The following is a 55,712-nucleotide window of genomic DNA, read 5'->3' on the forward strand; positions in this document are numbered from 1 at the left end:
GTCCCGCCCCTCCATCACGTCGCCCATCTGGTTGCACAGCAGCAGCCCGAGGTCGAGGCGGATCTCGCCGCGCACGTCCGGGGGCAGACCGGGGTCGGCCACGATGTGCCGGAGGACCTTCAGCGTCTCGTCGGAGCGCAGGCCCACCACGGCACAGCGGGCCAGCCGCCGGGCGAGCCGGGAGCGGGCCTGCTCGGGCACCGGTCCGGTGGCGAGCGCCGACTCCAGCAGGCCCGCGGCGCGCTGCTGTTCACCGGCGTCCTCGAGCTGCTGGGCCGCCCGCTCCACGGCGTGCAGCCACCCCCGCTCGTCGCCGCAGGCGCGGCGGTGCACCGCCACCCGTTCCCACGGCACGGGCTGGCGCCTGGCGAGCAGCCGCCCGGCCCGCCGGTGCAGCACCTCGCGGGCGGGTCCGGTCGCCGCGCGCCGGACGGCGGCCGCGGCGAGCGGTGAACGGAAGCCGTAGCGGCCGTCGCCGTGTTCCTCCAGCACGGCGGCCCGCAGGGCGGCGGACAGGGCGTCGGCGCCGCTCGGGCCGGGAAGGCCGGCCACGGCGGCGAGGTCGCGGGACGTGGCGGGCTCGTCGAGCACGGCGGCGGCGAGGACGACGGACCGGTGCTCCTCCGGCACCGCGGCCGTGCGCCGCAGCGTCAGGACGTCGAGGCGGGGCGGCGTCCCGAGCCGGCCGAGGTCCGCAGGGAGTGGCTGACCCGCGGCGACGGGGCCCGCGAGCAGCAGGTCGAGCAGGTCGGCGACGGTCTGGGCGACACCGCCGGAGAGGCGGTGCAGGGCGGCGGCCAGGCCCGGCGTGCAGCGGTCCGCCCCCAGGGCCGCGACGGCCATCCGGTGCACCTCGGCGGGGCCGAGCGGCCGCAGCACGTGCCGTACGACCGTCAGGGCGGCCGGGAAGTCGGTGTCGGGTCCGAGGACCAGTCCGGGGGCGGTGAGTTCCTCGGGGCGGTAGCTCAGTACGCAGGCGAAGTGGGCCGGCGGGTCGGCGAGCAGGGCGCGCAGCCGGGCGAGGTCGTCGGCCGGTGCCCGGTGCACGTCCTCGACGACGAGGAGTTCCGGCCCGTCGGCGGCCGGAGGGCCGTCCGGTGCCGTGCGGCGGGCGGAGCCGGCCGCCGCCGCGAGCCGGCCCACCAGCCGGCTCTTGCCGGTGCCCGCCGCGCCCTCGACCAGCAGCAGCACCGGCCGCCCCGCACCCGTCGGACCGAGTGCGGAAGCAAGCCGTCCGCGCAGCGCCGCCTCGGCTTCGTCCGCAGTCCCTGCGCCGTCCGGCACGGTTCGTCACCCCGTTCCACGCGAGTTCCCGGTTGTTTGCGTATCCGTACTCAGTCTGCCCTGATTGCCGGGCACCGCGGACAGCGGGCAGCGTAGAGCCCGTAAGGCCTCCTGGTCCCGGCGGATCGGTGGGCCCCGCTGCCGACGGACGTCGGCCGCGCAGCTAGGAGTCCGGCGTGAGCAACGTGACTGATCCGAGCCCGGTCGGGGCGTTCCCCGGGACGGCCCGGCCGGCGTGGCACGAGCGGCCCCACGAGCAGGTGGCACCGCGGACCAGGGGTTTCCTGGTCGTGGTGGCCCTGCCCGCCACCCCGCGGGCGGTGCCGCGGCTGCGGCGGCTGGCGCGCGCGGTGGCCCGCGGCCACCGGCTGTCGGAGGCGGCGGAGGAAGCGCTCACCGTGATCGTGAGCGAACTGGGCACCAACGTCGTCCTGCACAGCGGCAGTCCCGAACTCCAGGTGACGTTCGAGATCGGCGCCGGCTCCCTGACCGTAGGTGTGCGCGACTGCGGCCACTGGCGGCAGCGCCCCGCGCCGCGCTGCGAGTCGGCCGACATGGACGCCGCGTTCGGCCGCGGCCTCGCCCTGGTCGACGCCTACTCGGTGGAGACATCCGTGCTGCGCTCCGCCGAGGGCACACTGGTGCGGTCCGTCATCGCCCTTTGATCAGGCGCCGGGGCCGCCCCGCTGCTCACCCGCCTCCACGTAACGGGCCAGCTGCGCCAGCGCCGCCCGCATGCCCGCCTCGTTGTCGGCGGCGGGCACCGCGTCGGGGACGCCCTCGTGGACGATCAGCACGTCCGTGCCGCCACCGGCGTCGCCGAGCGTGGTGGTCAGGGTCATCGTGCCGCGCAGCGCCGGGTCGAGGGCCTCGAACTCCAGGACCTCCACCACCAGCCGGTCCGGCACCAGCCGCGCGAAGTGCCCGTGGTAGGTGTCGGTCTGCTCGGCGGACTTCCCGGCCGCGTCCGGCGCGTCGTACGTCAGCGAGATCCGGAACGCGCCGCCCTCGCGCGCCTCGAACGCGTGCACCCGGCTCCGCATGCCCGGCGGCACCCGCCACCGCGCGATCGCGTCCGCGCTGACCAGCGCCCGGTAGACGGCCGGGCGGGGCGCGTTCACATGACCGGAGGCCCGTGTCGAGTACATGCTCCCACCCTGCCCGGGACGTCCCCGGTGGCGCCAGTGGACATCCGCCGGCGGCACCGGTCACTCCCCGGCGCGCACCACGGTGACCGGGCAGTCCGCGTGGTACAGCAGCGCCTGGCTCACGGATCCGAGCAGCATCCCCGTGAAGCCGCCGTGACCGCGCGCCCCGGCCACCACCAGCTGGGCCTCCCGGCTCGCGTCGAGCAGCGCGTGCCGCACCCGGGCCCGCTCCAGGCGCGACTCCACGGCGACCCGCGGATACGCGGCCCGCCACGGCGCCACCGCCTCCTCCAGCAGCCGTCGGTGCCGTTCCCGGAGCCGGTCGAGATCCACCACCACGTTCAGCGGATCGGCCGGCCCCTCGTAAGGGGTGGGCTCGCTCCAGGTGTTCCACACGTGCATCGCGGTCAGCGGGGCGCCGCGCAGCGCGGCCTCGGCGAAGGCGAAGGCGGCCGCCGCGTTCCCGGCGGGCGAGCCGTCCACGGCGAGGAGCACGGGCCCCCGCGGATCGGCGCGGCCGCGGACCACCATCAGCGGACCGTGCCCGTGCGCCGCGAGCTGCACGACCGTCGAGCCCAGCAGCAGATCCCCGAACCCGCCGCGGCCCCGCCCGCCGACCACCGTCAGCACCGCGTGCCGTGACTCGCTCCGCAGCACCGTCAGCGTCTCGCCGGACGCGACGGTCCGGGTGATCTCCAGCCCCGGTGTCAGCTCGTGGGCGCGCTGCTCGGCCCGGGCCAGCACGCCGTGGATCATCGGGTCCAGGTCGGCGGGCCGGCTGAAGGCGTGCACGATCCGCAGCCGTCCACCGCGCAGCCGCGCCTCCCGGGCCGCTACGTCGACCGCGGCGAGGCTGGACGGAGAGCCGTCCACTCCGACGATCACCGTGTCGTCCACTGCACCCTCCCGTCCCCGGCGGCGCATCCGAGTACCCGGGGCGGGCGGTACGTACCCGTCACCGCCGGCCCGGCCTCGAAAAGGGGCGTCGAGCTGCGGCGACACCGCCTCCCCGGACATCCTCCGCGTCCGCCGCGCCCGCTGTCCATCCGTGACGGCACCCATGTTCCGGCCACATGGCGGGATGGCACCATTGCCTCTGTGGGGGTGGATCATCCGTGCGACACGACGGCCCCGTCCAGCACCACGTATCAGACGACAGTCGGAAGAAGATCGGGAAGGGGACGGGCTGTGCCTGCTCCACGGATGAGCGCGACGCCGCTGCCGGGCATCGGCGTGAAATACGACCTCACCACGCGTGAGCACGAGCACATGTCCGTGATCGCACACCGGGACGGGACCCGCACGGTCAACCTCTACCGCTCCGACGACCCGGACGCCTGCGCCCGCTCGCTGCACCTGACGGTCGCCGAGTCGGCCGCGCTGATCGACGCGCTGATGCCCGCCCACCACAGCCCCAACCTGCTGCACACCACCGACCTGGGACTGGTCGCGGAGCGCATCGAGCTGGCCGCCACCTCCCACTGGAACGGCAGGCTGCTGGGCGAGACCCGCATGCGCACCGACACCGGCGCGTCGATCGTGGCCGTGCTGCGGCGCGCGGAGGCGATCCCGTCGCCCGCGCCGGACTTCCGGCTGGCCGGCGGGGACACCCTGATCGTCATCGGTACCCGCGAGGGCATCGAGGCCGCCGCCCAGATACTCGGGCGGGAGTGAACGCGTGCACTCTTCCGCGACCTTCCTGATCGAGTTCGGCGCGATCATCCTCGGGCTCGGCCTGCTGGGACGCCTCGCCGGGCGCCTCCAGTTCTCCCCGATCCCGCTCTACCTGCTGGCGGGCCTGGCCTTCGGCGAGGGCGGGCTGCTGCCGCTCGGCGCCAGCGAGGAGTTCGTGGCGATCGGCGCCGAGATCGGCGTCATCCTGCTGCTGCTCATGCTCGGCCTGGAGTACACGGCCAGCGACCTGGTCTCCAACCTCAAGACCCAGTACCCGGCGGGCCTGGTGGACATGGCGCTCAACGCCCTGCCCGGCGCCGCCCTGGCCCTGCTGCTCGGCTGGGGCCCGGTCGCCGCCGTGGTGCTGGCCGGCGTCACCTGGATCTCCTCCTCCGGCGTCATCGCCAAGGTCCTCGGCGACCTCGGCCGGCTCGGCAACCGCGAGACGCCGGTGATCCTCAGCATCCTGGTGCTCGAGGACCTGGCGATGGCGGTCTACCTGCCGATCATCACCGCCCTGCTGGCCGGAGTGAGCCTCGCCGCGGGCAGCGTCACGCTGGCCATCGCGCTGGGCGTCGCCGGGCTGGTGCTGTTCGTCGCGGTCCGTTACGGGCGGGTGATCTCCCGGTTCGTCTCCAGCGACGACCCGGAGAAGCTGCTGCTCGTCGTCCTCGGCCTGACCCTGCTGGTGGCCGGGCTGGCCCAGCAGTTGCAGGTGTCGGCGGCCGTCGGCGCGTTCCTGGTCGGCATCGCCCTGTCCGGGGAGGTCGCCGAGGGCGCCCACAACCTGCTGGCACCGCTGCGGGACCTGTTCGCCGCGGTGTTCTTCGTCTTCTTCGGCCTGCACACCGACCCCGAGTCGATCCCGCCGGTGATCCTGCCCGCCCTCGCGCTCGCCGTCGTCACCGCGCTGACGAAGATCGCCACCGGCTACTGGGCCGCCCACCGGGCCGGGATCTCCCCCAAGGGCCGCTGGCGCGCGGGCGGCACCCTGGTCGCCCGGGGCGAGTTCTCCATCGTCATCGCCGGGCTCGCGGTCACCGCCGGCATCGAACCGGACCTCGGCCCGCTCGCCACGGCGTACGTCCTGGTCCTGGTCGTCCTCGGCCCGCTCACCGCCCGCTACACCGAGCCCATCGCCCTGTGGCTGACCGCCCGCCGCACCGCGTCCGCGGACACACCGCCCGCGCACGGCGCGGTGCCGGCCGCGAAGACACTGGAGCCGGTGGACGACGGCGGCGTCGACCGCTGAACGGCCCGGTCAGCCACGACGGACTGCCCGGCCTCACGACGCGCCCCGGGGACGGCCGGCCCTGAAGCCGTCCGCCCCGGGGCGCTGTGATGGGGTGCCGTGCCGCACGCGATGCGGGGGCGACCGGCTCCGGAGCCGGCTCGCGCGGACCGGGCCGCCGTGATGAGGTGCCCGGCCTCACCTGCCCCGGGGGCGACCGGCTCCGGAGCCGACTCGTGCAGACCGGGCCGCCGTGGTGGGGTGTTCTGTCCCACGTGACCCGTGGGCGACCGGCTCTGGAGCCCGCCGTCCGGACCGGGCCGCCGTGACGGGCTGCCCGGACCGCCCCCGCCCGAGGGCCCCCGGATCCGGCCGTCCGGGCCGGGCCGCTGGCGCGGCCCGCAGGGGCGTCACCCCGATGGCACCCCCTAGTTCTCCAGTCGCACCGGCATCAGCAGCGAGAACGTGTGCTCGTCGTCGGGCCGGCGGATCACCAGGGGCGCCGTGGGCGCGCCGAACTCCAGGACCAGCCGGTCCCCGGCCCCCGCGGCGAGCGCGTCCAGCAGGAAGGCGCGGTTGACGGCGACCACTTCCCGGTCGTCGGCACCGTCCCCGGCCAGGGCGACCGAGCCGTCCGCCGTCACCTCCAGCACACTGAGGTCGCAGGGCACCCCGTCCTGCGCGCGCACCTCGCCCGCGCGGACCGGACCGGTGCGCACCGCCTCCCGGAAGGCCGGCACGTCCACCGGGGCGCGGCGCCCGGCCGGGAGCCGGACCAGGCGCCGGTAGTCGGGGAAGTCATGGCCGAGGACCTGGCCCGCCGCCTGCCGCTCCCCGGTCCCCCCGGTCTCCAGGGTCACCCGGTCACCGTCGACGGTGAGCCGCACCTCCGCCTCGCCGTCCAGCAGCGCCCGCATCGCGTCGGCGAGCGCGAGGGGCACGGTGACCTGCACACGGGGCCCGCCGTGCCCGTCGACGGCGGTGCGCGCGACGGCCATCCGGTACCGGTCGGTGGCCACGAGGCGCAGCGCGTCGCCCTCCACGTCGAACAGGATCCCGCCGAGCATCGGCAGCTCCGGGTCGGCGCCGGCCGCGTACCGGACGGCGTCCAGCGCGGCGGCCAGGCCGGGGGCGGGTACGGACAGCCGGACCGGAGCGGTGGTGCGAGGCGAAGTCATGGGGTTCTCCCTGTCGTCGAGTAGGGCTCGGAGCGTGGAGAACTCGGCACGGGCCCCGGACAGCCCCCGTTCCAGACGCCGCAGGTGCGCGTCGAGGAGCCGCCGTACGAGGTCGGTCTCCGCGCCGGCCCAGCCGGCCAGCACCAGGCGGACGTCCGCCAGCGGCATCCCGGCCCGGCGCAGGCGGGCCAGCAGCCGGGCCTCGTCGAGCTGCCCGGGGGCGTACCAGCGGTAGCCGCTGTCCGGGTCCACCCGGTGGGGGACCAGGACACCGGCACGGTCGTAGAACCGCAGGGCACTCACGCCCAGTCCGCTGTCCCGGGCCATCTCTCCGATGCTGCGCATGTCGTCGTTCTCCACACCCGGAACCCTCGTCCCTCGACCAGGTCGAGGGTCAACTCCGGCCCGGCGGCCGGTCACCGCGCGCGGTGCGCGGGGTCACCAGGTGTCCTGCCCGGCCGCCTCCGCGCCCGCCGGGGCCAGGACGGCGAGCGTCCCGGTCGCCCTGCGCAGGGCCAGTTCGAGCGGACCGGGGGCGTGCAGCGCGCCGGTGCCGTCCGGCGGCACCAGCCACTCCAGGCGGCCGGCGGGCCGGTACGGCGGGGGCACGGCGACCCAGCAACCCCGGCCGACGTGCCGCACCCCGAACCCGACCCACTCGCTGACCGGATCAGGCGGCAGGAAGAACCCGACCCTGCGGGCGGTGACATCCACCAGGGTGGGCCCCGGGACCTTCAGGGGATCGCTCCACAGGAGGTCAAGGGCGAGCAGCCCGAGGCGGTCGGGCACGCTGAGCACGTCCCAGTACCGGCCCGCCGCGAGCAGTGCCGTCCCCTTGCCGCAGTCCCACTCGCGCTTGCACTCCTGCGGGTCGGTGGCCGCCGCGGCCAGCCACTCGACGGCCTGCTTCCACATGGCGCTGTGCATGTTCCCACCCCGCGCACGATCGGCCGCGCCGCTTCGGGCGCGCGCTGTACGGACATGCTGGTAGATATTTCTACCCACCGGAAGGGTGGCGCGGGCTGGCGTTCCCGGAGCGGTCGCCCGCCGGGGTCAGGCGTCGCGCTGCGCGCGCTCCGCGTCCCGCTGCTTGATGCGGGCCGTTTCCTTGCGGACCTCGGCCTGGGTGGCGCGCTCCCGCTCCAGCCACTCGGGCCGCTCCTGCTTCAGCGCCTCGATCTGCTCGGTGGTGAGCGGCTCGGTGACCCCGCCGCGCGCGAGACCGGCGATGGAGACGCCGAGCTTCGCCGCGACCACCGGGCGGGGGTGCGGGCCGTCGCGCCGCAGGTCCGTGAGCCACTGCGGCGGATCGGCCTGGAGCGCGTTCAGCTCGGCGCGTGAGACGACACCCTCCCGGAAGTCGGCGGGGGTGGCCTCGAGGTACACACCCAGTTTCTTCGCCGCGGTCGCGGCCTTCATCGTCTGGGTGCTCTGGTGCGACGTCATGACGTCCAGGGTATCGAGCGTGTGCGCGAGCGCCGACCACGGCCGGTAACCTGGCCCGGTGACAGGCTCGGAAGTGTCCTCCTCGTTCCGGCTCGTGTACGTCCCCGGCGTGATGCCCGACAAATGGGTGCGCGTCTGGAACGAGCGGCTGCCCGACGTCCCGCTGACCCTCACGCAGGTCCCCGCCGGTACGGCGCAGGGCCTGCTGCTGGGCGGCGACGCCGACGCGGGCCTCGTCCGGCTGCCCGTCGACCGTACGGTGCTCAGCGCGATCCCCCTCTACACCGAGCAGACGGTCGTCGTGGTGCCCCGGGACCATCTCGTCACGGCCGTCGACACGGTGTCCCCGGAGGACCTGGCCGACGACATCGTGCTGCACCCCCTCGACGACGTCCTCGCCTGGGAGACCCTGCCCGGACGGCCCGCCCTGGAACGCCCCGCCACCACCGCGGACGCCGTCGAGCTCGTCGCGGCCGGCATCGGCGTGCTCGTCGTACCGCTGTCGCTCGCCCGGCTGCACCACCGCAAGGACCTCACCCACCGGCCGCTCGCCCCGGCCCCCGAGTCGAGCGTGGCGCTGGCCTGGCCGGAGGCGGCGACGACGGAGCGGGTCGAGGACTTCATCGGCATCGTCCGCGGCCGGACCGTCAACAGCACCCGCGGCCGCAAGCCGCAGCCGGCGCCGGAGAAGCGCGAACGCGGCGGCGCCCGGAAGCAGCAGCCGGCCGGCGGGTCGGCCGGGCGGAGCCGCCGGGCCGCCGCCGGCGGTACGGCCAAGAGCCCGCGGCGGGGCAAGCCCCGCCGCAGGTCGTGACCGGGGCCGTGGCCCTACCGGACCGTCGGGGCCGGTGATGGCGCCGGAGAGGCCGTGTTCAGGTCCTCCAGCCCCTCGGGGATCTTCAGCACCAGCACCGGCGCGCCCGCCTGCGGAGCCGGCGGGGTCACCTGCTCCTGCGGCATCTTGGGCGGGCTGGTCTGCTGGAAGTTGACCTGCTCGTGATTGACCAGGCCCGTCTTCTCCAGCACCGTGATGTGGTCGAGCACCGTGTCGTTGGCCTGGTCGGCCAGCTGCCGCACCAGGGTGTTCCTGGTGTTGGCCCGGATCTTGGCGATGGCCGGGAAGATCTGGCCGTGGGTCACCCGCATGATGTTCACCGCCGTGGAGTCGAACTCCTTCCCGCCGGCGGACTGCACGGTCGCCACGAAGCCCTGCTGCTGGGGCGAGGCCTGGTTCGGCAGCGTGATGCCCAGTTCGAGGGAGATCCTGCGGCAGGTGTCGTCGAGCCGGCCGTGACCGACGACCAGGTGCTCTCCCGCCTCCTTCATCTCGGGCGTGGTACCCCGCTCCATCGCCAGCAGCCCCAGCGGGTGCTCCCACAGCCCCGCCGCGCGCACCTTCACCACGAAGTCGCGGTCCGCCTCGGTGAGCGGGCCGTAGTTCGTGTTGGCGACCACCCGGTCCTGCGTGGTCGAGGTGTTCTGTACGCCCAGCATGGTGGGATAGGCGAGCGCGGTGAGGGTGAGGATCATGGCTCCGCCCACGAACGCGGTACCTGCCGTGCTGCGCGAGATGCGCATCGTGCCTCCTGGGATGTCAACGGCCCAACAGCAGGAAGTACGGACGCCGGACGCGGGACAATCAGCGTTCGGGCAGAAATTTTCGGCCGATTCAGCGGGCGTAGGTGGCCTCCCGGGCCGTCCTCACCACCTTGTCGCCGTCGGCGCGGCCCAGCAGCCCCGCGGACACCCAGGCGTCCACCGTGGAGCGCACCCGTGTCACCAGAGCGCCCTTGCCGTCGAAGGGCGCTCCCGCCCAGATCTCGTCGAGCAGTGTCGTGCCGTCCCCGCGCGCGGGGTTGGCGACGCCGGAGTCGGTCCCGCCGAAGACCACGCGCGGTTCCGAGCGGCGGAAGTAGGAGTGCGTCGGGTCCTCGGTCCCTTCGGAGAAGGGAGCCAGCCCGATGCCGTCCAGCGTGTAGTGCAGGGGGGTGTCCGGGACCGGGGTGAGGGAGGGCAGCAGGTCGCCGGAGAGGCCGGCGTTGCCGTACAGCCCGAACCGCACGGCGTCGGGGCCCGGCGCCCGGGCGGCCAGGTGGACCGGGCCGTGGAACAGGGCTTGCAGGGTGGGGTCGTCGAGGGCCCGTTCCACCCGCAGCCGGAAGGGCACGGAGATCCGTACCGTGTCGCCGTCGCGCCAGGTCCGCGAGACGCCGAAGTAGCGTCCGGGAACGGGTGTGCCCGGGACGGCACGGCCGTTGACGGTCACCCGGAAGCCGGCGGTCGCCCACGACGGCACGCGCAGCAGCAGCGTGAAGGAGGCCGGACCGCCGCCGACGGTGAGCGTGCTGCCCTGCTCCCGCGGATAGCGGGTGGTCTGGGTGACGGTGACGCCCCGCTCGGCCCAGGTGAGCCGGGAGGCGCTGTAGAGGTTGACGTACAGGGCGCTCCCGTCGGCCTTCGCGAAGTACACCGAGTCCTGGTACTTCGTGGCGCTCTCCATGCCGGTGCCCTCGCAGCAGGTGGTGCCCTGCTTGGGCGTGTAGTCCCGGACATGACCCGGGGTCAGGCCGATGAAGTACGTGACGAGCGGCTTCTCCGCGTCCGGCCGGTCCTGCTTGGACCCGAGCACCTGGTTGTAGAGCGCGCGCTCGTAGTAGTCCATGTACGCCGGGTTCTGATCGTGGAAGAACAGGGTCCGGCTCAGCTTGAGCATGTTGTAGGCACAGCAGGTCTCGGCGGTGGTGTCGCCGAGGCTGCCCGCGATCGCACCGCGCGCCTTCCAGAACTCGCCGCTGCTGGTGCCGCCGATGGCGTACATCCGGTGCGGTACGACCATGCCCCAGAAGTTCCTCGCGGCGGTGAGGTAGCGCTCCTCGCCGGTCTCGTCGTGCAGCCGCACCAGACCCGTGAAGATCGGGATGTGCTGGTTGGCGTGCAGCCCTTCCAGGACGTCGGTGTTCGCCGCGCAGGCGTCGATGAGCCGGTCCAGGTCGAACAGCCGGGCCAGGGCGAGGTGTTCGGCCCGTCCGGTGAGCGCGTGCAGGTCGCAGACCGCCTCGACGATGCCGCCGAACTCCCCGCTGGAGAACAGCCCCCACATCCGCTGGAGCGTGGCCGCCGGCAGCGCGGACAGCCGCGCGTACATCCAGTCGCACATGCCGGACGCCAGATCGAGCGCCCGGCCGTCGTCCGTGGCGAGATACGCGTCCAGCAGCCCTCTGAGGATCTTGTGCGCGGTGTAGTACGGCGCCCACACCCGGGTGTAGTCGCTGCGGGTCATCGACTCCAGCTCGATGAACTGCGTCTCGGGGTAGGCGGCGAGGAAGCCCGGATGGCTGGGCGCCCCCCAGGTGCGGCGCAGGGTGGCGTCCAGGCCGCGGCCGGAGCCGTCCGCGAAGGTGCCGCCGGCCGTCTCGTCGAAGGCGTACGAGGCCAGGTCGCCCCGGCCGGCCGACGTCTCGGCGGCCCGGCGGCTTCGCAGTTCGGCGACCTCGGCGGCGGTCAGGGCCCGCGCGTAGACGTTGACGTCCTCGAAGGCGCCCGCGAAGACGGGGTCGGCGGGGAAGGCGGAGCGGCCCAGCCAGTTGTTGCGGAGCGTGCCGAGCGCGGCCGGGGTCAGGGTGATCCCGGTGTCGCGGGCCACGGCGGTGCCGTTGACGTAGAGGGTGCCGGTGCCCTCGGCGAGGGTCACCGCCAGGTGGCTCCACTCGCCGAGCGGCAGCGGTGCGGTGCCGTCCAGGCCCTGCTCGCCGCCCGGACCCGAGGTGGTCACGGCGAACCGCGGCACCCCGTTCGCGTTGCGGGCGGCCAGGTACAGGTAGCGGGTGGTGTCGTCGCCGAAGTCGCAGATCCTGGCCCAGGCGGCGTCGTGCGCCGGGCGCACCCAGGCGGACAGGGTGAGCGCCGGGGCGCCGGCCAGGACGGCGGCCGGGAGGTCGACGTACTGGTACGAGCCGCGCACGTTCTCCGCCGCGCGCCCGAACCGTCCGGCGACGCCGAGCACGACCGGGTCGTGCCGCAGCGCCTCGCGCACCTCGGCCAGGCCGCCCACCATCGTGCCGATCCGGTCCGCGAAGACCTGCTCGCCGGTGCCGCGGTACGCCTGGGCCAGCAGGGTGAGGAAGTGGCCGGTGTAGTGGCCGCGCAGATTGCCGTTGGCCTCCCCGTCCAGCCCCTCCCAGCCGCCGGGGGCGACCGCGCCCCGGGTGGACAGGCCGGCGTTGGCGCGGAAGACCTGGAGCAGCCGGTGCACGTCGTAGCCCCGGGCGTGATCCAGCATCAGCCGGTTCTTGGCGTCGAAGACACCCGGTCCGAGCGTCACGTCCGCCAGGCCGAACGGCCGTACGCTCCACGCGGCGGGTACGCGGGGACCGGCGGCCGGGGCGTGCGGCGCGGCGACGGCGCGCCCGGCGGCCGCCGTGGAGACGGTGGCCGCCGTCAGGGCGGCGGCCTGGAAGAGGGTTCGTCTGGAGAGGGGCCGTGCCATGGATGCTCCTCTGTTCGATATCGCGAACGCTGTACGAACAATCGACCAGACGATAGGGAGGGGACGGGAGGGCGTCAACGGGTCGGGAGCGATCGGTTCCGGACGTGTGTCCCAGCAGGGGGCGACCTACGAGGGCCGGGTCGGCCGGGGGCGCCGGGCCCGCCCCCCGGTGACGAGCGCCGGTCAGGGATGCCGCGTCGGGTCCGTCAGCCACGCGTACGCCGCCCGGGCCGTGAACTCCGCCTGCCCGCCGCGCAGCAGCAGGCCGGCGGTGGCGAAGCCGGCGGCGTCGGCCTGCGCGGCGACGTAGGGGATCGCGATGCAGCGCATCCCCGCCGCGTGCGCCGCCGCGGCGCCCGGGGCCGCGTCCTCGATCACCACGCAGTCGGCCGGGTCCGCGCCGAGCCGGCGCGCCGCCTCCAGGAAGACGTCGGGCGCCGGCTTGCCCCGGGCGACCTCGTCGGCCGAGACGACGGTGCGCAGATGCGCGTCCAGGCCCGTGCCGGCCAGGACCGCCCCGATGGCCTCCGGGGAGGAGCCGGAGGCCACGGCCATCGGCACGCCCTCGGCCGCCAGCAGTTCGACGAACGCCCGCATCTGCGGGTACGCCCGCGTGGCGGTGGCCGCCAGCTCCAGATAGTGGCGGTTCTTGACCGCGAGCAGTTCCTCCACCGGCGCGGAGATGCCGTACCGCTCCCGCCAGTCGGCGATCGTCTCCCGGGTGCTGATGCCGACGTAGCGCTCGTGCTCGGCCCAGGAGAAGTCCGGCACCCCGTAAGCGGCGAGGGTTCGCCGGCCCGCCTCGTAGTAGTGGGGCTCGCTGTCCACGAGCGTTCCGTCGAGATCGAAGATGACCGAGAGGGGGCCCAGGATGCTCATGCGGTCCAGGATGTCAGGGCCTACTTCCGCGCCGCCGACCGGCCGATCGACTCCACCAGCGGCAGCAGCCGGTGCGGGACGCGCTCGCGCAGCGCCACCTCGGTGCGGGTGCGCACCACACCCGGCAGGCCGATCAGCTTCTGGATCACGTCCTCCAGGTGCCCCGCGTCACGCGCGACGACCCGGGTCAGCAGGTCACCGCCGCCCGTGATGGAGAACGCCTCGACGATCTCCGGCACGGCGGCCAGCGCGTCCCCCACCTCGTCCAGGTGGCCCTGGGTGACCTCGATGTGCACGAACGCCAGCACGGGGTGGCCCAGCGCGGCGGGGGAGAGGGCGGGGCCGGTGGCGGTGATCACACCCGCGCGCTCCATGCGGTCGAGCCGCGCCTGGAGCGTCCCCCGGGCGACCCCGAGGATCCGGGCGTACTCCCGCACGCTGGTGCGCGGCTGCTCCAGCAGCAGCCGCAGGATGCGGGTGTCGAGCTCGTCCACGGCCATCGGGCCCCACGTCCCAGGGTCGGCCATTGGCACTTGGATGGCCGGAGGAAAGCCGGAATCAGTGTACCAATGGCCCACTGTCACGGACGCCTGTTGAGCCACTGGCGGGTGAGATGCTGATATGGACGAGTCGATGGCGCTGCGGACCCCGCGGCGCCTTTTTCATGCCACGGTGCACACCATCATTCCCAGGGGGCGGTAAGCGGTGCTGAAGAGGGTGTTCATGGCTCCGGACCCGGGCCGGACCCGGCTGCGCTTCGCGGCGCGGGCCGTGCTCGGCATCGGGCTGGCCGTCGTCGTCTGCGGTCTGGCCGGACATTCGCTCACCGGTGCCGTCACCGGTGGGCTCGCCGCGCTGCTCGCCCTGTTCACCGTCACCGACCCCACCGTCCGCGGGCAGGCCGTCACCACGGCGCTGCTGCCCGCCGTGGGCCTGCCGGTGCTCGCCGCCGCGGCCGTGCTCCACGACCACCCGGTGGCGCGTGACCTCACCTTCCTCGCCGTCGTCGGGCTGGGCGTGTACGCGCGGCGCTGGGGGCCGCGCGGCCACAGTCTCGGCGTGTTCGCGTTCATGACGTATTTCGTGGCGCAGTTCCTGCACGCGCGGACCGGCCAGCTCCCCGAGCTGTACGCCTCCGTCCTGCTCTCCGTGCTCGCCGCGGCCGCGGTGCGCTTCGGGCTGTGGTGCTACGAACGCCGTCTGCCCCCGGCCGTCGTACCGGCGCCGCCCGGCGGCACCGGGCTGGCCCGCGTCACCACCCGCCAGGCGGTCCAGGCCACCGCGGGCGCGGGATTCGCCCTGGTCGTGGGCCAGCTGGTGTCCGGGCAGCGCTGGTACTGGGCCGTCGGCGCCACCTGGTGGGTGTTCGTCAACACCACGTCGCGCGGCGAGACCCTGGTACGCGGCTTCCGGCGCGTGCTGGGCACCGTCATCGGCATCGGGCTCGCCCTGTTCGTCGCCGTCCCCGCGCACGGGGACGGGCTCGTCACGGCCCTGGTCGTCGCCGTCTGCGTCTTCGGGATCTTCTACACGGCGGCCGTCTCCTACACCTGGATGATGCTCTGGGTGACGGTCCTCGCCGCCATGCTCTACGGACTGCTGGGGGTGCTCACCCCCGGCCTGCTGGCGCTGCGGCTGGTGGAGACCGGCGTCGGCGCGCTCGGCGCGGCGCTCGCGGTGGCCTTCGTCCTGCCCGTCACCACGCACAGCGTCACCGATGCCTGGATCCAGCGGGCCCTGCGCTGCGTCCACGCGTGCACCGCCGAGACCGCCGCGCGCCTCGCGGGGACGCCGGGCGCCGACCCGGCGCCGCTGGTGGCCGAGCTGGAGCAGCTCCTCGCGCGGGTCCGGCTCTCGGTCGCCCCGCTGGTGCACCCCCTGCACCCGATGCACGGCCGCAAGCGGCGGGCCCGCCGGGTGCTCGACCTGCTCGACGACTGCGCCCGGGAGGTCCGCGGCCTCGTCGCCGTCGCCGCCGACCCGGAAGCCTCGCACGACGCCCGGCTGGCCGCCGCCTGCCGGCGCGTGGAGATCGCGGTCGAGGCGCTGACCGGGGGCCGGGACATCGCGGTACGGACGGCCCCGGCCGCGAAGGAACCCGCGCTGGCCCACCTCCACGGACTGGAGCGAGCCCTCGCCGAACTCGCCGCGCCGCTGCGGGCACCGTCGGGCTCCCCGCTGGTGGGGACCTGAGGGGCGGGACCGGACGCCGCTGCCCGACGCTATGACACGGGACACCCGTTTGGTCTAGACCTTGACCGGGTGGCTGCTACCGTCACCCCGTTCGGTAGGCGACGAGAGGGGACAGTCGTGGCGGTCGGCAGGCGGCGGGCGTTCATCGGGTCGTTCACGGCGGCGGGAGGCCCGGGCATCGTCACCGCGTCCATCGACCCCGGCACCGGCGCGCTGACCGTCCTGGACGCCGTGAACGCCGTACCCGACCCCTCCTACCTGGCCCTCTCGCCCGACGGGCACACCCTGTACGCGGTCAGCGAGACCGCCGAGGGTGCCGTCGCCGCGTACCGCGTGACCGGGAACGGCCCGCGGCCGACCGGGCGCGAGGTGCCCGTGGACGGCAACGGACCCACCCACCTGAGCCTCTTCGCCGGCCACCTCCTCACGGCGAACTACGGCTCCGGCAGCGTCAGCGCGGTCCCCGTCCGCGCGGACGGCACCCTCGCCCGGTCCGTGTCCGGGGTGCTCCGGCACGACGGCCGCGGCCCCCATCCGCAACGCCAGCAGGGGCCGCACCCGCACCAGGTGCAGCCCGACCCCAGCGGTCGCTGGGCGGTCGGCGTCGACCTCGGCACGGACTCCGTACGGGTCTGCACCCTCGCCGACGGGACCCTCTCGCCGCACCGGGAGATCGCCCTGCGCCCGGGCTCGGGGCCGCGGCACCTGGCCTTCCACCCGGACGGTACCCGCGCCTACGTCCTCAACGAACTCAGCCCCACCCTCGTCGCCTGCCGCTGGGACGCCGCCGACGGCGCGCTGAAGCCGCTCGCCGAGATCCCGGTCCTGCCCGGCGCTCCGGCCGGCGACGCCTATCCGTCCGGTGTGGCCGTCTCACCCGACGGCCGCTTCGTGTGGACCGCGACCCGCGGCGAGGACGTCCTGTCGGTGTTCGCCGTGGAGGGGGAGGGCACGGCCCCGGCCCCGCTCACCACCGTCCCCTGCGGCGGCCACTGGCCGCGCGCGATCACCGAGTCCGACGGGTTCCTGTACGTCGCGAACGAACGCTCCGGGGACGTGACCTGGTTCACCGTCGACCCGGACACGGGAGTGCCGCACCGAGGGGGCGCGATCCCGGTACCCGCCGCGTCCTGCGTCATCACGGGGTGACCTGACATGAACGGCGGAGCCCCGGGGGTCACCCGCTGACATGGGGGCCACCCGACGGCCCGTGGTGATCGGCCGGCCCGCCGTCCCGGGCCCGGCAGCCTCCGTGGCCGGTGCATGACGAAGGGCCCGCCCCGGAAACCGGGGCGGGCCCATTCGGCGTCGTGCGGGAGCCGGCCGCGTCAGCGGGCCGGGGTGGCCTGTGCCTGCTGCGGCGCGATGCCCAGGGCGGTCGTGTACTTGGCCAGGGCCAGCTTGCCGATCGCCGGGTAGGGGCCGAGCGCCTCGGAGGCGGAGCAGTCCGCCTCCTTCGCGGCCTCCTCGATCAGGCTCGCGTCGATCTCGGGCCCGATCAGGTACGGCGCGAGGGCCAGCTGCTGCGAACCGGAGCTGCGCAGCTGCTCGGCCACGGAGGAGATGGAACCCTCCTGGTCCAGGGCCGCCGCCATCACCGGCACGGCGAGGCGCGCGGCGAGCAGCATGCCGGTGATCCCGGCCGCCTGCACGGCCTCGTCGCCCCCCACGGAGGCCAGGATGATGCCGTCCGCCGCGGTTGCCACGGTGAACAGGCGGGCACGGTCGGCGCGGGCCAGACCGGCCTCCGACAGCCGCACGTGCAGTGCCTCGGCGAGCAGCGGGTGCGGGCCGAGCACATCGGTCAGCTCGGCGGCGACACGGCTGTCCATGACGGCCTGGCGGACCTGGCGCAGCAGCGAGCCGTCCGGGCCGGCGAGCAGCGGCACGACGACGGCGACGGGGCCGTCCGGCTCCTTGACGTCCATGCCGGCTTCGCGGGCCTGCTCGAAGCGGGCCGTGCGCTCCTCGCCGGCGTACGCGAGGACGGACTGCAGCGTGGCGAATTCCTCGTCGTCGCCGTCGAGGTAACCGATGCGGGCGTCGAGGCCCGGCAGCTCGGAACGGGCGATGCTCACGACCTCTTCGGCGAGCGAGCGGGTGGTACTACTGGGCGTACCCGGCACGGCGAGGACGAGCGCGGGCGCGTCCTCGGGAGCCACCAGGGGTTCGGGACGGCGGTGCCGCCCCGGCTGGCGGGGGCGCGGCATTCGTACTGGCAGGCCGGACGCGGGCCCAGTGGGGGTGCTCATGTTGCGGCATGTTAGTGGTTTCCGGGGCTCCCCTGTTCGGGGAGGGTGCAGGTGAGCGGTATCCGTCCCGGTTTGTCCGAAGGGTCACGTACGGGCGTCGGCCGCGCCGGTGACGCCCTCACCTGCCGGACTCGTCACGCACAGCATCTTCTCGTCACCCGGAAGGGTGAAGGACCCCGTGATCAGGTCGTTTGCGATGCGTACCGCCCCGTGCAGGGGGTCCCCCTCGGCCATGATCCGCCGGGCCCGCGGCAGCCGCCGCGCCAGCTCCTCGTCCAGGGGCGCCAGCAGACAGGCACCCATCCGGAACAGGCCCCCGGTGAGACCGATCACGGGCTCGCCCGCCGCCGGGCACACCGCGGCCGCGGAGTCGGCCATGTGCCGGGCCGCCGCCCGGCAGATCCCCATGGCGACGGGATCGCCGTCGGACGCGCACGCGCCCACCCGGGGCGCGAAGGAGGCGAGCACGGCCGGCCGGTCGGTCCGCGGATACAGCCGGCCGGGCAGACCGGCCGCCGGACCGAACATGTCCTCGGCGTCGGCCAGCAGCCGCGCTGAGCCGCCCTCCCGCCCGTCATGGGCGCGCAGCGCCGCCTCCAGACCCGCCCGCCCGATCCAGGCGCCGCCGCCGCAGTCGCCCAGCAGGTGCCCCCAGCCGTCCGCCCGGCGCCAGCCGGTCAGATCGGTGCCGACCGCGATCAGCCCCGTACCGGCGGCGATCACCGCGCCGGGCCGCGGCCCGAGGGCACCGACATACGCGGTGACCGCGTCGGCGGCCAGCGCCACCCGCCGCACGCCCAGGTCACGGGCGAGCGCGCCCGGCAGCTCCGCGCGCAGCGCGTCCCCCAGGCCGGCCAGCCCGGCCGCCCCGACGACGGCCGTGTCCGGCCGGACGATCCCGGCCTCGGCGCACAACGCCCGAACCATCGGCACCAGTTGCTCCATGAGGTGCCCCGGGTCGATGCCCCGGGCCCCCGTCCGCACCGGTTCCGCCGAAGCGCCCCGGGCCAGCGGACCGCGCCCGGCGGCCCCGACGACGACCCGCAGACCTGACCCCCCGGAGTCCACGGCGAGGAAGCCGGTCCCGGCGGGCCCGGTCACGGCAGGCGCCAGTCCACGGGCTGGCCACCCTGACGGATCAACAGGTCGTTGGCCCGGCTGAACGGGCGGGAGCCGAAGAAGCCCCGGTCCGCGGACATCGGTGACGGGTGGGCCGACTCCACCGCCGGCAGATCGCCCAGCAGCGGACGGCAGTTGCGGGCGTCGCGCCCCCACAGGATGGAGACCAGCGGCTTGCCCCGCCCGGCCAGTGCCCGTATCGCCTGCTCGGTGACCTCCTCCCAGCCCTTGCCGCGGTGGGCGCCCGGCTTGCGCGGGGCCGTCGTCAGCGCCCTGTTGAGCAGCAGCACGCCCTGCTCGGTCCACGGCGTGAGGTCACCGTTCGACGGCTGGGGCAGGCCCAGGTCGGTGGTCAGCTCCCGGAAGATGTTGATGAGGCTGCCGGGCAGGGGCCGCACCTCGGGCGCGACCGAGAACGACAGCCCCACGGCGTGCCCCGGGGTGGGATAGGGGTCCTGTCCGACGATCAGGACCCGCACCTCGTCGAAGGGCTGCTGGAAGGCCCGCAGGACGTTGGATCCGGCCGGGAGATAGGTGCGTCCGGCGGCGATCTCCGCGCGCAGGAAGTCCCCCATCCCGGCGACCTGACCGGCCACCGGTTCCAGGGCCTTCGCCCAGCCCGCTTCGACGATTTCATTCAAGGGTCGTGGTGCCACGGGCGTCACCCTACTGCCGCGACGGCAGCGGTGATCAACCCGAGGCGAGCGGACCGGGACGGGGAACGGCTCATCCGACGACCGCGGCCCGCACGCACAGCACGTCCGGCAGGTGCGACGCCAACTGCCGCCAGCTGTCGCCGTCGTCGGCCGACGCGTACACCTCGCCGTTGCGGTTGCCGAAGTAGAGGCCCGCCGGGTCCGCGCCGTCGTGGCACATCGCGTCGCGCAGCACCGTGCCGTAGTGGTCCTCCTGCGGCAGTCCGGCCGTGAGCGGCTCCCAGCTCGCGCCCGCGTCCGCCGTCCGGAAGACCCGGCAGCGCCGGCCGGCCGGGACCCGGTCGGAGTCGGCGTTGATCGGGAACACGTACGCCGTGTCCCCCCGGCGGGGATGGGCCACCACCGCGAAGCCGAACGTCGACGGCAGTCCCTCGCCGATGTCCGTCCAGAGGCCGCCCCCGTCGTCGCTGCGGTACACACCCCAGTGGTTCTGCAGGTAAAGGCGGTCCGGGTCCGCCGCGTCCCGGGCGACCTTGTGCACGCACTGGCCGAACTCCGGGTTCGGGTCCGGCAGGAACACCGCGGAGACCCCGGTGTTGGACGGCACCCAGCCGGCGCCGCCGTCCACGGTGCGGAACACGCCCGCCGTGGAGACGGCCACCGTCACCGCCCGCGGATCACGCGCGTCGGTCAGCACGGTGTGCAGACCCTCACCGCCGCCGCCCGGCATCCACTGCGCACGCGTGGGGTGCTCCCACAGCGGCCGGACCAGCTCGAAGGTCTCCCCGCGGTCCTCCGAGCGGTACAGCGCGGCCGGTTCCGTACCCGCGTACACCACGTCGGGCTCGGCGGCGGCCGGGTGCAGCTGCCACACCCGCTCCAGCGAAGCCCCCGTGTCCTTCGGGAACTTGACGGCGGGGCGGGCCGGCTCGGTCCAGGTGCGGCCCAGGTCGTCGGAGTGGAACACCGACGGGCCCCAGTGCGCGCTGTCCCCGCCGGCCAGCATCCGCGGGCGCGCGCCCCGGGTGTCGACGGCGACCGAGTACACGGCCTGCGCGTTGAAGTAGGGATTCTCGTCGAACTCCCAGGTGCCACCCCGCCGGCGCCCGATGAACAGGCCCTTGCGGGTGCCCACGGCGAGCAGTACCTCGGTCATGCCGATCACCTCCGCGACGTCTTCGTCGACGTCCTCATCCGGACACCGGCCAGTCTGCACCCCACCACTGACAGTCACCTCCGGATGAGGCCGCACCGCAGGTCGGGGCGGTGCGGCGCCCCTCCCGCGCGGCTACGCGTGCCCCAGTGCCCGCCAACAGATCCGCAGCAGTCCCTCGTCCGCGTGGACGTCGTGGCTGCCGTGGCCACCGGGACCCGCCGCGTGCCGGCGCGGCGAGGAGACCTCCGCCCGGAGCAGGTCGTGCAGGGCCGCTCCGGCGGGCCCCAGGCGCAGGGCGAGGGCCGCGGTCGGGGTACGGGTGTGCGGATTCCCGGCCCAGGCCGCGCGCAGCACCTCCTCCGCCGTCTCCGGCTCCCCGGCGACGGACCACAGGGCACGCGCGGCGGCCGTCCGCTCCCACATGTCGTCCGCCCCGGTCAGCCGTCGCAGCCCCGGCAGGGCGGGCCGGGCCGCCGGCCCGAGCAGCTCCAGGGCCTCGGCCGCCGCCCGGCGGTCGCCGCCCGAGCCGTGGTCCAGCGCCGCGAGCAGGACGGGCAGGACCGCGTCCGGGTCCCCTTCCACCGCCCACAGCGCCAGCGCCGCCGCCACGCCGTTCCCGCTGTCCAGCAGAGCGCGCAGGACCGGTACCGCCTCCCGGGCGGCACCGCCGGCCGCCGCCAGTGCGCGGAGCAGGGAGCCCACCAGGAAGTCCCGCATGCGGAGCTCCGCCGGCAGGCCGTCCAGCATCCGCAGGGCCACCGGTACCGTCTCGGCGTCCCCGAGCGCCGTCAGCGCGACCAGCAGGGGCACGGCGCGCTCGTACAGGTCGTCCGCGTCGGGCGGGAGCGCCGCGAGGCGCCGTCGCAACGCGGGCGCGAGGGGCGCCGCGGCGGGCCCCAGACCGGGGACGGCCCTGCCGAGGTCGTCCGGCACGACCGGGCCCGCCAGCACCTCGGCCAGCACCTCGACGGCCCGCGGGTCCCCGGTCCTGGCCAGTGCCCTGACGGGGCGGCCCAGGGTCGGAGCGCCCCGTTCCCAGGTGTGGACGTACAGCTCGGGGCGGTCGGTCACCAGGGCGTGGAGGTGGCCGGCGGCCGGGACCGCCAGCTCGAAGAGGTCCTCCAGGACGGCCAGGGCGGCATCGCGCAGCCGGTCGTCGTCACCGGTCAGCTGGGCGCCGATCAGGGCGACCGGCCCGGAGTAGTCGGCGCGCCAGGTGCGGAACAGGCCGGAGGACATCCACACCGCGTTGCACCGGTCGATCGGGTCGGGGCACGCCAACTGGCCGGACAGCAGGGCGATCCGGTCGGCGACCCGGCCGTCCAGGGCGGTGTGCAGGGTGCGCAGCAGCCGGGACCCCTCCTCGTCGGAGGGGCGCAGGCGCCGCAGCCGTCCGACCAGGGTGTCCGGGCCGGTGCCGCCGGACTCCGGGACGGCGGCGGGCCGTTGCCCGGCCCTCTCCTCGAGCAGCCGCAGCACGGCCGGCACCGGATCGGCGGGCAGCCGCTCGGGAGCGCAAGCAGCGAGCTGGCCCAGCGCGGCGAGCCGCAGCCCGGGGGAGAACGGCGGCGCGGTGCGTGCCGCCAGCAGGTCCACCGCGCCGTCGGCGTACCGGGGGTGCCGCCGGGCGAACAGGCCCAGGCTCTCGGTCAGCGCGAGCAGCACTCCGTCGTCGGGCTCCACGGTGATCCGCTCCCGCAACAGGCCGAGCACCCGCTCCGGTTCGTCCAGGAACCGGACGACCGCGCCCGGCGCGGCCCGCCGCACCCCGGGGTCCGCGTCGCCCAGCAGTCCGGCGAAGACGCCGGCCCGCGCCCGGACGGCGGACCGCGCCCGCGCGTAGGGCCCGCCGTCGTCGGCGTCACCGTCGTCGTCCTCGCCGCCGATGCTCACGAGCAGTTCCACGATGGCGGCCCGGTCCCGCACCTCCGCGCGGACGGCGAGCGCGAAGAGGAACGGAACGCTGGCGAGCGTTGAGTCGTACACGTCGCCCTGGTGGTGGACGGCGCCGTACATCCCGTCGAGCGCGGTCTCCCGCTCGGCGGCGTCCGCGGAGGCCAGCCCCCTCAGCAGCCGGGGCACGTCCTCCGCACTTCCGTACGCATGCCGCATCGAGGCCCAGTCGACCTCGTCGATCCCCGTGAACACGGTGTCCTCCCCCTGCGCGGTGACAACTGCCGAGAGTCTGCACCACGGCACCGACAACCAGGCGCAGCCGGGGAACGACTGTGCGCGAACCGTGCGCACGGTGGCTCGATGACGTCCCGGCCGTCGTCCGGCGGTGCCGCGCGGCCACGTCCGACGGCTGCCGGCGGGAGGGCTCCGGGCGGCGGTCGGCCGTACGAGGCGCCGCGCGGGACGCCTCGTACGGCCCCTACCCGTGGGGGGACTACCGGTAGGTGATGTCGGACGAGGAGTACTTGCAGTACGTACCGTCGGGGCCCGAGCCGTTGGAGTCCGGCTCGTCGCCGTCGTCGTTGCCGATGTACTTCTGGCAGGGGACGATCTTCTTGCTGCTGTCCCCGACGATCGTGATGTTGCGCAGGGTCGCGCTGTCGCCGTAGTTGGTGTTGATGCCGGCGATCCTGCTGCCCTTCCAGTTCACCTCGATGGTGTTGAGGTTGATGGTGCGCTTGTACTGGGTGGAGCAGTTGCCGCAGGAGCGGACGAAGGTGCCGAAGTTCTTCACCGCGAAGTTCGACACGTTGAGCGTTCCGGCGCCGTTGAACTGGAACACCTTGTCGCTGGCTTCCTTGGCGCCGCCGCCGCTGACGGTGTAGACCGACCCGGACGACTTGCCCTTGAAGGTGGCGGCGTCCTCGCCGACGTCCTCCCACCAGACGTTCTGCAGCGTGCAGGAGCCCTGGCAGTGGATGCCGTCGGCGGCCGGGGCGCCCAGGATGACGTTCTTCAGGACCGCGCCGTCCGCCAGTTGCAGGATCGGGCCCTGGTCCTCGTCCTGGCCTCCGGAGCCGAGGTCCCCGGTGCCGTACAGACGCTTCATCCCGTAGTCCTTGGTGCCGGACACGGAGATGGTGGAGGAGACGCCCTCGCTGCCGTTGGGGGTCGGCCAGGTGGCGGCGCCGGCCGGAGAGGCCCCGGTCGTCATGACCATGCCAACCGAGAGGCCCAGGGTGGCGAGTGCGCCCGTCAGTGCGCGCCTGCGGGCGCGCGGTCGTGTCGCGGAAGTCATGTCGTTCCTTCTGTCGGGTGTGGGGGTCAGGACTCCCGGCGTCCGCGCTCGGGCGCCGGAAGGCCACGTACATGAACGACGTTCTTCAAGGTGCACAACGTGTGCCGTCGTTCCGTAGGAATGACGTGAGCGGGTCACGCTGCTGAACGGAAGGTATGGGGTAAGCGCTTTCTGGTCAACGCCTCGCGTGGATCGCTTTCGGCCAGGAACGGCGGATGCCGGTGGCCCGGACGCGACAGGCGTCCGGGCCACCGGCATCCGTACCGGGCGGGGGTCAGACCGAGCGGTGGTACTGGTCCGGCACCCGCACCTCGCCGCCCAGCTCACGGGCCGCCTGCCGGGCCCAGGACGGGGAGCGGAGCAGTTCGCGGCCGAGGAGCACCGCGTCCGCCTCGCCGTTGGCGAGGATCTTCTCGGCCTGCTCGGCGTCGGTGATCAGGCCGACGGCGGCGACCGGCATCGGCGTCTCGCCGCGCACCCGCGCGGCGAACGGCACCTGGTAGCCGGGCCCGGTCGGGATGCGGACACCGGAGGCGTTGCCGCCGGTGGAGACGTCGAGCAGGTCGATGCCGTGGGCGTGCAGCTCGCCCGCGAAGCGCACGGTGTCGTCCGGGGTCCAGCCGGAGTCCTCCAGCCAGTCGGTGGCCGAAATGCGGAAGAACAGCGGCTTGTCGTCCGGCCACTCCTCACGCACGGCGTCGACCACCTCGAGCGCGAGACGCGTGCGGTTCTCGTACGAGCCGCCGTAGGCGTCGGTGCGGTGGTTGGAGTGCGGGGAGAGGAACTCGTTGATCAGGTAGCCGTGGGCGCCGTGGATCTCGGCGATCTCGAACCCGGCGGCGAGCGCCCGGCGGGCGGCGGCCCGGAACTGGCCGACCACGTCCCGGATCTGGTCGACGGTCAGCTCGTCCGGCGTCGGGTGGTGCTCGTCGAAGGCGAGCGGGCTCGGCGCCACCGGCTGCCAGCCGTACGCCTCCGGACCGACCGGCGCGCCGCCCTTCCAGGGCCGGTCGGTGGACGCCTTGCGCCCGGCGTGTGCGAGCTGGATGGCGGGGACGGTGCCCTGCGAGACGAGGAAGCGGGTGATCCGGCGGAACGCCTCGACCTGCGTGTCGTTCCAGATGCCCAGGTCGTACGGAGAGATGCGGCCCTCCGGCGACACGGCGGTGGCCTCGACGACGATGAGCCCGGTGCCGCCGGCCGCGCGGGCCGCGTAGTGCGCGAAGTGCCAGTCGGCGGGCGCGCCGGCCTCGGGGCCCTCGGGCGCGGCCGAGTACTGGCACATCGGCGGCATCCACACCCGGTTGGGGATCGTCACGTCGCGCAGGGTGTACGGCTCGAACAGCAGGCTCACGGCGGGCTCCATTCGTCGGGTGCCGGGGACGGTGCGGCTCGTACGATAAGCATCGTAGTACGGCGGATGTCAAACTACGATGGTTCTCGTACAATGGGCCTTCCCGGACCGAAGTGGAGCCGCCGTGACGACCGCCGCACCCGCCGCCAGCAGCCGCGACCTGCCCCACCCGGCACGCGACGAGATCCGGCTGGAGGGCGTGCTGCACGCGCTCTCCGACCCCGTGCGGCTGCGCATCGTCCGCGAGCTCGCGGACGGGGAGGTCGCGCTCTCCTGCTCGCACTTCAATCTGCCGGTCACCAAGTCGACCACCACGCACCACTTCCGGGTGCTGCGCGAGAACGGCGTGATCCGGCAGATCTACGAGGGCACCGCCAAGATGAACGGCCTGCGCAGGGACGACCTGGACGACCTCTTCCCCGGCCTGCTCGACTGCCTGCTCACCGCCGCCGCCCGCCAGGCCGCCCGCCGCCCCGGCGACTGACCTCCCTCAGCCGCGGACCGGCTCCGCCCCCGACGGCGTCCGGTGGCCCCGGAGCGGGCTCACGTGCCGGCTGCCCGTGCCGCCGCCAGCAGGGATTCCCAGTCGGGGAGCTTGACGGTGCCGCGGCCGAGCGAGGCGCCCAGCTCCGCCTCGGCGCGCTCGATCGCCTGCCAGCCCGTCCACTCGACCGGTTCGACACCCTCCGCCCGCAGGGCCGCCAACGGGTCGCCGGGCAGGTCCCGTGCGAGGAGGAGGGGCGCGTCCTGCAGCAGGGAGGTCACCGTCTCCTTCGCGCACGGACGGTTCGTCCCGATGACGCCGGTCGGGCCCCGCTTGATCCAGCCCGCCACGTACTCGCCCGGAGCGACGGCGTCCGCGCGCAGCACCCGCCCGGCCAGATGCGGCACCGTACCGGTGGCCGGGTCGAACGGCAGCCCCTCCAGCGCCACCCCGCGATAGCCCACCGAGCGCAGCACCAGCTGCCCCTCGATCTCCTCGAACCGACCGGTGCCGGTGACGCCGCCGTGCCCGTCCGGCACCGTCCGCTCGAAGCGGACCGCGCCCGCGCGCCCGTCCCGGGCGACGACCTCCACCGGCCGCAGGAAGAAGCGCAGGCGGATCAGGCGCCGGGTGCCCGGCTCCGGGGCCCCGGCCCAGCCGCGCAGCACCTCGACGTTGCGGCGCTGCGCCGCGGGCAGCGCGGAGGGGTCCGTGTACGCCGGGTCCAGTGCCGCCTCGGCCGGGTCCACGGCGACGCCGGTGTCCGGCAGGGTCCCCAGCTCGCGCAGCTCCTTGGTGGTGAAGCGGGCCTGGGACGGACCGCGCCGGCCCACCATGTGGACGACCGAAACCCGGCTCGCAGCGAGCGCGGTCAGGGCGTCGTGCGGCATGTCCGTGGGACTCAGTTCCGCGGCACCCCTTGCCAGCATGCGGGTGACGTCCACGGCGACGTTCCCCACGCCGATCACCACCGCCGACCGCACCCCGCCCAGGAAACCGCCGTCGGCGGGGACACCGTCCGGCCCGGGAGGGACGGGCAGCCCGGTGGCGTCCGGATGGGCGCTGTACCAGGACACGAACTCGGTCGCCGACCAGCTGCCCGGCAGCTCCTCGCCCGGGATCCCCAGCCGCCGGTCGGTGGCGGCGCCCACGCAGTACACCACCGCGTGGTACAGCTCCCGCAGCCGCGCGGCCGGCACGCCGCCCGGCCCGACCGGGACCCCGCCCAGGAAGCGCACCCGCTCGTGCTCCAGCACCGCGCGAAGGTTGTTCTGCAGGGACTTGATCTTCTCGTGGTCCGGTGCCACGCCGTAGCGGACCAGGCCGTAGGGGCACGGCAGCCGGTCCAGCACGTCGACGCGCACCCCGGGATCCTGCTGGACGAGGCTCTGGGCGGTGTAGCACCCGCTCGGGCCGGAACCGATGACGGCGACACGCAGCACGGCGGAACTCCTCATCCTGCGGGACCGACAGGAGATCGCTGATGCCTCCAGCATGGCACCGTCGCCGCTCCGCTGACAGGGTGCCGTCCGCCGCACGGGGTGCGTGTTCCGCGGAGGGAATCCGATCACGCCGTTACGTTGCGTGTGTGCTCGAGGCATCTTTTCTTCAGCTTTCCGATCGCTCTCCGGCGGAGGGCGCGGTGTCCGTGTGGCCCGCCTGGGAGGTGTGCGAGGGGGAGCGGTCCACCCGGTGGCTCCATGTCCGGCTGGCGTTCGGGGACGGGGCCCGGATCGACGCCCTGGCGACGGTGAGTGACGGGTGGGTCTGCGTCGAGGACGTACAGGCCCGGCCGGCGCTGGCCCTGGAGGACCTGGCGGTGCTCGCCGACTGGATCGAGGGCCCACTGGCCCGGGCCTGCGGCGCCGGGGACGGGCAGGAGCCGGGGGACGGGGCCGGCGCGGGCACGCACCGGGACGGCCCCGTCCCCCCGCGCGGGCCCCAGTGGCGGATCGTGGCGCGGGCCTACCGCACGGCGCAGGAGCGGGGCACCGATCCGGTCCTCGCCGTGATGGACGAGACCGGGTACAGCCGGCGCGGGGCGCTCAGGCTCATCGGCCGGACGCGCGACGCGGGGCTGCTGTCCCCGCGCCACGCCCGGCGGTGAGCGGGCCGGCCGCCGGCCGTCGCGCGCTCACAGCAGGTCGCGCATCCGGTTGATCTCGCTCGTCTGCTGGGCGACCACGTCGTCCGCCATCTCCTCGATCCGGATGTTGTTGCCCTCGCCCTTCACCTCGGTGGACATGGTCACCGCGCCCTGGTGGTGGGTGATCATGAGGGTGAGGAAGAGCTGGTCGAAGGCCTTGCCGTCGGCCGCGCGCAGCTGCTTCAGCTGTGCCTGGGTGGCCATTCCGGGCATCGTCGCGTGGTCGTGCCCGTGTCCGTGCCCGTCGTCCTGCTCCGGCTTGTCATGGCTCTTCAGCCAGCTCTGCATCGCCTTGATCTCCGGCTGCTGCGCGGCGGCGATGCGCTCGGCCAGCTTCTCGATCTTCGACGACTCGGCGCGGTCGGGCACGAGCGCGGTCATCTCGAGGGCCTGTGCGTGGTGCACGATCATCATCCGCGCGTAGGTCACGTCGGCGGAGTTGGGGGAGTCGTCCTCCGCGCGCTGCTGGGCCGCGTCCTCGGCCGACAGGGTCCGGTTCGGCTCCCCGGGCTCGCCCGGTGCGAGGACCGAAGGGCCGCTCGTGGCGGCCGACTTGGCGTCGTCGGTGTCGGAGTCGCAGGCCGCGAGCCCGAATACGGCCAGGGCGGTCAGCCCGGCGGCGACGGACACACGTGACACACGGCGGTAGTGCACAAGGACCTCCTGTGGCTGGGGTGCCCCTTCGGGGGAAGGGTCGTGACACCTCGTGAGTGTCGACGACCGTCCTAGCACGCTTCAGTGCAACTTTGATCAAAAAACTTCGTTGCAAGGGGTGTTGCCCCCTGTTGGTATGTGCATGTCCAAGACGATACTGCCGGTGCGAAACCCGTTCACCCGTGAACGGAACCAGGGAGGAAAACAGTGATCCTGTTGAGTGTTTCCCGGACCCGGCGCAGACGCCTGGGAGTTGCCGCGGCGGCCGGTGGGCTGCTGGCCGCGCTGCTCACCGCCGCGCCGGCCGCCGCGATCCCCGACCCCGGGGACTCGCCGGCCGACCGCAAGGAGGTCTCGCGGAGCGACCAGGCCGAGGCGCGCGAGGCCATCGAGAGCGGTGAGATACCCGGCCAGGACGAGGTCGTCCACTCCGCCAACATCCGGCACGTGGCCAACATCCCGAAGGACGTGCTGCCCGGCACCAACTCGGACCTGGCCTTCCAGGGCCGGTACGCCTTCGCCGGCAACTACGACGGCTTCCGCATTTTCGACATCAGCGACCCGAAGGCGCCGAAGACGGTGGCCCAGGTCCTGTGCCCCGGCTCGCAGAACGACATCTCCGTCTCCGGGGACCTGCTGTTCCTGTCGACCGACTCCTCGCGCAGCGACAGCAGTTGCAACAGCACCACGCAGCCGGTCACCGAGAAGTCCTCCTGGGAGGGCATGAAGGTCTTCGACATCAGCGACAAGAGCAACCCGCGCTACGTCGCCGCCGTCGAGACCGCCTGCGGCTCGCACACCCACACGCTGGTGCCCGAGCGCAAGAACGTCTACGTCTACGTCTCCTCGTACTCGCCCAACGCGGCCTACCCGGACTGCCAGCCGCCGCACGACGGCATCTCGGTGATCAAGGTCCCGCGCAAGGCCCCGCAGGACGCGGCGCTCGTCGGCTTCCCGGTGCTGTTCCCGGGTGAGGGCCCGGACGGCGGCGGCAACCCGGGCGCGCCCACCAACCCGGGCGTCTCCAAGACCACCGGCTGCCACGACATCACCGTGCTGCCCTCCAAGGACCTGGCCGCCGGCGCCTGCATGGGCGACGGCATCCTGTTCTCCATCGAGGACCCCGAGCACCCGAAGGTCATCGACCGGGTGCAGGACAACGTCAACTTCGCGTTCTGGCACTCGGCGACCTTCAACCAGAAGGCCAACAAGGTCGTCTTCACCGACGAGCTCGGCGGGGGCGGCGCCGCCACCTGCAACGAGGCCATCGGCCCGAACCGCGGCGCGGACGGCATCTACGACATCGTGGGCAAGGGCGACCGGCGCGAACTGGTCTTCCGCAGCTACTTCAAGATCCCCCGCCACCAGGCGGACACCGAGAACTGCGTCGCGCACAACGGCTCGCTGATCCCGGTCAAGGGCAAGGACCTGATGGTCCAGGCCTGGTACCAGGGCGGCGTCTCCGTCTGGGACTTCACCGACTCCTCCAAGCCCAGGGAGATCGCCTACTTCGAGCGCGGCCCGCTGGCCACCGACCGCATCGTCACCGGCGGTTCCTGGTCGGCGTACTACTACAACGGCTACATCTACTCGAACGACATGGCCAAGGGCTTCGACGTCCTGAAGATCGACGACCGGCGCACCGACCCGGCCCGCTGGGTCCAGATGCGCGAGCTCAACGTGCAGACGCAGCCGGACTACTTCGACTGAGCGTCCGGCTCCGGCCGAGGGGCCGGGGCCGGACGGTCGGGCGCCGGCTCGGTCGCGAAGAACCGGGCCAGGTCCGTCCCCTCCGTCTCAGGTGTCCCGCCGGGCGCTCCGGCGTCCGGCGGGACACCCAGCTCCCAGTCGAGCCCGTAGCGCTGGAACAGTTCCGCGCGCAGCACCGGAACGGGCATCGGCGCGCCCGGCATCAGGGCCGCGTACACGGCGCCCATCAGCAGGGCGCGCAGCATCGGGTAGTCGGCCTCCACGTCGTGGGAGCCGTGCCGGGCGACGGTGTCGCTCAGCAGTTCCGCCAGGCGCCGCTGCTCCGGGCAGGGCAGGAACCCCTCGGCCTGCAGCAGCCCGGCCATGTGCTGGCGCATCAGCACCGGGCGGTCCCGCGCCAGCCCCAGGATCGCGTCGATGGCCCGCGCCATCCGCTCCGGGCCGTCCTCGGCGCGCGGCTCGCGCTCCAGGGCCTCCTCCAGGGTGCGGTGCATCAGCCGGTGCACCGCGGACTGCACCAGCTGCCGCTTGCCCGGGAAGTAGTACGAGACCAGGCCCCGCGCGGAGCCCGCCCGGTCGGCGATGTCGCCGAGCGTGGTCGCGTCGTAGCCGTGCTCGCTCACCAACTCGACGGCGGCGTGCAGAAGCCGCTCCTTCGAACGCCTCCGCAACTCTTCATTGACCAGGGCGCTGCGCGGGGACATGCTGGACTCCTGCGTTGACTGGCTGCCAGCCAACTATACTCAACGCGTCCCGTCGGGCCCCTTGGAGGGTCTCTTCAGGGCTGCCGTCCACCTCGGGCGACACGGGGGATCGTCCGAGGTGGACGGTGTGAAGCGCGATAACGGTTGCCTCAGGCTACCGGCGTCTGCCGCTCCGGCCGCACGCGGAGCGCGCCGGGCTCACGGGTGCAGCCGCTTGTGGATCCCCACCGCCGCGGTCACCACCAGCGCACCGAACAGCCAGCCGCCGAGGACGTCCGTGGGCCAGTGGACGCCCAGCCAGACCCGGGTGAGGCCGACCCCGGCCACCGACACGACCGCCACGGTCACCGCCGTGCGCCACAGGGCGCGGCTCACCCCGTGGCGGTGCAGCAGCCACAGCAGCAGGCCGCACACGACCGTCGCCGTCATGGCGTGGCCCGACGGGAAGGCCGCGTAGTGCGCCGAGTCGACCGGGTCGGGCCAGACCGGCCGGGCGCGGTCCACCGCCGCCTTCAGGCCCTGCTGCAACGCCGTCCCGAGGGCGACCGTCAGGACCAGCCACATCGCCGTCCACCGGGCCGCGTACCGCCACACCAGCAGCGCCACCACCACACCGCACAGCACCCGCATCGTCCACGGGTCCCACACCCAGTCGGTCAGGATGCGGGAGGTCTGCGTCAGGCCCGGTTCCGCGACCGCCCAGCGGTGGGTGGTGCGGGAGATGTCGCCGTCCAGGCCGATCAGCGGGCGCCACTCGACGGCGACGAGCGCCAGCAGCAGTGCCGAGCACAGGGCCAGCACTCCGGTGGACAGGGTGGCGGGGCGGCGTTCGGGGGACCGGGGCGGGGATTCGACGTGGGAGGTGTGCATGGTCACGATCCTCGCCGACCGGCGGCCCCGGGGCCAGTTCCCCCCTCCCACCGGGCCCGGCGCGCGGGCCCGTTCCCCGGCCGGCGCCGGCCCGCGGGCTATCCCAGCGCCCGCAACCCCGGTACGAACGCCACCAGTACGGGGATCACCGGCACCAGCGACGCCGCCGCGGTCAGCCGCAGCCGCCGCCCCGCGGTGAGCCGGTCAGGGGGAGTGAGCAGCCGGTGCACACGGGCGGTGACATGGGCCTGCGGGGTGGGGCAGGGGCCGAACACCCCGCGGTGCTCGTTGAGTTCCACCAGGGCGAGGGCCGTGGTCAGCCGGCCGAAGCGGCGCGACGCGGTGTCGTCGGCGGCGAGTTCGACCAGCCGGTGCATCTCGTCGCGGAACGCCGCGAACACGGGAACTCGCGGGAACCCGTCCGCCAGCGCGGACGAGCAGTGCAGCAGCCAGTCGTGCCGGGCCCGCGCGTGCCCCCGCTCGTGCGCGAGCACGGCGTCCAGCTGTCTGCCCTTCAGTCGGCGCAACGCGGCCGTGGTGACGACCAGTCGGGGCGGGGTGCCCGGCAGCCACCAGGCGTCGGGCCGCTCGCCCTCCAGGACCACGAGCCGGTCGGCGCCCGGCTCCTCCCCGGGCAGCAGCGGGGCCCGCACCCGCAGGCCGGCCCGGCGCGCCCGGCGCCGTGCGCGGGCCCGTCCGACCTCCCGGACCAGCATCGCGGCGCTCCACAGACCCCCGCACGCCAGCGCCAGCGCGGTGGTCTCCGCCCAGAGTCCGGCCGTACCGAGGGCGTACGCCTCCACGACCGCCCGGGGCGCGGTGGCGAAGACATGGCCGCCCACCGCCCGCCAGGCCGCCGCCGCGCTGAACGTCATCGACAGGGCGCAGCACAGCAGCACCGTCGCGATCAGGCACTGCCACGCCCACAGCGCCACCACCGGCTCGCGGTCCGGCCAGTCGGCCCGGGCGAGCAGCCGGGGACCCGTCACGGCGGTCAGGACACCGAGCAGCAGCAGGGCCGCGGGGAGGATCATGTGAGCAGCCTATGAGCGCGGACCCGCCGGCGGTACGGACCGGTGAACCGAAGTGACGCAGGCAACGGCGCCGTGCCCGCACCGCTCCCGCCCTCACATCGTCGGCAGCATCGCCACCATGGCGATGGCCATGGCCAGCCGGCAGGCCCGCGCCAGCTCCGGCCGGTCGCCCCAGCCGACATCCCGGCCGCCGCCCGGCGTGCCCGCCACGGGCACCAGCCGTGCCCCGGTCACGAGCACGTACGCGACGAAGTAGAGCAGCAGGCTCCCCGTCAGCAGGGGGATGTCCGCGCCGTTCCCCGCATGCCCGTGTCCGCCCGTCCGGGAGGCGGCCATGGTCACCGCCATGTGGACCATCGCCCCGGCGCCGATCAGATGGTGCAGATGGCACGCGCCCGCGCGGGCCGCCCACAGCGCCTGCAGTCCGGCGGCGCCGAACACCGCCGCACCGGCCGGCCAGGCCCAGGCCGGCGGGGTGAACGCCGCCGCGGGCACCGCCATCGCGGCCATGCCGAACCCCATCAGCGCCTCGCCACCCGCGGCGCGGCGCTGCTCCTCCACGCGGCTGCGCATGCGCAGCAGACAGTAGGCGCCGGTCGCCGCGCAGAGCGCGACCAGCAGCCAGCCGGACGACGCCGGTCCGTGCACCTGATCCTCCCCCTCGGCCCGCTCGACGGTCGGGAAGGGGATGCCCGGCGCCGACGGCGGACACGCGGGCGCACGGGGGTGTGCGGGGAGTGTTCGGGGGAGCGTGGCAGCTCAGGGGATATGTTTCACAGGTAAATTACCTGCTAACCTTTCCGCATGAGCAGTGCGCCCCCCGCCCCCACCGCCCGGCCCGCCCGGCGTCTCCCGCTCGCCGACGTGCTGCGCCTCGGGCGCCCGTCCGACATCTGGTTCAAGCCGGCCCTCAGCGTGGTCGCCGCGGTCGCACCGCCCAGCCTGCTGCTGGTCGCGCTCGACCGGCTCGATCTCGCCCTCTACACCATGGCCGGATCCCTGTGCGCCCTGTACGCCCACAACCGTCCCTACGCCGCCCGCGCCAAGGTGCTGGCGGGCGTGGTCCTCGGCATGCTCGCCGGCCTCGCGACGGCCCTCGTCGCCGCCTCCCTCACCCGGAACGCCGTCGTCCTGGTCACCGTCGGCGCCGTGCTCGCCGCCGCGCAGAAGGTGCTGTGCGACGCCACCCGCGTCGGGCCACCCGGCAACGTCGTCCTCACCTTCGTCAGCTCCGCCTCGCTGTTCGTGCCGCAGACCCCCGGACAGGTCCCCGGCCACCTCGGGCTCGCCGCCGCGGCCGGCCTGTGGGCCTGGCTGGTGGGCATGGCACCCGCCCTGACCAGGCCGCACGGCCCCGAACGGCGCGCCACCGCGCACGCCCTGAACGCCGCCGCGGCGTACGCCGAGACCGCTGGCACCGGCGACGGGCACACCGGCGCCCGTGTCACCGCCCTCGCCGCCGTGCAGGCCGCCCGGCAGTCCCTGCGCTCCGCCGGGAGACGGCCCTCCGCCACCCGCCGCGCCCTGGCACGGCTCGTGGTCCGCGCCGAGGTCGCGCTCGCCGCACCCACCGACGCCGACCCGGCCCGGCTGCGCGCCTGGGCCGGCGCCCTGCGCGGAACCGGCCCCGTCCCGGACACCGGCGACCCGCGCGCGGACACCGCCGAACCGGCCGCCGCGCGGCGCACCCCCAGGGCTGGGCTCGGCGCGCTCGCCGCGCTCACCCCGCTCGCCGCCCGCACCGCCGTCGGCTGCGCGCTCGCCGGCTACGCCTCCCTCGCCCTCGGCATCGGCCGCCCCTATTGGGCCCTGGTCACCGCCGCCGCCCTCTACCAGGCCAACCTCAGCCTCACCTGGGGCCGGACCGTGCAGCGCGTCGTCGGCAACCTCGCCGGCGTGCTCCTCTTCGCCGCCGTGGCCCCGCTCGCCCACCTCGGCCCGCTCGCCCTCGTCCTGTGCTGCCTGGCCTTCAGCTTCGGTGCCGAGGCGCTCATCAGCCGCAACTACTGGCTCGGCAGCGTCTGCGTCACCCCGCTGGCGCTGCTCGTCACCGGGTTCGCCGGCCCGCAGCGGACCGGTGACCTGGTCACCGAGCGCGCCGTGGACACCCTCGTCGGCGCCGCCGTCGGATTCGCCGCCGCCCTGGCCGTCACCGACCGGCAGGCGGGCGACCGCGTCGTCCGGTCCCTCACCGCCGTCGACCGGGCCCGCGAGCACGCCGCCCGGGTGCTCGCCGACCCGGGAGCGGCGCCCGCGGCGGTGGAGACCGCCCGCCGCGACCTCGCCGCCGCCCTGCTCGACCTGCGGGCCACCGCCGACGCCGCGGCGGGCGAGTGGTGGCAGCGCGCGCTGCCCCGGGAGCGGGTCGTGCTCGCCGAGCGGTCGGGACACCGTACGCTCGCGGCTACGGTACGACGCCAGGGGCTGCTCCCGGACCCCGGCACGGACACGGAGGACGTACGGCCATGACGGCGACCGAAGGACCATCGGCGACCGACGGCGGGGAGCCGTCCGCGACCGGCGGGGGCCCGACCGCCCCCGGGCGGGACGACACGGTCGCCGCGGTCGTCAGGCAGTGGCGGGCCGTGCATCCCGGGCTCGACACCGGCCCCATGGAGGTCATCGGCCGCATCAACCGCTGCGCCGCGCTCCTCCAGCAGGCGGAGGACGCGCCGCTGCGCCGGGCCGGTCTGACCCGCCCGGAGTTCGACCTGCTCGGCGCGCTGCGCCGCACCGGCCACGAACTGACCCCGAGCGAGCTGGCCCGCGAGACGTTCTCCTCCGGCGCCGCCGTCACCAAACGCCTCAAGCAGCTCACCGAACGCGGACTCGTGGAACGCCGCGGCGACGCCCGCGACCGCCGCGTCGCGCACGTGCGCCTCACCGATACCGGGCGTGACCTGGTCGACGGCATCCTGCCCGCCCAGCTCGCCTACGAGACCGCCGCGCTGTCCGGCCTGGACGGCCCCGAACTCGGTGAGCTGGCGTCCCTGCTGGGCGTACTGCTGGGGCAGCTGGAAGGGCGGCTGGGCGCGCTGCGGGCGTGAGCGCCCTCCTGCCGGCCGCCGCCCGCCCGCCCCGTGCTCACGCGGCCGGGTCCACGGCCCCGCGCACGCCGAACATGGCGCCCTGCGGGTCGCGGAGCACCGCGATGCGCGGGCCCTCCGGGTGCGAGACCGGCTCCATCAGCACGGTGCCCCGCGCCCGCGTCGCCGTGTCCGCGGCGGCGTCCACGTCGTCGACCGCGAAGTACGGCAGCCAGTGCGCCGGCACCTCGTGGGGGAACTTGTCGTCCATCGTCACCATGCCGCCGAAGTCCGCGCCCTCGACGCCCCACCGCGGGTAGCGCCCGGAGGGGGTCACGCTCCAGCCGAACACGCCGGTGTAGAACGACACGGCCTGCTGCGGCGCGCGGGTCAGCAGCTCCACCCAGCTAAGTGCCCCGGGCGCGTCGAACACGCCGGCGCCCGGGAAGGAGCCCGCCTGCCAGAGCTGGAAGACGGCACCGGTGGGATCGGCCGCCACCGCGAAGCGGCCCAGGTCGAACACGTCCGTCGCGTCGACCAGCGTCCGCCCGCCCGCGGCACGCACCTCCCGGAGGGCGGCATCGGCGTCGGGCACCGCGAACGACACGTTCCAGGCGACCGGCTGAGACTCCTGGTACAGCGGTGCCAGCGCGGCGACCGCCGCGTCACCGAGGTACGCGACCGTGTAACCACCGGCCTCCTCGCGCGGATCCGTCTCGGGACGCCAGTCGAAGAGCCGGGTGTAGAACCGCTGTGCGGACTCCAGGTCGGTGGTCCCCAGCTCGGCCCAGCAGGGCCCGCCGGTCACCGGCGCGGACAGGTCCATGGCGCTCCCTTCCGTCCCTCAGCACGCTAAGCCCGGCTTCCGGCCGGGGCCATCCGGGCCGGGACGGAGGCCGGCGCCGCGGCGTCAGATGCCCGGCCGGTACCGCAGCGGATGGTCGGCCGGGATCTCGACCAGCACGATCGGTGTGCCGTCCGGGTCGGCGATCCACATCTCGACCAGCCCCCACGGCTCCTTGACCGGGGGACGGACGATCTCGACGCCCCGGGCCGCCAGCTCCTCGTGCGCCGCCGCGACGTCCTCGACCTGGAGCCACAGCCGTACCGCCGGGGACGCCGCCGACGGGCCCTCCGAGCGGCCCGAGAGCTCCAGAAACCCGCCGCCCAGGAAGTAGACGGTGCCGCGCTCCGGGCCCGTACCGAACTCGCGGTGGACGGCGAGGCCCAGCTGTCCGCCGTAGAAGGCGCGGGAACGGTCGGGGTCGGTGGGCCGGAGCAGGACCCGGCTGCCCAGTACATGCACCATGGGGCCGAGCGTAGCGGCCGGGCTAGGGTCTGTCGTTTGGACCAGGTCGGCTGAGAGAGACCGCGCCTCTCAGCCCGCCCGAGCGGGGCGTGGTGCGTGCAGCTGCAAGGCGGAGGAGGGCGGCGACGCGGAGCGTCGGCAACCGATGACAACGCGGCAGATGCGCGTGCCACGCCCCGCGACGCCGACCTGATCCAAACGACAGGCCCTAGTCTCGTTCCCGGCCGAGCCACGCCGATACGACGCACACGAAGCGGGAGACCTGCCCATGGAATCCGTCACCGACGCAGCACCGACCTTCCGGGACGCCACCGAAGCCGACGTGGACGCCCTCGTCGCGCTGATCGAGTCGGCGTACCGGGGAGAGTCCAGCCGGGCCGGGTGGACGACCGAGGCGGACATCCTCCAGGGACAGCGGACCGACCCGGAGGGTGTGCTGGAGGTCATCAGGTCGCCGGACAGCCGGCTGCTGACGGTGGAGCGCGAGGGCCGGATCGTCGCCTGCTGCCAGCTCGAACACCGCGGGCCGCACGCCTACTTCGGGATGTTCGCGGTGAGCCCCGCCCTCCAGGGGGCCGGACTGGGCAGGACGATCATCGCGGAGGCGGAGCGCCGGGCCCGCGAGACCTGGGGCGCCGACGAGATGCACATGACGGTGATCTCCGTGCGGGAGGACCTGATCGCCTGGTACGAGCGGCGCGGCTACCGCCGTACGGGAAGGATGACGCCCTTTCCGTACGGCGACGAGCGCTTCGGGATCCCGCAGCGCGACGATCTGCGGTTCGAGCTGCTGGTGAAGGAACTGGTCTGACGGCTCACGCCGTGAAGCGGCCGGTGCGCTTGATCTCCGGGTAGTCGGTGGTGGCGCCGTCGAGTCCCAGGGCCCGCACCAGCCTGAGGTGGTCCTGGGTGTTGACCACCCAGCCGATGACCGCCAGGTCCGCCTTCCGGGCCCGCTCCACGATCTCCAGGGTGAGCCGGCGGATGTTCAGGCAGACGGTGGAGGCGCCGGCCCCGACCGCCCGGTCCACGACGTCCGCCCCGTAGCGGCTCGCGATGAGCGCCGTGCGCACCCCGGGCACCAGCCGGGCGATCTCGGTGATCGCCTCGTCGTGGAACGACGACACCTCGACCCGGGCGGCCAGGTCCCGCCCGTTCATCACCTCGGCCAGCGCCCGGGCCGCCTGCACGTCCTTGATCTCGGCCTGCAGCGGGGTCCGGACGGCGTCCAGGACCTCCTCGAAGACGGGAACGCGCTCGCCTTGCCCGGCGTCCAGGGCGCGCAGCTCGGCGAGGGTCTTGTCGGCGATGGCGCCGGTGCCGTCCGTGGTGCGGTCCACGTCCGTGTCGTGCATGACGACGAGCGCGCCGTCCTTGCTCAGGTGCAGGTCGAGTTCGATGACGTCGAGGCCCGCTTCCTGGGCGGCGACGAAGGACCGGAGGGTGTTCTCGGGGGCGACACCCATGACTCCGCGGTGACCGATGGTGAGGAAGTTCAAGATGCGACTCGCTTCCGTCGACGGCGGCGGGGGGCCGCGTCCCTACGGCCCTCCTGGACCGTATCGCCTGTGCCCGCCGCGTCCAGAGGCTGAACATCGATCGCACGCAGCAGCGCCCAACCGGGTGTCAGGCAGGAAAAAGTGCGGTGAAGGCCGGGGTGGGGCAGGATAATTTCCCGAGGTGCCCCTTGCTGGGAGAAACCTCATGTGTATACGGTCTCCATACGCGAGGTTCTCCCGTGGAGGATGGGACATGACGGAAATTCTTGTGCAGGTGGGTACCGAGGGGCAGGTTCCTTCGGAGACCAGGGTGGTGGAGCACCCGGCATGGCCCGTGCTCAAGGATGCCGTGGAGCGGATCCGGCCCTGGCAGTCCAAGGACGGGTCGATCGACTTCGGCGCCGAGGGCGCCCCGTCCCGCGCCGACGCCGAGCGCGCGGTGCGCGAGGTGACCGGGGCCGTCGAGCGGCTGTCCCCGCTGCTCCCGCACGACCGCGCCTACCACGAGGCGCTGGTCGAGGACCTGGGCCGCTGGGCCGAGGGCGGCTTCGAGGTGCCCGACTTCCTCGACTCGCTGCTGGCCTTCCAGCCGGCCGCGCACCGCGAGGACGGACTGCAGCACCTGGTCGTCTTCCCGATGTACACGCAGAACGGCAACCCGGACCGCAACCTCGAGGCGGTCGTGCTGCGCATGGTCTGGCCCGACTGGCTGGCCGAGCTGGAGCGCACCCGCTACGACAACCCGCTCTTCTGCGGCATCACCTTCGAGGACTTCACCGCCGGCTACGACACCAACTCCGCGGTGCTCTTCCCCGAGACCATCGCCGTGCGCGAGGCCCCCGAGCGGTTCACCTGGGGCGGCATCTTCTGCGACCGCGAGGCCGCCCGCTTCCGCCGCGTCACCGAGGCCGCCGTGGACATCCTGGGCCTCGAACTGCCCGAGGACGTCGCCGCCATGGTCCACGACCGGAAGCGCTGCGAAGAGGCGTTCGTGCTCTGGGACATGGTCCACGACCGCACCCACAGCCACGGCGACCTGCCCTTCGACCCGTTCATGATCAAGCAGCGCCAGCCGTTCTGGATGTACGGCCTGGAGGAGCTGCGCTGCGACCTCACCGCCTTCAAGGAGGCCGTGAAGCTCGCCGGCGACGGCGTCCCGCAGGCCCGTGACGTCCAGGTCGCGGTGCTCTTCGACCGGATGTTCCGCTTCCCCGTCACCGGCGAGCGGGTCCGCAACTACGACGGCCTCGGCGGCCAGCTGCTCTTCGCCTACCTGCACAGGCACGACGTCGTCCGCTGGACCGACAACAAGCTCTCCATCGACTGGGAGCGCGCCCCGCAGGTCACCAACCAGCTGTGCGCCGAGATCGAGACGCTGTACCGCGACGGCATCGACCGCCCCAAGCTCGTCCACTGGTTCGCCGGCTACGAGCTGGTCTCCACCTACCTCTCCCCGCACCCCGGCTCCAAGTGGGCCAAGGGCCCCGACGCCCTGGACCTGACGCAGCCGCCGCGCAAACTCGTCGATGACGTGCTTCCGGACGAGTTTCCGCTGAGCATGTTCTATGAGGCACTGTCCAAGAAGCTGAAGAACGTGATCGCCTCCACCAGGGGCATCACGGCGGACGGTGCCGAGCGGGTCGCCGCGTGAGCGATCGCGAGTCCACAACTGCTCAGGAGGCGAGGATCATGGGGAACGGGGCGCTCGACGGTGCGGTGATCGCGGTGGCCGGCGCGGGAGGACCCGCGGGCCGGGCGGCACTGCTCAGGCTGGCCGAGGCGGGGGCGACGGTCGTCGGCTCCGACAACGACCCGGAGCGGCTGGCGGAAGCCGTCGACGCGGCGCGCTACGCGCACGGCGGCGCCACCGTCACCGGGGAGACGGTCGACCTCCTCGACCTGAACTCCACCCGCGAGTGGGCCTCCCGGGTCGAGAAGGAGTTCGGCCGGGTCGACGGCCTGGTCCACCTCGTCGGAGGGTGGCGCGGCAGCGAGACCTTCACCAAGACCAACCTGGACGACTGGGACCTGCTGGAGCTGCTGCTGGTGCGCACCGTCCAGCACACCTCCCTCGCCTTCCACGAGGCGCTCCAGCGCAGCGACCGCGGCCGGTACGTCCTGATCAGCGCGGCCGGCGCCACCAGGCCCACCGCGGGCAACGCCGCCTACTCCGCGGCCAAGGCCGCCGCCGAGGCGTGGACGCTGGCCATGGCCGACTACTTCCGCAAGGCCGGGGGCGAGCAGGGGCCGACGTCGGCGGCTGCGATCCTGGTGGTGAAGGCGTTGGTGCACGACGCGATGCGCGCCGACCGCCCCAACGCGAAGTTCGCGGGCTTCACGGACGTCAAGGACCTGGCCGAGGCCATCGCCGGAGTCTGGGAGAAGCCCGCCGCGGAAGTGAACGGAAACCGTCTGTGGCTGACCGAGAAGCCGTGAACCCACCGAGGACCGACGCGCGTCGTCATCACGACCCGGACGTCCGCGGTTTCGCCAGCGACAACTACGCCGGGGCCCACCCGGAGGTGCTCGCCGCCCTGGCCCTGGCCAACGGCGGGCACCAGGTCGCGTACGGCGAGGACGCGTACACCGAGAACCTCCAGCAGGTGATCCGCAGCCACTTCGGTCCCACCGCCGAGGCGTTCCCGGTCTTCAACGGCACCGGCGCCAACGTCGTCGCGCTCCAGGCGGTCACCGACCGCTGGGGCGCGGTGATCTGCGCCGAGAGCGCCCACATCAACGTGGACGAGGGCGGGGCGCCGGAGCGGGTCGGCGGCATCAAGCTGCTCACCGTGCCCACCCCGGACGGCAAGCTCACCCCCGAGCTGATCGACCGGCAGGCGTACGGCTGGGACGACGAGCACCGGGCCATGCCGCAGGTGGTCTCCATAGCCCAGGCCACCGAGCTGGGCACGGTCTACACCCCGGACGAGATCCGCGCCATCTGCGAGCACGCCCACGGGCACGGCATGAAGGTGCACGTCGACGGCTCCCGGCTGGCCAACGCCGCCGCCACGTTGAACGTGCCGATGCGCGCCTTCACCAACGGGGCGGGCGTCGACCTGCTGTCGCTCGGCGGCACGAAGAACGGCGCCCTGTTCGGCGAGGCGGTCGTGGTGATCAACCAGGACGCCGTCCGGCACATGAAGCACCTGCGCAAGCAGTCCATGCAGCTGGCGTCCAAGATGCGCTTCGTATCGGTGCAGTTGGAGGCCCTGCTCGCCCGGGACCTCTGGCTGCGCAACGCCCGGCACGCCAACGGGATGGCCCAGCGCCTCGCCGAGGGCGTGCGCGCGGTGCACGGTGTGGAGATCCTCCACCCGGTGCAGGCCAACGCGGTCTTCGCCCGCCTGCCGCACGACGTGAGCGAACGGCTGCAGAAGCGGTTCCGCTTCTACTTCTGGGACGAACCGGCCGGCGACGTCCGCTGGATGTGCGCCTACGACACCACCGAGGACGACGTGGACACGTTCGTGGCGGCGCTCAAGGAGGAGATGGCCCGCTAGGCGTGCATAGGTATGCGGTCGATCGAAAATGTATTGCCTTTCGGTCGACCGCATACCTATGCTCTGGCGTCATGCAGCTGATCCAGGAAACCCCGGACCTCTCCGCGTATCTCGCCGCCGATGAGGCGATCGACCACCATCACCCGCTGGTCCGCGCGACGGCGGCGCGCCTCGCCGCAGGGGTGGGTGACTCGTATGAGTATGCGCGGGCGGCGTTCGAGTTCGTGCGCGACGCCATTCCTCATTCGCAGGACGCGGGCGACCCCCGTGTCACCTGGCGCGCCTCCGACGTCCTGGACCAGGGCACCGGCATCTGCTACGCCAAGGCCCACGCGCTGGCCGCCCTGCTGCGGGCCGAGGACATCCCGACCGCGCTCTGCTACCAGAACCTCGGCGTCGTGCACGGTCTGGTCGCCGTGCGCTTCCGCGGCGCCTGGCACCGCCAGGACCCCCGGGGCAACAAGCCCGGGGTGGACGCCCGCTTCTCCCTGGACGGTGAGCGCCTGGCGTTCACGCCCGACCCGTCGTCCAATGAGGCGGACCATCCGGTCCTGTACGCTGCACCGCATCCGGCCGTCCTGGAAGCCCTCCGGGCCGCCGTCGACCGGCCGCACCTGTGGCGGACGCTCCCCACCTCACTCCCGGAGCAAGGCGCACCATGACCTTCACCCTGACCGTGTCCGACGAGGTGCGCACCCTCGCGCCCGGTTTCACCCATGTCGCCGTCGAGGCAACGCCACCTTGATCCAGCGCCTTATCCTTCGCCCCCGTAGCGCGGAAGACAGAACGGAACCGGCGTGCACGACGCCGGTTCCTGGTCACGGTGACCCCATCGACGGCGCGGGGGCCGCGGGAGGGCGGGTGTCAGCGGGCCTCGGCCTCGCGGACCTGCTCCGGCGTCGGGGCCGTACCGCCGAGATGGGCCGGCATCCACCAGGTGTCCTCCGGACCCTTGGGGCGCACCGGGTAGGCGCGCTGCGCCGCCTCCAGCAGCTCCTGCACGCGCTCGCGCACCTGCCGGGTGATCGCGCCCGCGTACTTGTCCCGGGAGGCCTCGATCGCCTCGCCGACCCGGATGGTGATGGGGGTGTGGCTGCGCTTGAAGTTGCGCGGGTGGCCCTTGGTCCACAGCCGCTGCGTACCCCACACGGCCATCGGGATCAGCGGTACGCCCGCCTCCTGGGCCAGCCGCGCGGCACCCGACTTGAAGCTCTTGAGGGTGAACGACTGGGAGATCGTCGCCTCCGGGAAGACGCCCACGATCTCACCCGACCGCAGCGACCGCAGCGCGTGCTGGTACGCCGCCTCGCCCTGCTCGCGGTCGACCGGGATGTGCTTCATGCCGCGCATCAGCGGACCGGAGATCCGGTGCCGGAAGACCGACTCCTTCGCCATAAAACGCACGAGCCGCTTCTGCGGCAGTGCGGCCAGGCCGTTGAAGACGAAGTCGAGGTAGCTGATGTGGTTGCTCACCAGCACGGCGCCGCCCGAGCGCGGGATGTTTTCCGAACCCTGGCAGTCGATCCTGAGGTCCCACACCTTGAACAGCGTGCGGGCGAAACCGACGACGGGCCGGTAGACGAGTTCTGCCATGGGCGGGTCGGAACCCTTCCTTCTCTGCCTGGGAAGGAAGCTCCCAGTCGAAGTTACGCAGCCGTAGGTTTTACGGCTTGTCGCAGATGGTGCCCGAAGAACGGCCGGTGAACCAGCCCTGGTGCCCGTGTGCGGCGAGATTCTCGTCACGTCCGCCCCTCACCGACCTCCGGCTTCGTACGGACGGCCGGGAATGCGCGCGGCCCGGGGAACGCTGCAACCGGTTGACAGCGGATCCATGACAGGAGGCGGCGAGTGCGGGGTCACGACGGCACGGGGCGGCCCGACGGCGCGCCACCGTGGGCCGGGCTGGGAGCCGAACTGGGGGAGCGCGCCACCCTGCTGCAGTTCTCCAGTGCCTTCTGCGCGCCCTGCCGGGCCACCCGGCGGGTGCTCGGCGAAGTGGCCGCACTGGTCCCGGGCGTGGCCCACGTGGAGGTCGACGCCGAGGCCCGGCTGGACCTCGTACGCCGTCTGGGCATCGAGAAGACGCCGACGGTGCTGGTGCTCGACGCCGCCGGCCGGATCGTGCGGCGCGCGACCGGGCAGCCGCGCAAGGCCGATGTGATCGCCGCGCTCGGGGAGGCCGTGTGAGGGCGGCCGGGCGGGCGCCGGGGCCCCTTCCGCGTCACGGGACCGACTTGACTGTGCGGGCCACCCGTCGTCAGCCTGACTCCATGCCTTCGGAACTCCTCCGCCCCCGGCGGGCACCCGGCGCCCCGGCGGCCGCCGTGCACGCCGTGCGCGCGCGCCGGCCGGGCCGGTGAGCCGCGAACCCGCTCGTCAGCTCCCGCCCAAGGACAGTTCCCTGACGGCCACCTCCGACCTCGGCGCACCCCGGCTCGCCTCGCCCGAGCTGTTGCGTTCCGTCTTCCGCAAGCACGCGGCGGGCGTCGCCGTGATCACCGCGCGCGGCCGGGGCGGCCCGGTCGGCTTCACCGCCACCTCGCTCGCCTCCGTCTCCGCCGAGCCCCCGATGCTGTCCTTCGCCGTCGGGACGGGGAGCTCCAGCTGGCCCGCGATCGCGGCGGGCGGCCATGTCGGGGTGCACGTGCTCGGGGAGCACCAGCAGGAGCTGGCGGCGACCTTCGCGCGCAGCGGCGCCGACCGGTTCGGCCCGGCCACCGCCTGGCGGGAGGGGCCCGAGGGCGTCCCCGTGCTGGACGACGTGCCGGCCTGGATGGTGTGCCGGGTGGTGGCCCGGGTGCCCGCCGGTGACCACCGGATCGTCGTGGCCGAGGTCCTGCTCGGCGACCCCACCGGCCGCGGCCGTCCGCTCCTCTACCACCAGGGACGCTTCAACGGCCTGCGCGACTGAGCCGGGGTCCGCCCTGCTCGCGGGCCCGTCCGGTTCCGGTTACGCTGCGTTGCGAAGGTCACAGTTCAAAGCGCTTGCTTAGCGGGCAGGAACTGGATGTACTGACGAGTAATATCCTGGTCGGAGCGCAGGTCGACCCGACCGGGACCGCCCTCTTCAGGCGCCTATGCTGCCTGGAGGCAGCCAGCCAGAAATGACGATGCAGTAGGAGAGCCGGCGTGAGCTTGAGGATCGTTGTCACCGTGAAGTACGTGCCCGACGCCACTGGCGACCGGCACTTCGCCGATGACCTGACCGTCGACCGGGACGACGTGGACGGTCTGCTCTCCGAGCTGGACGAGTACGCGGTCGAGCAGGCGCTCCAGATCTCGGAGAACTCCGACGACGACGTGGAGATCACCGTCCTGACCGTGGGTCCGGAGGACGCCAAGGACGCCCTGCGCAAGGCGCTGTCCATGGGCGCGGACAAGGCGATCCACGTCGAGGACGACGACCTGCACGGCACCGACGCCATCGGCACCTCCCTGGTCCTGGCCAAGGCGATCGAGAAGGCCGGTTACGACCTGGTCATCTCCGGCATGGCCTCCACCGACGGCACCATGGGCGTCGTCCCCGCCCTGCTCGCCGAGCGCCTCGGCGTCCCGCAGGTCACCCTGCTCTCCGAGGTCTCCGTCGAGGACGGCACGGTCAAGGGCCGCCGTGACGGCGACGCCGCCTCCGAGCAGCTCGAGGCCTCCCTCCCCGCGGTCGTGTCGGTCACCGACCAGTCGGGCGAGGCGCGCTACCCGTCGTTCAAGGGCATCATGGCGGCCAAGAAGAAGCCGGTTCAGTCCTGGGACCTGTCCGACCTCGACATCGACGAGGACGAGGTCGGTCTGGAGAACGCCTACACCACGGTCGACGCCGCGACCGAGCGTCCGGCCCGCACGGCGGGCACGATCGTCAAGGACGAGGGCGAGGGCGGCAAGCAGCTCGCCGAGTTCCTCGCGAGCCAGAAGTTCATCTGAGCCGCTGGTTTTCGCTGACCGCCCCTCATACTTCGCAAGCAGGAGAGAAGAAGTCCCATGGCTGAAGTTCTCGTCTACGTCGACCACGTGGACGGTGCCGTCCGCAAGCCCACCCTGGAGCTGCTGACCCTCGCCCGCCGCATCGGCGAGCCCGTCGCCGTCGCGCTGGGCAACGGGGCCGCGGACACCGCCGCCACGCTCGCCGAGCACGGCGCGGCCCGCGTCCTGACGCACGAGGCCGCCGAGTACGCCGACTACCTGGTCGTGCCGAAGGTGGACGCCCTCCAGGCCGCCCACGAGGCCGTCTCCCCGGCCGCCGTGCTGGTGCCGTCCTCCGCCGAGGGCAAGGAGATCGCCGCCCGTCTGGCGCTGCGTCTCGGTTCCGGCATCATCACCGACGCCGTCGACCTGGAGTCCGGCGACGAGGGCCCGGTGGCCACCCAGTCGGTGTTCGCCGCGTCCTACACCACCAAGTCCCGTGTCTCCAAGGGCACCCCGGTCATCACGGTCAAGCCGAACTCGGCCGCCGTGGAGGCCGCCCCGGCCGCCGGTGCGGTCGAGGCCCTGTCGGTGACCTTCTCCGCCGCCGCGACCGGCACCAAGGTCACCGGCCGCACGCCGCGCGAGTCGACCGGGCGTCCGGAGCTGACCGAGGCCGCGATCGTCGTCTCCGGCGGCCGCGGTGTCAACGGCGCGGAGAACTTCGCGATCATCGAGGCGCTCGCCGACTCGCTCGGCGCGGCCGTCGGTGCCTCGCGCGCCGCCGTCGACGCCGGCTGGTACCCGCACACCAACCAGGTCGGCCAGACCGGCAAGTCCGTCTCGCCGCAGCTCTACATCGCCTCCGGCATCTCGGGTGCGATCCAGCACCGCGCCGGCATGCAGACCTCGAAGACCATCGTGGCCGTCAACAAGGACGCCGAGGCCCCGATCTTCGAGCTGGTCGACTACGGCGTCGTCGGCGACCTGTTCGCCGTCGTCCCGCAGCTGACCGAGGAGATCAAGGCCCGCAAGGGCTGATCCGCCCCGCCCGCACGAGGCCCCCGCGACCACACCGGCCGCGGGGGCCTCGCTCTGTCGCGGGCGCCGCACGGGCCGGTGAGACTGAGGGTGTTGACCGGCGGGGGACGGCCCGATAGCGTCATTTCAACGAATTGTTGATTCCGTATCGCGGAATAACGGGAGGGTGTGGGATGGGACAGGGGCAGCAGGAGCGGGTGACGACGAGCCTGCCGGACGCCGTCACCGAGGAGATCGGCGCCTCCCTCGCACCGGTCGACGCCGAACTGGAGCGCCGCTACCCCGGAGACCCCGGCACCCGCCAGCCCGTCCACACCGTCTACGTCCCCGCCGACGACTTCACCGCCGGCACCCCTCGCCTCTGGGGCGACCGGGCACTCGCCGCGCTCGACGAACACGCCCCCGACGCCGCCGCCTTCGCCGCCGTCCTCGGCCTGGACGAGGCGCTGGCCGACGACGTGTACGGCCGCGTCCGCGCCAAGCTGGAGCGCGAGCCGGTCGAGGACCTGCGCGTCGACTTCGAGGACGGCTACGGCAACCGCCCCGACGCCGAGGAGGACGAGGCCGCGGCCCGCGCCGCACGGCTGATCGCCGAGACCCACGCCGCCGGCACCGCGGCCCCGTACACGGGCATCCGCATGAAGTGCCTGGAGGCCGCCGTCCGCGACCGGGGCATCCGCACCCTCGACATCTTCCTCACCGGCCTCGTGGAAGCCGGCGGCCTGCCCGGCGGACTCGTGCTCACCCTGCCCAAGGTCACCTACGCCGAGCAGGTCACCGCCATGGCCCGGCTCCTCGACGCCTTCGAGGGGACCCACGGCCTCGAACCGGGCCGGATCGGCTTCGAGATCCAGATCGAGACCAGCCAGTCCATCCTCGCCGCCGACGGCACCGCCACCGTCGCCCGCATGATCCGGGCCGCCGAGGGCCGCGCCACCGGACTGCACTACGGCACCTTCGACTACAGCGCCTGCCTCGGCGTCTCCGCCGCGCACCAGGCGAGCGACCACCCGGCCGCCGACCACGCCAAGGCCGTCATGCAGGTCGCCGCCGCCGGCACCGGCGTACGCGTCTCGGACGGCTCCACCAACGTGCTGCCCGTCGGCCCGGCCGAGCGGGTCCACGACGCCTGGCGCCTGCACTACGGACTGACCCGCCGCGCCCTCGCCCGCGCCTACTACCAGGGCTGGGACATGCACCCCGGCCACCTCCCCACCCGCTACGCGGCCGTCTTCGCCTTCTACCGCGAGGGCTTCGAACAGGCCGCCGCCCGCCTGGCCCGGTACGCCGGCCGGGCCGGCGGCGACGTCATGGACGAGCCCGCCACCGCCAAGGCCCTCGCCGGGTACCTGCTGCGCGGCCTGGACTGCGGCGCCCTGGACACCGCCGAAGTCGCCCGGCTCACCGGACTGACCCGTGCGGACCTGGAGGGCTTCGCCGCGCCGCGCCGCGGCGGGCTGACGGCCTCCGCGCAGTAGTCCCGGCCGGATCCGCCCCCCGCGCCCCTTAGGCTGTACGCCACGTACGGTCAGTGGTGTCACAGGAACGGGGCAACGGTGTCGACGGGGGAGTACGGACAGGCGGACGGGACCGGTCGGCTGCTGGTCGGCCGCTACCGGATCACCGCGCAACTCGGGCGCGGCGGAATGGGCGTGGTCTGGAAGGCGCTGGACGAGGTCCTGGGCCGCGAGGTGGCGGTCAAGGAACTGCGCACCTACACCGATGCCGCCGGGTCCGAACTGGCCGACCTCGGACTGCGCATGCAGCGCGAGGCACGCGCGGCGGCCCGGGTGCGCCATCCCGGCGTCATCGCCGTGCACGACATCGCCGAGGTGGACGGCCGCCCGCTGATCGTCATGGAACTGATCGACGGGCCCTCCCTCGACGACGTGCTCCGCGACCGCGGCACCCTCGACGCCCGTGAGGCCGCCCGGATCGGCGCCGAGGTGATGGACGCGCTGGCCGCCGCGCACCGGGCCGGGGTGCTGCACCGCGACGTCAAACCCGGCAACATCCTGCTCGACCGCTCGGGCCGGATCGTGCTCACCGACTTCGGCATCGCCACCATGGAGGATCCCGGCGACGGCTCGGCGACCCACCTCACCCGCAGCGGCGAGATCGTCGGCTCCCTCGACTACCTGGCCCCCGAGCGCGCCCAGGGCGCCGTCCCCGGACCGGCCTCCGACGTCTGGGCGCTGGGCGCCACGCTCTTCGCGGCCGTGGAGGGCGCCTCGCCGTTCCGCCGCACCTCGACGTTCTCCACCCTCACCGCGATCGTCTCCGAACCGCTCCCCGAGTCCCACCGGGCCGGACCGCTCGCCCCCGTCCTCGCCCTGCTGATGGACAAGCGGCCCGAGTTCCGCCCGGAGGCCGCCCAGGCACGCGAACTCCTCGAAGCCGTCGCCTCCGGCGCGGACACACCGACGACCACGCTGCGCCGCCCCGTGCCCCCGCCCGACCGCACCGAGACCGAGCGCGGCGTCCCGGCGGTGCCACCGGGCTTCGGGCCGCCGCAGGCGCCGGGGCCCGCCTCCGCCGCCGCGGGCGCCCACCCGGCCCCCGACCCGGGCACCGCGCCCACCGGCCGCATGGGCCCGCCCACGGGATCCCGCCGCAGGGGCCGCGCCCTGATCGCCGCCGCGGCCGTCACCGTCGTCCTGGCCGCGGCCTCCGTGACGGCCGCCGTACTCAACTCCCAGGACGGCACCCGTACGGACACCGGCACGGGCGGCGCCCGTACCGGCGCCCCCGCGTCCCCCGCCCCCTCCGGCGACACCGACGCCGGACGCCGCATGAGCCCCGGGCCGGGCGGGGAGAAGAGCGCCGCACCCTCCGAGGAGCCCGACGAGAAGGACGGGACGGAGGACACCCCCACCGACCGTCCCGCCACCGACCGCACGGAGAAGACCCCGGACGGCACCACCCCCGACGACGGCGAGGGCGACGACGGCGGCGCGACCACGGCCGCCCCGGTCTGCCACTCCATCGGCGACGGCAAGTACAACTGCCAGGTCTGGCGCACCGCCACGTCGTACACCGCGTCCGGCACCCGGGCCGGCACCCTCAACGCGGGCACCAACTACTTCTACTGCCAGCAGAACCTGGGCCGCCGCGAGACCCACGGCGAGTGGACCAATGTCTGGTGGGCCCGCACCGACGACGACAGTGGCAACACCGGCGTCTGGATCAGCGACGTCTACATCAAGGGCGGCGCCAACGACGCCCCCGTGCCCGGGCTTCCGTACTGCTGAGACACCACGTACCGCTCCAGACCGCAGGCGGTCGCCATCCCCTGACCGGCGAACAGCCGGGTGCCCCGCGCGCACAGCCCCAGGTCGGCGCGGGCCCGCGCGCAGAACTCCTCGGGGGAGTCGCCGAACAGCTCCCGCAGCCCGGGCGAGTCGGCGAGCAGGCCGGTGAGCAGCGCCCGCTGGCCCGGATGGGGACGCGGCCTGCCGTCGCCGTCGTGCAGGACGCCGTGGCGGTTGACGTACACGTACGCGCCCGGGAGCGCGGAGCCGTCGGCGAGTTCGATCCGCACGTCGGGCGCGGGCAGCCAGGCGCGGTGGAAGTTGCCGTCCGCCCGCGGCACGCCCTCGCTCGCGTCGATCGCCCTGAGCTGCCGGGCGTCGAGCCAGAGGACGAACAGCTCCCGCTCCCCGTGCGGCGCGGCGACCGGCGAGTTCGACACGTACCCCATGCGGCTGACGTGCGCCGAGACGCCGATGCCGACGCCGGTCACCCGGGCCCGGACCATCGGGACCGGCGTGATGATCCCGGACTCGGCCATCTTCAGCCGCAGCTGGCCGGGGCAGGCGTTGGAGCCGACGGCGAGCACCGGCGCGCGGTCCTCGTGGACCAGCCGGTCCAGCGGCAGGAACCGCTCCCCGTCGAGCAGTCCCGACTCGCGCGGCCACGCGCCCGGATAGAGCAGCGGATGCTCGCGCGGCGCCTTGTCCAGGCCCAGCGTCCGCAGGGTGCGGTCCTCCTCCACCGGCACCGCCCGCTCAGTCCGCCGGGGGCAGCTCGCCGGAGCCGCGGGTGATCAGCCGGGTGGGGATCACGATGCGCTCCGGGGTGAGCAGCGTGCCGTCCAGTTGACGGAACAGGCGCTCGGCGGCGGTACGGCCGAGCGTCGCCGCGTCCTGGGCGACGACCGTGACACCCGGCTGGAGGAGGTCGGCCAGCTCGATGTCGTCGAAACCGACGAGGGCGACCCGGCGCGCCTGGGCGGCGAGCACCCGGATCACGGTGACCGTCACGCGGTTGTTGCCCGTGAAGATCGCGGTGACCGGGTCCGGTCCGGCGAGCATCTCCTCGGCCGCCCGGCGCACCCGCTCCGGACCGGTGATCCCGAGCGACATCCAGGAGTCGTGCACCGGTATCCCGGCGTCCTCCATGGCGGTCCGGTAGCCGCGCAGCCGCTCGGCGGCCGTGTGGATGCGGGGCATGTCGCCGATGAAGCCGATCCTGCGGTGGCCGTGCGCGATGAGGTGGGCGACGCCGTCGCGGGCACCGCCGAAGTTGTCCGACACCACGACGTCCGCGTCGATGTGCCCGGCGGGCCGGTCCACGAAGACGGTGGCGACGCCCGCCTTGATCTCCGGCTCCAGGTAGCGGTGGTCGTCGCCGGCCGGGATCACCACCAGCCCGTCCACCCGGCGGGCGCACAGAGCCAGCACCAGCTCCTGCTCGCGGTCGGCGTCCTCCGCGCTGGAGCCGTTGATCAGCAGGGCGCCGTGCGCGCGGGCCACCTCCTCGACCGCCCGGCTCAGCGGCCCGTAGAACGGGTCGGCGAGGTCCTCCAGGACCAGGCCGATGCTGGCGGTGCGGCCCTTGCGCAGCACCCGGGCGCTGTCGTTGCGGCGGAAGCCCAGTGCCTCGATCGCCTCCTGGACGCGGCGCTCGGTCTCCGGTGTGACCCCGGGTTCACCGTTGACCACCCGGGAGACCGTCTTGAGCCCGACCCCGGCCCGGGCGGCCACGTCCTTCATCGTGGGACGGTTGCCGTAACGGTTCCCGGGGAGGCGGTCGGTGCGGCGGGTCGTCTCCGGCACGGTGCGGTGTCCTTGTCCTGTCGGCCACGGGGATGCGTAGGTCCATGGGGTTGTATGAGGATGTGGCGTCGAGCATAGAGCCTGGACAACGTTGTCAGACTCGGGAGACACTGTCCAGCGCACACTCCGGCCTGCACCTCACCGCTCGATGGGGCCGCTGTCCCTGCCCCGTGTGTTGCCTCCTGGTCGCACATGGTCGTTCCCAGGGTTTTTCGACGTTTTCTGATGCTTGACGGGGAGTCCGACACTGATGCACACCGACCTCGTGGCCGCGCTCGACATCGGCGGCACCAAGATCGCCGGCGCGCTGGTGGACCGCCAGGGCCGGATCCTGGTCCGCGCCCAGCGGCCCACGCCCGCGCGAGAGGACGGCGAGACCGTGATGACGGCGGTCGACGCGGTGCTCGGCGAGCTCACCGCGTCCCCGCTGTGGCGGCGGGCCGGTGCGGTGGGCATCGGCAGCGCGGGTCCCGTGGACGCCTCCGCCGGCACGGTGAGCCCGGTGAACGTCCCCGGCTGGCGCGACTACCCGCTCGTCGCCCGGGTCCGGGCCGCGGCCGGGGGCCTGCCCGTGGAGCTGATCGGCGACGGCGTGGCCATCACGGCCGCCGAACACTGGCAGGGCGCCGCCCGGGGCCACGACAACGCGCTGTGCATGGTCGTCTCCACCGGGGTCGGCGGCGGACTGGTGCTCGGCGGCAGGCTGCACCCCGGGCCCACCGGGAACGCGGGACACATCGGTCACATCAGCGTGGACCTCGACGGCGACCTGTGCCCGTGCGGCGCCCGCGGCTGTGTGGAACGCATCGCGAGCGGCCCCAACATCGCCCGTCGCGCCCTGGAGCACGGCTGGCGGCCCGGCCCGGACGGCGACACCTCCGCCGCCGCGGTGGCCGCCGCCGCCCGCGCCGGGGACCCGGTGGCCGTGGCGTCCTTCGAGCGGGCGGCCAGGGCACTGGCCGCGGGCATCGCGGCCACCGCGACGCTCGTCGAGATCGACATCGCCGTGGTCGGCGGGGGCGTGGGCAAGGCGGGCGAGGTCCTCTTCGCGCCCCTGCGCCGGGCCCTGGCGGAGTTCGCCACCCTGTCCTTCGTCCAGCGCCTCGCGGTGACCCCGGCGCAGATGGGCACCGACGCGGGCCTGGTGGGCGCCGCGGCGGCGGCGCTGACCCGGAGCACGGACGCGGCGGTCGCGGGGGTGTGAGGGCCCGGGACCGCCGGCGCGACCGCACGGGGCGATCCCCGGCAAGCCGTGCGTGACCCCGGGGCGGCTTCGGCAGTTGAGCGGGGCATGAAGAAGCGCAGCATGCTCGCCATCGCCTCCCTCGCCACCGGTTTCGTCGTCGCGGCGATCACCCCGTCCCACGCGCTCGGTGAGAGCGTCGTCGGTCTCGGCGTCGACGACACCCTGGAGACCGTCGACCGGACCGTCGCCGAGGACAACACCCTGGCCGTGGACGTCGACCGGGACGACCGCGACTGAGCGTTCCACGGCGGTGCCCCGCGGCGCCGGTGTCCCTCGGTGAGAGGGCACCGGCGCCGCTCTCACGCGTTCTCAACCGAAGCTGGTTTTCGTGGCAGGGTGGAGCGGGCAAGCCACAGGGGGCCAACAGAAGAGGGGGAACCGTGATCGTCTGGATCAACGGCGCGTTCGGTGCGGGAAAGACCACCACCGCGCGCGAACTGATCGAGCTGATCCCGAACAGCACGCTCTTCGACCCCGAGGTCATCGGCGGAGCGCTGGACCAGCTGCTTCCGCCCAAGCGCCTCGCCGAGGTCGGCGACTTCCAGGACCTCCCGGTCTGGCGACGACTCGTGATCGACACGGCGGCCGCGATGCTCGCCGAACTGGGCGGGACCCTCGTGGTGCCCATGACCCTGCTGCGCCAGGAGTACCGCGACGAGATCTTCGGCGGACTCGCCGCCCGCCGCATTCCGGTCAGGCACGTCCTCCTCGCTCCGGCGGAAACGATCCTGCGGGAGCGAATAGCCGGCCGGGAGGTCCCCGCCGGCCTCTCCGACGGCGACCTGCGCGTCCGCCAGTGGTCGTACGACCACATCGAGCCGTACAAGGCGGCCCTCGCCGCCTGGCTCACCGCCGACGCCTACCCGATCGACACCGGCGCCCTCACCCCGTACGCCGCGGCCCTGCGGATCGCCGAGGCGGTCGGCAGCGGGGAGGCGCCCGCCTGCGACATCGTGCAGACGCCCGAGCCCACCGGGGAGACGGTCGCCGCCGGTGTGCTCCTCTTCGACGAGCAGGACCGGGTGCTGCTGGTCGACCCGACCTACAAGGCGGGCTGGGAGTTCCCCGGCGGGGTCGTGGAACGCGGTGAGGCCCCCGCCCGGGCGGGGATGCGCGAGGTCGCCGAGGAGACCGGGATCCGCCTCGACGACGTACCGGCGCTCCTCGTCGTCGACTGGGAACCGCCCGCGCCGCCGGGGTACGGCGGTCTGCGGCTGCTCTTCGACGGCGGCCGGCTCGACGCCGCGGACACCGGGCGGCTGCTGCTGCCCGGGCCGGAACTGCGCGGCTGGCGCTTCGTGACCGAGGCCGAGGCCGCCGACCTGCTGCCCCCCGTCCGCTACGAACGGCTGCGCGGGGCGCTGCGGGCACGGGAACGCGGGAAGGCGATGTACCTGGAGGCCGGGGTCCCGGTCGGCTGAAGGCCTCACCGGCGCCCGCCGGTCAGCGTCCCGCCGCACCCTCCCCGTCGGCGCGGGAGGCGTCCTCGGCCGCCGCCCGCAGCGCCCGCGCCGCCCCGGCGGTCACCGGGTCGCCGTGCCCGAAGCAGGCCACCTCCGCGCCCAGGGCGGCCAGCCGGTGGCAGGCGGTGAGGACCGCGCCCCGGTCGAGGTTGAACACGCCCGGCATCACCGCGCCGTCCACGGGGGAGGCGGCGACCGTGTCCCCGGTGAACAGCACGCCGTGCCGGGGCAGATGGAGCGCGATGCTGCCGTGCGTGTGCCCGGGGACGTGCACGACATGTGCCCCGCCGCCCAGGCCGAGTACGTCGCCGTCGTCCAACTCCGTGACCGCGCCGGGGTGTTCGAAGTCCGGCGGAGGCAGCAGCCGCACCGCCCGCTCGTGCAGCGGGCGTTCCCAGTCCTCGAAGACCGGCGGCGGGCCGGGCACCTCGCCGCGCACGTGCGGCGCGTCCAGCCGGTGGGCCAGCACCTCGGCACCGGTGAGCGCCGCCACCTCGGCCGCTCCGCCCGCGTGGTCCTCGTGGAAGTGGGTGAGGACGACGCGGTGCACGTCCCGCGGATGCCGGCCGAGGGCGGCCAGGGCCCGGGCGATCGGCGCGCCGGAACCCACCGGGCCCGCGTCGATCAGGGTCAGTCCGCCGGCACCGCCTTCGCGGCCGTCGTGCCAGAGGTAGGCCTGGCCGACCGGGAAGCGCAGGAGGTGCAGACGGGGGAGGAGCGCGATGACGTTCATGGCACGACCGTAGGACGGGGACCCCTCCGCCGGACGGCCGCTCTGCCGAGGGCAGAGCGGCGCACCGCCCCGACGGTCAGCTCGCGT

At 73.9% G+C, this 55,712-nt stretch carries 55 protein-coding genes and 2 pseudogenes (2 of these 57 cut by a window edge); 26 read left to right on the forward strand and 31 right to left on the reverse strand.

Features of this window, described 5'->3' with window-relative positions:
• Window positions 1–1,284 carry the start of a helix-turn-helix transcriptional regulator gene (locus tag FHX78_RS30780; RefSeq protein WP_229924024.1) on the reverse strand. The gene continues 1,386 nt to the left of window position 1, outside the view, so only the first 1,284 of its 2,670 coding nucleotides appear in the window; the start codon lies at window positions 1,282–1,284; its stop codon lies beyond the left edge, outside the window.
• Window positions 1,285–1,460: 176 nt separating this feature from the next.
• On the opposite strand from FHX78_RS30780, the gene FHX78_RS30785 reads away from it, so the two are divergent.
• Window positions 1,461–1,949: an ATP-binding protein gene (locus tag FHX78_RS30785; protein WP_229924025.1), complete on the forward strand. Its 489-nt coding sequence runs from the start codon at window positions 1,461–1,463 to the stop codon at window positions 1,947–1,949.
• On the opposite strand, the gene FHX78_RS30790 is transcribed toward FHX78_RS30785, so the two are convergent.
• Together FHX78_RS30790 and FHX78_RS30795 are read right to left on the reverse strand one after the other, a co-directional pair.
• Window positions 1,950–2,432 carry an SRPBCC domain-containing protein gene (locus FHX78_RS30790; RefSeq protein ID WP_145870657.1) on the reverse strand — a complete coding sequence of 161 codons (483 nt, stop codon included), beginning with the start codon at window positions 2,430–2,432 and terminating at the stop codon, window positions 1,950–1,952.
• 60 nt (window positions 2,433–2,492) lie between these two features.
• On the reverse strand, window positions 2,493–3,329 hold the full coding sequence (locus FHX78_RS30795; RefSeq protein WP_189908636.1) for a universal stress protein: 837 nt from the start codon (window positions 3,327–3,329) through the stop codon (window positions 2,493–2,495).
• 306 nt (window positions 3,330–3,635) lie between these two features.
• On the opposite strand from FHX78_RS30795, the gene FHX78_RS30800 reads away from it, so the two are divergent.
• Entirely contained in the window at window positions 3,636–4,106 is a 471-nt protein-coding gene (locus FHX78_RS30800; protein WP_167531892.1) for a cation:proton antiporter regulatory subunit, read from the forward strand.
• 4 nt (window positions 4,107–4,110) lie between these two features.
• Window positions 4,111–5,358 (forward strand): cation:proton antiporter, encoded by a 1,248-nt coding sequence (locus FHX78_RS30805; protein ID WP_145870659.1) that lies wholly within the window; start codon window positions 4,111–4,113, stop codon window positions 5,356–5,358.
• 407 nt (window positions 5,359–5,765) lie between these two features.
• Here FHX78_RS30805 and FHX78_RS30810 read toward each other — a convergent pair whose 3' ends face one another.
• The 3 genes from FHX78_RS30810 to FHX78_RS30820 all read right to left on the reverse strand — a co-directional run bounded on the left by FHX78_RS30810 (window position 5,766) and on the right by FHX78_RS30820 (window position 7,961).
• Window positions 5,766–6,860 carry a DNA polymerase III subunit beta family protein gene (locus tag FHX78_RS30810; protein ID WP_145870660.1) on the reverse strand — a complete coding sequence of 365 codons (1,095 nt, stop codon included), beginning with the start codon at window positions 6,858–6,860 and terminating at the stop codon, window positions 5,766–5,768.
• A gap of 93 nt (window positions 6,861–6,953) precedes the next feature.
• Complete coding sequence (locus FHX78_RS30815) at window positions 6,954–7,442, reverse strand: hypothetical protein (protein ID WP_145870661.1); 489 nt, start codon at window positions 7,440–7,442, stop codon at window positions 6,954–6,956.
• A gap of 126 nt (window positions 7,443–7,568) precedes the next feature.
• Window positions 7,569–7,961: a DUF5997 family protein gene (locus FHX78_RS30820; protein ID WP_145870662.1), complete on the reverse strand. Its 393-nt coding sequence runs from the start codon at window positions 7,959–7,961 to the stop codon at window positions 7,569–7,571.
• A 58-nt stretch (window positions 7,962–8,019) separates the two neighbouring features.
• On the opposite strand from FHX78_RS30820, the gene FHX78_RS30825 reads away from it, so the two are divergent.
• Complete coding sequence (locus tag FHX78_RS30825; protein WP_145870663.1) at window positions 8,020–8,775, forward strand: LysR family transcriptional regulator substrate-binding protein; 756 nt, start codon at window positions 8,020–8,022, stop codon at window positions 8,773–8,775.
• Between the two features lie 14 nt (window positions 8,776–8,789).
• On the opposite strand, the gene FHX78_RS30830 is transcribed toward FHX78_RS30825, so the two are convergent.
• From FHX78_RS30830 to FHX78_RS30845, 4 genes are all read right to left on the reverse strand, one after another.
• A complete protein-coding gene (locus FHX78_RS30830) occupies window positions 8,790–9,539 on the reverse strand; it encodes a DUF4142 domain-containing protein (protein WP_145870664.1) in 750 nt (249 codons plus the stop codon).
• 91 nt (window positions 9,540–9,630) lie between these two features.
• On the reverse strand, window positions 9,631–12,447 hold the full coding sequence (locus FHX78_RS30835; protein WP_145870665.1) for a beta-L-arabinofuranosidase domain-containing protein: 2,817 nt from the start codon (window positions 12,445–12,447) through the stop codon (window positions 9,631–9,633).
• 183 nt (window positions 12,448–12,630) lie between these two features.
• On the reverse strand, window positions 12,631–13,326 hold the full coding sequence (locus FHX78_RS30840) for an HAD family hydrolase (protein WP_145870666.1): 696 nt from the start codon (window positions 13,324–13,326) through the stop codon (window positions 12,631–12,633).
• Window positions 13,327–13,346: 20 nt separating this feature from the next.
• On the reverse strand, window positions 13,347–13,826 hold the full coding sequence (locus tag FHX78_RS30845; RefSeq protein WP_145872226.1) for an Lrp/AsnC family transcriptional regulator: 480 nt from the start codon (window positions 13,824–13,826) through the stop codon (window positions 13,347–13,349).
• Window positions 13,827–14,031: 205 nt separating this feature from the next.
• Between FHX78_RS30845 and FHX78_RS30850 the strand changes: the two genes are divergently transcribed.
• Both FHX78_RS30850 and FHX78_RS30855 read left to right on the forward strand, forming a co-directional pair.
• Window positions 14,032–15,519 carry an FUSC family protein gene (locus FHX78_RS30850; protein ID WP_145870667.1) on the forward strand — a complete coding sequence of 496 codons (1,488 nt, stop codon included), beginning with the start codon at window positions 14,032–14,034 and terminating at the stop codon, window positions 15,517–15,519.
• Between the two features lie 117 nt (window positions 15,520–15,636).
• Window positions 15,637–16,668, forward strand: coding sequence for a lactonase family protein (locus tag FHX78_RS30855; RefSeq protein ID WP_145870668.1), 1,032 nt, complete (start codon window positions 15,637–15,639; stop codon window positions 16,666–16,668).
• Between the two features lie 179 nt (window positions 16,669–16,847).
• Here the strand turns inward: FHX78_RS30855 and FHX78_RS30860 are convergent, their stop codons facing one another.
• From FHX78_RS30860 to FHX78_RS30890, 7 genes and pseudogenes are all read right to left on the reverse strand, one after another.
• Window positions 16,848–17,771 (reverse strand): sirohydrochlorin chelatase, encoded by a 924-nt coding sequence (locus FHX78_RS30860; protein WP_145870669.1) that lies wholly within the window; start codon window positions 17,769–17,771, stop codon window positions 16,848–16,850.
• Window positions 17,772–17,855: 84 nt separating this feature from the next.
• On the reverse strand, window positions 17,856–18,872 hold the full coding sequence (locus FHX78_RS30865; protein WP_145870670.1) for an N-acetylglucosamine kinase: 1,017 nt from the start codon (window positions 18,870–18,872) through the stop codon (window positions 17,856–17,858).
• Window positions 18,869–19,546 carry a uracil-DNA glycosylase gene (locus tag FHX78_RS30870; RefSeq protein ID WP_145870671.1) on the reverse strand — a complete coding sequence of 226 codons (678 nt, stop codon included), beginning with the start codon at window positions 19,544–19,546 and terminating at the stop codon, window positions 18,869–18,871. The genes FHX78_RS30865 and FHX78_RS30870 overlap by 4 nt, the downstream gene beginning before the upstream one ends.
• A 70-nt stretch (window positions 19,547–19,616) precedes the next feature.
• Window positions 19,617–20,770 (reverse strand): annotated as a pseudogene (locus tag FHX78_RS30875) (WD40/YVTN/BNR-like repeat-containing protein).
• A 64-nt stretch (window positions 20,771–20,834) separates the two neighbouring features.
• On the reverse strand, window positions 20,835–22,850 hold the full coding sequence (locus FHX78_RS30880) for a HEAT repeat domain-containing protein (protein ID WP_145870673.1): 2,016 nt from the start codon (window positions 22,848–22,850) through the stop codon (window positions 20,835–20,837).
• A gap of 241 nt (window positions 22,851–23,091) precedes the next feature.
• Window positions 23,092–23,895, reverse strand: a complete 804-nt coding sequence (locus FHX78_RS30885; RefSeq protein ID WP_145870674.1) for a pectate lyase — start codon at window positions 23,893–23,895, stop codon at window positions 23,092–23,094.
• Between the two features lie 274 nt (window positions 23,896–24,169).
• Complete coding sequence (locus FHX78_RS30890) at window positions 24,170–25,249, reverse strand: NADH:flavin oxidoreductase/NADH oxidase (protein ID WP_145870675.1); 1,080 nt, start codon at window positions 25,247–25,249, stop codon at window positions 24,170–24,172.
• 124 nt (window positions 25,250–25,373) lie between these two features.
• Here FHX78_RS30890 and FHX78_RS30895 point away from each other — a divergent pair, with 124 nt between their 5' ends.
• Window positions 25,374–25,733 carry an ArsR/SmtB family transcription factor gene (locus FHX78_RS30895; protein WP_229924027.1) on the forward strand — a complete coding sequence of 120 codons (360 nt, stop codon included), beginning with the start codon at window positions 25,374–25,376 and terminating at the stop codon, window positions 25,731–25,733.
• Between the two features lie 59 nt (window positions 25,734–25,792).
• Here FHX78_RS30895 and FHX78_RS30900 read toward each other — a convergent pair whose 3' ends face one another.
• Complete coding sequence (locus FHX78_RS30900; RefSeq protein ID WP_145870677.1) at window positions 25,793–27,175, reverse strand: FAD-dependent oxidoreductase; 1,383 nt, start codon at window positions 27,173–27,175, stop codon at window positions 25,793–25,795.
• A 200-nt stretch (window positions 27,176–27,375) separates the two neighbouring features.
• Between FHX78_RS30900 and FHX78_RS30905 the strand changes: the two genes are divergently transcribed.
• Window positions 27,376–27,840, forward strand: coding sequence for a DUF6214 family protein (locus FHX78_RS30905; protein ID WP_145870678.1), 465 nt, complete (start codon window positions 27,376–27,378; stop codon window positions 27,838–27,840).
• Window positions 27,841–27,867: 27 nt separating this feature from the next.
• On the opposite strand, the gene FHX78_RS30910 is transcribed toward FHX78_RS30905, so the two are convergent.
• Window positions 27,868–28,533: a DUF305 domain-containing protein gene (locus FHX78_RS30910; RefSeq protein ID WP_145870679.1), complete on the reverse strand. Its 666-nt coding sequence runs from the start codon at window positions 28,531–28,533 to the stop codon at window positions 27,868–27,870.
• Between the two features lie 207 nt (window positions 28,534–28,740).
• On the opposite strand from FHX78_RS30910, the gene FHX78_RS30915 reads away from it, so the two are divergent.
• Complete coding sequence (locus tag FHX78_RS30915) at window positions 28,741–30,243, forward strand: LVIVD repeat-containing protein (RefSeq protein ID WP_145870680.1); 1,503 nt, start codon at window positions 28,741–28,743, stop codon at window positions 30,241–30,243.
• On the opposite strand, the gene FHX78_RS30920 is transcribed toward FHX78_RS30915, so the two are convergent.
• The 4 genes from FHX78_RS30920 to FHX78_RS30935 all read right to left on the reverse strand — a co-directional run bounded on the left by FHX78_RS30920 (window position 30,231) and on the right by FHX78_RS30935 (window position 33,499).
• Window positions 30,231–30,947: a TetR/AcrR family transcriptional regulator gene (locus FHX78_RS30920; protein ID WP_145870681.1), complete on the reverse strand. Its 717-nt coding sequence runs from the start codon at window positions 30,945–30,947 to the stop codon at window positions 30,231–30,233. The two genes, FHX78_RS30915 and FHX78_RS30920, sit on opposite strands and share 13 nt — an antisense overlap.
• A 198-nt stretch (window positions 30,948–31,145) precedes the next feature.
• Window positions 31,146–31,817 carry a phosphatase PAP2 family protein gene (locus tag FHX78_RS30925; RefSeq protein WP_145870682.1) on the reverse strand — a complete coding sequence of 224 codons (672 nt, stop codon included), beginning with the start codon at window positions 31,815–31,817 and terminating at the stop codon, window positions 31,146–31,148.
• A 98-nt stretch (window positions 31,818–31,915) separates the two neighbouring features.
• Complete coding sequence (locus FHX78_RS30930) at window positions 31,916–32,851, reverse strand: M56 family metallopeptidase (protein ID WP_145870683.1); 936 nt, start codon at window positions 32,849–32,851, stop codon at window positions 31,916–31,918.
• 93 nt (window positions 32,852–32,944) lie between these two features.
• Window positions 32,945–33,499, reverse strand: coding sequence for a DUF5134 domain-containing protein (locus FHX78_RS30935; RefSeq protein WP_145870684.1), 555 nt, complete (start codon window positions 33,497–33,499; stop codon window positions 32,945–32,947).
• 156 nt (window positions 33,500–33,655) lie between these two features.
• On the opposite strand from FHX78_RS30935, the gene FHX78_RS30940 reads away from it, so the two are divergent.
• Both FHX78_RS30940 and FHX78_RS30945 read left to right on the forward strand, forming a co-directional pair.
• The gene (locus FHX78_RS30940; RefSeq protein ID WP_145870685.1) at window positions 33,656–35,320 is read left to right on the forward strand and encodes an FUSC family protein; all 1,665 of its coding nucleotides are present in this window, start codon (window positions 33,656–33,658) and stop codon (window positions 35,318–35,320) included.
• Window positions 35,317–35,898, forward strand: a complete 582-nt coding sequence (locus FHX78_RS30945) for a MarR family winged helix-turn-helix transcriptional regulator (protein ID WP_145870686.1) — start codon at window positions 35,317–35,319, stop codon at window positions 35,896–35,898. Before FHX78_RS30940 ends, FHX78_RS30945 begins: the two co-directional genes overlap by 4 nt.
• A 37-nt stretch (window positions 35,899–35,935) precedes the next feature.
• Here the strand turns inward: FHX78_RS30945 and FHX78_RS30950 are convergent, their stop codons facing one another.
• Window positions 35,936–36,703, reverse strand: a complete 768-nt coding sequence (locus FHX78_RS30950) for a VOC family protein (RefSeq protein WP_145870687.1) — start codon at window positions 36,701–36,703, stop codon at window positions 35,936–35,938.
• 84 nt (window positions 36,704–36,787) lie between these two features.
• A complete protein-coding gene (locus FHX78_RS30955; protein ID WP_145870688.1) occupies window positions 36,788–37,186 on the reverse strand; it encodes a VOC family protein in 399 nt (132 codons plus the stop codon).
• Between the two features lie 268 nt (window positions 37,187–37,454).
• Between FHX78_RS30955 and FHX78_RS30960 the strand changes: the two genes are divergently transcribed.
• On the forward strand, window positions 37,455–37,997 hold the full coding sequence (locus tag FHX78_RS30960; RefSeq protein WP_145870689.1) for a GNAT family N-acetyltransferase: 543 nt from the start codon (window positions 37,455–37,457) through the stop codon (window positions 37,995–37,997).
• A gap of 4 nt (window positions 37,998–38,001) precedes the next feature.
• Here FHX78_RS30960 and FHX78_RS30965 read toward each other — a convergent pair whose 3' ends face one another.
• Window positions 38,002–38,685 (reverse strand): glycerophosphodiester phosphodiesterase, encoded by a 684-nt coding sequence (locus tag FHX78_RS30965; protein ID WP_145870690.1) that lies wholly within the window; start codon window positions 38,683–38,685, stop codon window positions 38,002–38,004.
• A 253-nt stretch (window positions 38,686–38,938) separates the two neighbouring features.
• On the opposite strand from FHX78_RS30965, the gene FHX78_RS30970 reads away from it, so the two are divergent.
• From FHX78_RS30970 to FHX78_RS37660, 5 genes and pseudogenes are all read left to right on the forward strand, one after another.
• Complete coding sequence (locus FHX78_RS30970) at window positions 38,939–40,336, forward strand: DUF6421 family protein (protein ID WP_145870691.1); 1,398 nt, start codon at window positions 38,939–38,941, stop codon at window positions 40,334–40,336.
• 38 nt (window positions 40,337–40,374) lie between these two features.
• Window positions 40,375–41,121, forward strand: a complete 747-nt coding sequence (locus tag FHX78_RS30975; RefSeq protein WP_167531893.1) for an SDR family NAD(P)-dependent oxidoreductase — start codon at window positions 40,375–40,377, stop codon at window positions 41,119–41,121.
• Window positions 41,118–42,188 (forward strand): threonine aldolase family protein, encoded by a 1,071-nt coding sequence (locus FHX78_RS30980; RefSeq protein WP_145870693.1) that lies wholly within the window; start codon window positions 41,118–41,120, stop codon window positions 42,186–42,188. Before FHX78_RS30975 ends, FHX78_RS30980 begins: the two co-directional genes overlap by 4 nt.
• Window positions 42,189–42,259: 71 nt before the next feature.
• Entirely contained in the window at window positions 42,260–42,850 is a 591-nt protein-coding gene (locus FHX78_RS30985) for a transglutaminase domain-containing protein (RefSeq protein ID WP_145870694.1), read from the forward strand.
• A pseudogene (locus FHX78_RS37660) lies at window positions 42,847–42,921 on the forward strand (cytoplasmic protein); the annotation flags it as partial. The gene FHX78_RS30985 and the pseudogene FHX78_RS37660, both read left to right, overlap by 4 nt.
• 131 nt (window positions 42,922–43,052) lie before the next feature.
• Here FHX78_RS37660 and FHX78_RS30995 read toward each other — a convergent pair.
• On the reverse strand, window positions 43,053–43,781 hold the full coding sequence (locus tag FHX78_RS30995; protein WP_145870695.1) for a lysophospholipid acyltransferase family protein: 729 nt from the start codon (window positions 43,779–43,781) through the stop codon (window positions 43,053–43,055).
• A gap of 234 nt (window positions 43,782–44,015) precedes the next feature.
• Here FHX78_RS30995 and FHX78_RS31000 point away from each other — a divergent pair, with 234 nt between their 5' ends.
• From FHX78_RS31000 to FHX78_RS31025, 6 genes are all read left to right on the forward strand, one after another.
• Window positions 44,016–44,375, forward strand: coding sequence for a TlpA family protein disulfide reductase (locus FHX78_RS31000; RefSeq protein WP_373313047.1), 360 nt, complete (start codon window positions 44,016–44,018; stop codon window positions 44,373–44,375).
• A gap of 214 nt (window positions 44,376–44,589) precedes the next feature.
• On the forward strand, window positions 44,590–45,099 hold the full coding sequence (locus FHX78_RS31005; RefSeq protein ID WP_145872228.1) for a flavin reductase family protein: 510 nt from the start codon (window positions 44,590–44,592) through the stop codon (window positions 45,097–45,099).
• 218 nt (window positions 45,100–45,317) lie between these two features.
• On the forward strand, window positions 45,318–46,106 hold the full coding sequence (locus tag FHX78_RS31010) for an electron transfer flavoprotein subunit beta/FixA family protein (RefSeq protein WP_145870696.1): 789 nt from the start codon (window positions 45,318–45,320) through the stop codon (window positions 46,104–46,106).
• Between the two features lie 57 nt (window positions 46,107–46,163).
• Window positions 46,164–47,126 (forward strand): electron transfer flavoprotein subunit alpha/FixB family protein, encoded by a 963-nt coding sequence (locus tag FHX78_RS31015; protein ID WP_145870697.1) that lies wholly within the window; start codon window positions 46,164–46,166, stop codon window positions 47,124–47,126.
• A 173-nt stretch (window positions 47,127–47,299) separates the two neighbouring features.
• Window positions 47,300–48,604 carry a DUF6986 family protein gene (locus FHX78_RS31020; protein ID WP_145870698.1) on the forward strand — a complete coding sequence of 435 codons (1,305 nt, stop codon included), beginning with the start codon at window positions 47,300–47,302 and terminating at the stop codon, window positions 48,602–48,604.
• Between the two features lie 78 nt (window positions 48,605–48,682).
• Window positions 48,683–50,377, forward strand: coding sequence for a serine/threonine-protein kinase (locus FHX78_RS31025; protein ID WP_145870699.1), 1,695 nt, complete (start codon window positions 48,683–48,685; stop codon window positions 50,375–50,377).
• On the opposite strand, the gene FHX78_RS31030 is transcribed toward FHX78_RS31025, so the two are convergent.
• Together FHX78_RS31030 and FHX78_RS31035 are read right to left on the reverse strand one after the other, a co-directional pair.
• Entirely contained in the window at window positions 50,323–51,126 is an 804-nt protein-coding gene (locus FHX78_RS31030; protein ID WP_145870700.1) for a hypothetical protein, read from the reverse strand. The genes FHX78_RS31025 and FHX78_RS31030 overlap by 55 nt on opposite strands.
• A 7-nt stretch (window positions 51,127–51,133) precedes the next feature.
• The gene (locus tag FHX78_RS31035; protein WP_145870701.1) at window positions 51,134–52,183 is read right to left on the reverse strand and encodes a LacI family DNA-binding transcriptional regulator; all 1,050 of its coding nucleotides are present in this window, start codon (window positions 52,181–52,183) and stop codon (window positions 51,134–51,136) included.
• Window positions 52,184–52,433: 250 nt separating this feature from the next.
• On the opposite strand from FHX78_RS31035, the gene FHX78_RS31040 reads away from it, so the two are divergent.
• The 3 genes from FHX78_RS31040 to FHX78_RS31050 all read left to right on the forward strand — a co-directional run bounded on the left by FHX78_RS31040 (window position 52,434) and on the right by FHX78_RS31050 (window position 54,850).
• On the forward strand, window positions 52,434–53,387 hold the full coding sequence (locus FHX78_RS31040; protein ID WP_145870702.1) for an ROK family protein: 954 nt from the start codon (window positions 52,434–52,436) through the stop codon (window positions 53,385–53,387).
• Window positions 53,388–53,474: 87 nt separating this feature from the next.
• Window positions 53,475–53,666 carry a hypothetical protein gene (locus tag FHX78_RS31045; protein WP_145870703.1) on the forward strand — a complete coding sequence of 64 codons (192 nt, stop codon included), beginning with the start codon at window positions 53,475–53,477 and terminating at the stop codon, window positions 53,664–53,666.
• A gap of 143 nt (window positions 53,667–53,809) precedes the next feature.
• A complete protein-coding gene (locus tag FHX78_RS31050) occupies window positions 53,810–54,850 on the forward strand; it encodes an NUDIX hydrolase (protein ID WP_145870704.1) in 1,041 nt (346 codons plus the stop codon).
• 22 nt (window positions 54,851–54,872) lie between these two features.
• On the opposite strand, the gene FHX78_RS31055 is transcribed toward FHX78_RS31050, so the two are convergent.
• On the reverse strand, window positions 54,873–55,625 hold the full coding sequence (locus FHX78_RS31055) for an MBL fold metallo-hydrolase (protein ID WP_145870705.1): 753 nt from the start codon (window positions 55,623–55,625) through the stop codon (window positions 54,873–54,875).
• 76 nt (window positions 55,626–55,701) lie between these two features.
• On the reverse strand, window positions 55,702–55,712 hold the end of the coding sequence (locus tag FHX78_RS31060) for a dipeptidase (RefSeq protein ID WP_145870706.1). It continues 1,351 nt past the right edge of the window; the window shows 11 of its 1,362 coding nt (coding positions 1,352–1,362); its start codon lies off the right edge, out of view; the stop codon is at window positions 55,702–55,704.

It is taken from the genome of Streptomyces capillispiralis, from assembly GCF_007829875.1.
In the GTDB taxonomy this organism is placed as follows: Bacteria; Actinomycetota; Actinomycetes; order Streptomycetales; family Streptomycetaceae; genus Streptomyces; species Streptomyces capillispiralis.

Bases quoted from the DNA above. Each gene is read 5' to 3' on its own strand.
- FHX78_RS30790 (WP_145870657.1), bottom strand. From the start codon at position 2,432: ATGTACTCGACACGGGCCTCCGGTCATGTGAACGCGCCCCGCCCGGCC.
- FHX78_RS30800 (WP_167531892.1), top strand. From the start codon at position 3,636: ATGAGCGCGACGCCGCTGCCGGGCATCGGCGTGAAATACGACCTCACC.
- FHX78_RS30810 (WP_145870660.1), bottom strand. From the start codon at position 6,860: ATGCGCAGCATCGGAGAGATGGCCCGGGACAGCGGACTGGGCGTGAGT.
- FHX78_RS30815 (WP_145870661.1), bottom strand. From the start codon at position 7,442: ATGCACAGCGCCATGTGGAAGCAGGCCGTCGAGTGGCTGGCCGCGGCG.
- FHX78_RS30820 (WP_145870662.1), bottom strand. From the start codon at position 7,961: ATGACGTCGCACCAGAGCACCCAGACGATGAAGGCCGCGACCGCGGCG.
- FHX78_RS30830 (WP_145870664.1), bottom strand. From the start codon at position 9,539: ATGCGCATCTCGCGCAGCACGGCAGGTACCGCGTTCGTGGGCGGAGCC.
- FHX78_RS30835 (WP_145870665.1), bottom strand. From the start codon at position 12,447: ATGGCACGGCCCCTCTCCAGACGAACCCTCTTCCAGGCCGCCGCCCTG.
- FHX78_RS30840 (WP_145870666.1), bottom strand. From the start codon at position 13,326: ATGAGCATCCTGGGCCCCCTCTCGGTCATCTTCGATCTCGACGGAACG.
- FHX78_RS30845 (WP_145872226.1), bottom strand. From the start codon at position 13,826: ATGGCCGTGGACGAGCTCGACACCCGCATCCTGCGGCTGCTGCTGGAG.
- FHX78_RS30860 (WP_145870669.1), bottom strand. From the start codon at position 17,771: ATGAGCACCCCCACTGGGCCCGCGTCCGGCCTGCCAGTACGAATGCCG.
- FHX78_RS30885 (WP_145870674.1), bottom strand. From the start codon at position 23,895: ATGACTTCCGCGACACGACCGCGCGCCCGCAGGCGCGCACTGACGGGC.
- FHX78_RS30920 (WP_145870681.1), bottom strand. From the start codon at position 30,947: ATGTCCCCGCGCAGCGCCCTGGTCAATGAAGAGTTGCGGAGGCGTTCG.
- FHX78_RS30925 (WP_145870682.1), bottom strand. From the start codon at position 31,817: ATGCACACCTCCCACGTCGAATCCCCGCCCCGGTCCCCCGAACGCCGC.
- FHX78_RS30930 (WP_145870683.1), bottom strand. From the start codon at position 32,851: ATGATCCTCCCCGCGGCCCTGCTGCTGCTCGGTGTCCTGACCGCCGTG.
- FHX78_RS30940 (WP_145870685.1), top strand. From the start codon at position 33,656: ATGAGCAGTGCGCCCCCCGCCCCCACCGCCCGGCCCGCCCGGCGTCTC.
- FHX78_RS30945 (WP_145870686.1), top strand. From the start codon at position 35,317: ATGACGGCGACCGAAGGACCATCGGCGACCGACGGCGGGGAGCCGTCC.
- FHX78_RS30950 (WP_145870687.1), bottom strand. From the start codon at position 36,703: ATGGACCTGTCCGCGCCGGTGACCGGCGGGCCCTGCTGGGCCGAGCTG.
- FHX78_RS30955 (WP_145870688.1), bottom strand. From the start codon at position 37,186: ATGGTGCATGTACTGGGCAGCCGGGTCCTGCTCCGGCCCACCGACCCC.
- FHX78_RS30960 (WP_145870689.1), top strand. From the start codon at position 37,455: ATGGAATCCGTCACCGACGCAGCACCGACCTTCCGGGACGCCACCGAA.
- FHX78_RS30970 (WP_145870691.1), top strand. From the start codon at position 38,939: ATGACGGAAATTCTTGTGCAGGTGGGTACCGAGGGGCAGGTTCCTTCG.
- FHX78_RS30975 (WP_167531893.1), top strand. From the start codon at position 40,375: ATGGGGAACGGGGCGCTCGACGGTGCGGTGATCGCGGTGGCCGGCGCG.
- FHX78_RS30985 (WP_145870694.1), top strand. From the start codon at position 42,260: ATGCAGCTGATCCAGGAAACCCCGGACCTCTCCGCGTATCTCGCCGCC.
- FHX78_RS30995 (WP_145870695.1), bottom strand. From the start codon at position 43,781: ATGGCAGAACTCGTCTACCGGCCCGTCGTCGGTTTCGCCCGCACGCTG.
- FHX78_RS31015 (WP_145870697.1), top strand. From the start codon at position 46,164: ATGGCTGAAGTTCTCGTCTACGTCGACCACGTGGACGGTGCCGTCCGC.
- FHX78_RS31020 (WP_145870698.1), top strand. From the start codon at position 47,300: ATGGGACAGGGGCAGCAGGAGCGGGTGACGACGAGCCTGCCGGACGCC.
- FHX78_RS31040 (WP_145870702.1), top strand. From the start codon at position 52,434: ATGCACACCGACCTCGTGGCCGCGCTCGACATCGGCGGCACCAAGATC.
- FHX78_RS31045 (WP_145870703.1), top strand. From the start codon at position 53,475: ATGAAGAAGCGCAGCATGCTCGCCATCGCCTCCCTCGCCACCGGTTTC.
- FHX78_RS31055 (WP_145870705.1), bottom strand. From the start codon at position 55,625: ATGAACGTCATCGCGCTCCTCCCCCGTCTGCACCTCCTGCGCTTCCCG.